This is a genomic window from Streptomyces sp. NPDC004667 (genome assembly GCF_040609475.1).
Taxonomy (GTDB): Bacteria; Actinomycetota; Actinomycetes; order Streptomycetales; family Streptomycetaceae; genus Streptomyces.
The window spans coordinates 1-57,001 of the sequence record NZ_JBEXKC010000031.1; the positions used below are offsets into that span (position 1 = coordinate 1).

Genomic DNA, 57,001 nt, shown 5'->3' on the forward strand with positions numbered 1-57,001 from the left:
CTTCCTCAACTGGTCCACGACCACCGTGGCCGACATCACGGCCGCCGCGACCTACGCGCACTTCTGGTCGATGTTCACCGACGTCCCCCAGTGGGCGCTGGCACTGATCGCCCTGGCCGTCGTCCTGACCGCGAACCTGATCTCGGTGAAGTACTTCGGCGAGATGGAGTTCTGGTTCTCCCTCGTCAAGGTCGGCGCCCTGACGCTCTTCCTGATCGTCGGCGTCTACCTCGTCGCCACGGGCCACCCGATCGACGGACACACCCCGGGCCTCGCCTCGATCACCGGCCACGGCGGACTCTTCCCCACCGGGGTCCTGCCCCTGCTGATGGTCATCCAGGGCGTGGTGTTCGCGTACGCCTCCGTCGAGCTGTGCGGCGTCGCCGCGGGCGAGACCGAGAACCCCGAGAAGATCATGCCCAAGGCGATCAACTCGATCATGTGGCGCGTGGGCCTCTTCTACGTCGGCTCCGTGGTCCTGCTCGCCCTGCTGCTCCCGTACACCGACTACTCCGCGGGCGAGAGCCCCTTCGTCACGGTCTTCGACAAGCTGGGCCTCCCGGGCGCCGCCGGCATCATGAACCTGGTCATCCTCACCGCCGCGCTCTCCTCGCTCAACTCCGGGCTCTACTCCACCGGCCGGATCCTGCGCTCCATGGCCGTCTCCGGCTCCGCCCCCAGGTTCACCGGCGTCATGAACAAGGGCAAGGTCCCCTACGGCGGCGTCCTGCTCACGGCCGCGTTCGGTCTGGCGGGCGTCGGCCTGAACTACTTCATGCCCAAGGACGCCTTCGAGATCGTCCTCAACTTCGCCTCGCTCGGCATCCTGGGCACCTGGGGCATGGTCATGCTCTGCTCCCTGTTCTTCTGGCGGCGCGCGCAGCAAGGGCGCCTGGAGCGCCCCTCCTACCGCCTGCCCTGGGCCCCGTACACCCAGATCCTCACGTTGGTGTTCCTCGCCGCGGTCCTGGTCCTGATCGGGACCGACGGGGAGGTCGGCCGCATCACCGTCCTCTCCGTCCCCGCCGTCGCGGCCGCACTGGTCGGCGGCTGGTTCCTGGTCCGCCACCGGGTGGCGGAGATCGCCTCGGCGCGCGCCGAGGACCCGCACGGTACGTGAGGCCCCGGGCCGCCGGCGGGAGCCGGACCGGGCTCAGCCGAAGAGCGCGACCCGGGGATGAACCGTCCCCTCGGCCCCGTCCTTGACCACGGTCAGCCGGTACCGCTCGGTGAGCGACTGACCGCTGGTCAGGCGCACCTTCGCGAGCGACAGATCCGTGTACAGGCTGCCGGTCTGGCTCCCGAGCTTCACGGCCTCCCAACGACCGTCGGCGGCGAGGCGTTCGAGCTTGACGTCGGACGGCTTGAGGAAGGGCCCGGCGTCGGGCGAAACGAGCAGGAGCTGCGGTGCGGCCGTCTGGTCCGCATCCGATTCGTTGCTGTACTCGACGGTGAACTCGTGCTGCTTCCGGTCCGTGGGCAGCGGACTCGTGGGCAGGTCGACGAAGTCGATCACCGTGGACGGCGGCAGATCGGACGGACTGGAGGCCGGCGGACGTGGTTCCGCCATCGAGGGTGCGGCTGCGGCAGCGGCCACGGCGGCCACGGCCACGGCAGCGGTCACGGCGGAGACCCAGATGCGGGCCTTCTTCGACGGCATGTTCAACCCCTTGCGTTCGCACCGGTGCAGACCGATCCAGTGAACTGGACCCAGATCGCCGGAGGGTGCCCGCACGGACCGGCGGACAGGGCGGTGAAGGCTGCCCGAACGGTCCTGATGAACGGCCGGCGGGGCTGTGGGGTTTCCGGGCGCGCAGTCCGTGCGCGAGGGATGGAAGTGCCCGACGGGTGACCCCGGAGTCTGCCCCCGAGGCGCTTATTGCAAAAGTCACGCAATGGTAAAGTTTTGGCAATTGAAATTCTCTTCTGGATTTCTCAGGGAACGAATCGCCCGGAAAGGCTCTTCGAAAATGCCCAAGCTTGTGAAGAACTCGGTCCTCCTGTCCGTCACGGCCGCATTCGTCGTCGGTGCGTCGGGTGTCGCGGTCGCTGCGGGTAGCGCGTCGGGTGATGACCGGAGTGAGGCACTGGTCACCTTCGCCCACTACCCCAGCGGCGAGGAGTTTCGTGTGAAGGTCACCGACGCCGGGGTCATCGACCATGCGGAGCAGCTGATGGCAGGGGCCAAGGGGATTTCCGCGCTTCCCGTGGGAATCATCGAGCGGGCACCGACCGACAATGCCGACAACCCGGGATACGACTGGCGTGTGAAGTCGGAGAGTTTCGAGTTCGCCGACGCGGGTTCTCTGACCTGTGACGGTGCGCCCAGCGGTGTCACCAATGGGCCGATGTGGTACTACGACACCGTGAGCTACTGCCCCTGGATCGCCGACGTCGTCAAGGTGGACAAGCGGTAGGAGTACCCGCGCACCCCCCGTTGCCCCGGCCCTGGTTCAGGTGGGAGCCACCTGCACGCCGCCGTCCGCGACCGCCCCGGAAACCCCATCCGGGGCGGACGCGGTGCCCGTGGACCGGGAGCGGAGCGGCGAGTCCTGTGCGGGGGTCAGCCGACGGCCCATGGCCAGTGCCAGACCCACCATGCCGAGCGAACACACCACCAGCAGCACGACGTACGCCCCGTACAGAGCGGCGCCCGCCATCATCCCGGCGACGACCGGTCCGACCGTCATCGCCAGCTGGCGCATCAGGGTGAAGGCGGTGTTGTACCGGCCCACCATGTACTCCGGTGCGAGGTCGGCCACCAGGGGTGCGACCGCCGGGGCCAGCATCGCCTCGCCCAGACCGAACAGCGCGTAGGCGACGACGACCGCCGGCGCTCCCAGCGGGTGGACCACTCCGGAGCAGCCCACGACCAGCCACACCGCTGCCCAGATGCCCCCGACCAATGCCATGACGCGGCTGCGCCGACTGCGCTCCACACGACGGACCAGTACGAACTGGGTCAGCACGATGACCGCCGTATTGGCCATGAGCCCGAGCCCGAGCACCACGGGCGTGACCCGCGCGGCCTCGGTGGCGAAGGCGGGGAGCCCCGACTCGAACTGGCCGTAACAGGCGAAGAACATGACCGCGCAGAGCACGCACAGACGGACCATCACGCGGTCCCGGAGAAGGAGCCGCCAGCCGTCGTCCCGGTCCGCCCGGAGCGAAGCGGGCCGCGCCGTGCCCCCTGGCAGCCGGACGGTGCCCATGACCGCCCCCATCGCCAGGTACATCAGTGCCTCGGCCGACAGCAGCACGGTGAACGACCCCGGATGGTCGACGCCGGCCAGCACCCCGCCCACGAGTCCCCCCGCCCCCGCTCCCAGGTTCTGGACCGAGAACTGCGTCGCGCACGCACGGGGGCGCGTCGCCGGAGTCGAGCAGCGGACGAGCAGGGTGGCGGTCGCGGGCTGCACCGCCGCGCCTCCCGCGCCGAGCACCGCCACCGACACGAACACGGCCGGGGCCGTCGTCGACAGGCCCAGCGCGAACGCACCGGTGGCGGAGAGGACGGAGCCCACGACGATGACCGGGCACGGGCCCCTGCGGTCGATGACGCGGGCCGAGAAGGGGAGGACCACCAGCGCGGCGACGGCGAACACCGCCAGCATCCCGCCGGCGGTGGCCGCGCCGAGGGCGCGCACCTGCGCGGCGTAGACGAACATGTACGGGAGCATCAGCCCCATGCCGAGGGCGCCGAGCGCGCTGCCCAGCTGGACGCGGTGCAGTGCACCGTACTTCGGGCCGCTCACCATGAGTCCTCTCCTCCGGCACGTCCGTGCCCCGGCCGGGCTCCTCAGGCCGAGGCGCCGAGCAGGCTCCGTACGGTCTGCCCGTGGTCCCGCACGGCCCGGACGAACTCGTTGACCGACCCGAAGCCGTGGCGAGCGAGGACCGGGACGACGTCGGCGTCGTCCCGGACTCCCCAGCGCCGCAGGAGATCACCCGCGGACCGGCGAAGGCTCTCCGGGGTGTCGGTCGTGCGGCCGACGGTCTCCGCATCGGAACAGGCCTCCTCCCACGGCCGCGAGGAGCACGCGCGCCGCATCACGGGTGTCATCCAGTCGAGGCGCAGGCCGCACCGCCACAGGCGCGTCGCCAGCAGCGGTGCCGCCTCGTGCCAGGGAAGCGCACGCTCGGCGGCACTGAGCAGCGCGAGACGGGGCCCGGCCTCCTGCGCGGTGACGGGGAGGTGGAGCAGGTCGAGGCGGGCGTGGAGGGCCTGACTCAGGGGTTCCCAGGGAAGTGTCCCGGCCGACCGGTCACCGATGTCCGCGATGGCCGCCAGGGCGTCCCGTTGCTCGGCGAGTCCGGCACCGGGGCCGGGGCCGGACGGCAGGGTCTCCAGCAGGAGACACTCGGCGGCCGTACTCCGCAGCAATTCCGGGAAGCCCGGCCAGGCCAGGGCCAGGGCGGTCAGCACCTGCTCGTCGCGCAGCCCGGCGCCCGGCCCCGCCACGGTGCTCGACGTCCAGTCGCGCAGGTGCGTGGTGACGGCGAGGTCCACCGGCCGCCCCTGGTAGCGGAGCAGGCCCGTGACCGTTTCCGGGCCCGGCTGCCGACGCACTTCCGCCGCCCGTTCCGCGCAGGCCTCGGCCTTGAGGATGCCCAGGGCCAGGTACGCGTCCTCGCGCTTGACGCTCGTCGGATGGCTGAGGCTGAAGGCCCGGAACGCCGCGAGGTCGTCCGCGGGGCAGCCGAGCACGGCGGCGGTGGCCAGGATCTGCTGGGTGTGCCGGGCGGTGAACGGGAGCCGTCGGGCGGCCCTGACGAGCGTGTCCGCCGAGTCGCCCGCGATGACGCCCCGCTCCCGGGCCAGCTTCAGGGTGTGGCGCAGGTCGACCAGGGCCCAGCTCAGCGGCGTGGACCCGTCGGCCTCGTCGGCGTGGGTCAGCGCGACCTCGTCGTCCTCCACGATGGCTCCGGAGTGGTAGGCCTCGAAGACCTCCCCGATGCCCCGCATGCCGTAGGCCGCGAGCTCGGCGGCCCGCAGTGCGCCCATACTGGAGCAGCCGATGACTTCGACCCCCCGGTCGATGAGCTGGAGCAGTTCCTTGTGCCGTACGGCCCTGGTCTGGAGGAAGAGGCCGTCGATGATCAGCAGCCGGTCACCCGCCCGTAGACCCCAGAGCAGGACCTGGTCGGCGGCGACGGGTTCCCTGACCTCGGCTCCGGGGAGCCGGGACAGCACCTCGCCGCGGGGGAGGGTGGGACCGACGGTGACGACGGTGCGCGATGCGTTGTTCATGACCATGCCTTCGAGTCGAACCGGAGTCCCGGGGCGAGGACGCGGACCACGGGGATGCCGAAGGACGGCACCGTGAGGTCGGCCCGCAGTACCGGCACCCCGTGCCGTCGCGCGGTCGCGAGCAGCGCATCGAGGTCGGCGTCCAGGTCGCGGGCGGCGGGAGTCCCGGTGGGCGGGGAGGCGTGGACGGCGAGCAGCCGGTCACTGGTGGGCGCGTCCGGTCCGGCATCCCGTGCGGGCACGCTGGGCGCGACCCCGAGGTAGGGGGTACGGGCGAGGTCGTCGCGGGCCCCGGCGATGACGGTCAGGCGTGACTGGGCGGCTTCGGTGACGGCGCGCGACAGGGCCACGTCGGGATCCGGATGGGATCCCGAGCCGGAGAACCACCAGGGCACCGAGGGGGACCACACGCGCGCGGCGAAGGTCGGCACGCCGAAGTCCCCGGTGATGTCGACGACTTCGACCGCCGCCCCGGCCCCCACACAGCGGCGCAGGGCCTCGGCGGAAGCGCCGTGGCGGCCGGGGAGGGTACGGACGGCACCGTCCCACATGTCGCGGTCCCGGGCCGCGACGGACAGGGCGTGACGCTCCATCAGCTCCAACAGCCCGTGGACGGTCGCTTCGGTCGGGGTGTTGCCGCTCGCGAGCCCGTTGCTGGAGATCTGCGTCGTGGCCGGCGCCCATGAGCCCCGGACACGCAGGTCCACCGCGACCATGTCGGCCGGCATCCAGGTGGTGGTGCCCTCGTGGAGGTCCTCCACCTCGTGCCAGACCATCGGGGCGTGGGGGGACAGCGTGAGACGGGGCGGTGTGGGGAGGTCCCCGACGTCGTACGTCAGGAGGGGACGCATGGAGTGGGCAGACCCGGTCCGGGACGGCAGCAGGGGGCGCTCCGCACAGAACAGCTCGAAGGACTCCATGGCGGCGGAGATCCTGGCCAGGGCCGGGGTGATCCCCTTGCCCTGGGAAACCGCCAGGTTCCAGGAGTTGGGGCGGACCGCCTGCCACACGGGGACGCCCAGGTCGTCGAGCCCCGTGACGTCCGAGACCCGTGTGATCCCCGCCAGAGGCAGGAGGGGCTCCAGGCGTCGCCAGGATTCCTCCGGGCCGCACACCCGGTGGGTGCCGACCCGTACGTCCGACCCGTTGGCCGGAACGGTCTTCGTGCACGTTGCCATCGTCTCTCCTCGGCCGGGTCTGATGGGGGCGTCCGCCGGCCCCCGGGCCGGGCGGCGAGGAGGGTGGAGTTCCTCGCCGCCCGCCGGTTCCGCTGCGTCTACTCGGCAGCGGCCGTGATCGAAGGACACGCGACCGCGCCGAATTCCTCGGCCACTGCCCGGTCCAGCTCGGTCAGATCGTCACTGAGGAGAAGGTTCATGGAACTATTCCTTTCCTTGCCGGGTCAGGACCGCCGTCCCGTACCCGGGATCTTTATCGGGGTGGGATCATTCCCGCCGAGTGGTCCGGAAGATGGTTTTTCGGACCCGCTACCAATTTGCGCGAAGCGATGCGGAATTGTGAGTGCCGATCGGACGATTTCCGGGCCCTTCGGCTGCGTCCGATCGGCCGTGGAGGCTTGGTACCCCGGCCGGGGCATTCCGCAGAGCGATCTTCCATTCCCAGGGCTGTCGGCCGGTCTTGGAGGACCGCACGCCGGCGATGCGCCGACTCGCCACCCCGACAGGCTCCCGCAGGCCCATGACGATCACTTCATGTGATATCGGCATGGAACTGCATGTATGCGTATGAGAACGTATGAAACGCCGGAGTGGAGCATGAGTCGGTGCTTGAGCCGCCCCTCTTCACCCCACCTCGTGACGGGGCTACCTGGAGGTCCGACTGTGCAGTTCACACGCGCCCGGCGCGCCGTTCTCGGAGGGCTCGCCGCGCTCGTCGTCCTTCCGCTTGCCGCGTGCGGTCATGGCGGCACCCCGGCGCCACCGGCCCCGGCTGCCGCAACGGCGCAGCCGCATCCGGCTGCGCCGTCCGTCGGCGCGTTCTCCGATCTGGAGCGCAAGTACGGCGCGCGGCTCGGCGTCTACGCGGTCAACACGGCTGACGGACGGGAGGTGGCATTCAACGCCGATGAGCGCTTCGCGTACGCCTCCACCTTCAAAGCGTTCGCAGCCGCTGCCGTCCTGCGTACGTACTCGTTGAGCGGCATGGACAAGGTGATCAAGTACTCCCGGAGCGATCTGATCGACCATTCTCCGGTCACCGAGAAGCACATCGACACCGGAATGACCCTGCGTGATCTGTGTGACGCGGCCGTCCGCTACAGCGACAACACCGCGGCCAACCTGTTGTTCGACGCACTGGGCGGGCCGAAAGGCCTGGCCGCCGTTCTCGCGGAGACGGGTGACACCACCACCAAGGTGGAACGCCGCGAGCCGGAACTGAACCATTGGTCCCCCGGTGCCACGCAGGACACCACCACACCCAGGGCATGGGCAGGAGACCTGCGGGCGTTCGCTCTCGGAGACGCCCTGGGCAAGGACGAGCGCGAGCAGTTCACGCAGTGGCTGCGGACCAACACCACCGGAGACGAACTGATCAGGGCCGGAGTCCCCGAGGGGTGGACGGTCGGGGACAAAACCGGCGGAGGCGGTGTCTACGCCGTCCGAAACGACATCGCCGTCGTGTGGCCCCCCGACGCCGCACCCATCGTCATGGCGATCATGTCCAACCGCGGTACGGAGGACGCCGACTACGACAACAAACTGATCGCCGAAGCGGCGGCCGCAGTCACCAAGGCACTGTCGTAACGGAACGGAGGCCGTGCTCCGTCCCCAGCGCCTTGTCATGGGCAGCCGGTCCCCTGCCATGAGGTGGCGGGCAGGGTCCCCCCGATGTTTCCAGCCCTGCTTGGAGGTGAGGGCGAGGATTCCCATCACAGCCGTTACGACGCTTCAAAAGACCCAAAGAACAGTCGTGTTGCAGCCTGCTGATGCGGGCGGTGGCTGCGCTGGCGGAGGGCGGGGACCGAGAGGGGGCCGCGGCGTTGTTCAAGGCCTTGCCGAGGTGGACGGCTGGTGGGGGAAGTGGCAGGGCCGTTCAGGCGGCGAAGAGAGTTCTTCGAGTTCCTGATCAATGTAGGGGAAAAGTAAAGAGGAGGGAGATGCTTGTGAAATGTGCGCCTTGGTGGAGTGGGTCGTGTCGGGGAGGCCACGGGGCCACCCGCCTACGAGAGGAAACAAAGATGAAGGCCATTCGTACTCCGCGCCGCAAGTCCCTCGTCGCGGCCGGTGCCGCACTGGTGCTCGGCTCGGTCGCGGTCGGTGGGACCGCCCTCGCCGCAGGACTGACCTCCGGTGAGACGAAGCCCTCCACCGACTCCCGTTACGTGACGGTGGACCACGAGGGGAACATCACGCACAGCGACACGGAGCCCGACGGCATGAAGGACGGCGTCCCCGCGACGCCCTCGAAGTAGGCCGCCGACACACTGACCCACCGGGCGCGGTTCGTCCGGCCGGGGGGCCGATCAGGTCTCCCGGCCGGACGGATCCGGGCGCAGCGTGGAGACAGGAGCCGTGCGGTGGGTACGGCAGGGCCCGGCAGGGGTGTGCGATGCGGATTCTGGTGGCGGAGGACGAGCCGGCCCTGGCCAGGCTGCTGGGGGAGGGCCTGCGTCGTCAGGCGATGGCGGTGGACGTCGTACTGGACGGGCACGAGGCGCGTGAACTGCTGGAGATGAACTCCTACGACGTACTGGTCCTCGACCGCGACCTCCCCGGTGTCCACGGCGACACGCTGTGCCGCTCCCTCGCCCAGTCCGGAGGCCGGACGAGGATCCTGTTGCTCACCGCGGCCGGCACCCTCGCGGACCGGGTGCGCGGCCTGGAACTGGGCGCGGACGACTACCTCTGCAAGCCGTTCGAGTTTCCCGAACTCGTCGCCCGGATCAAGGCGCTGGCGCGCCGGGCCGCACCCGCGCGGCCGCCGCGCCTGCACCGAGGCGGCATCACCCTCGACACCGGCCGCCTCCAGGCCCGGTTCGAGGGCCGGGACCTTGGCCTGACCCCCAAGGAATTCGGGGTCCTGCGCGTGCTCATGGAGGCCGACGGCGCCCTGGTCAGTGCCGAGGAACTCCTGGAGCGGGTGTGGGACGTGCACACGGACCCGTTCACCGGCGCGGTCCGGGTCACCATGAGCAAACTGCGGGGAAAACTCGCCGCCTCGGACCTGATCCGCACCGTACCGGGCGTCGGATACGCCCTGTGCTGAGACGCTGGACGATCCGCACCCGCATCGCCGCCGTCTTCGGGAGCGTGTTCCTCGGGCTGGGCGCACTGCTGCTGACCGCTGTCTACTTCCTGACACAGCGCGGCACCGACAGTCTGACCGGAAAGATCGTCAGCAGTGCCGGCCGACCCGGCGGCGCATGGGTGCCTGCCGAGCAGTCGCCCTCCGACCGCCTTCCCGCCGCCACCGAGCTCCTGCCCGGCAGCGGCGCGAGCACCGGCGGGGAATCCGTCACCACGGTCAGCCGGCAGGTGGCCGACGCGGCGGCCGGCCAGCAACTGCTCTGGTCCGCGATCGGGCTGGGTGTCGCGGCCCTGCTCGCCGTCGCCGTCGGCTGGTGGACCGCAGCCCGCGTCCTGCGTCCCGTGCACGCGATGACCGCCACCGCCCGCCACATCAGCGAGACCAATCTCCATCGGCGCATCGCCCTGGACGCACCCCGCGACGAGATCACCGAACTCGCCACCACCTTCGACGCCCTCCTGGACCGACTGGAGAAGGCCTTCGACCACCAACGGCGGTTCATCGCCAACGCCGCGCACGAGCTGCGCACCCCGCTGGCCGTGCAACGGACCGCGATCCAGGTCGGACTGCAGGACCCCGACCCGGGCGGGCTGGCCCGTGCTGCCGACGACCTCCTGGACGCCAACCGCCGCAGTGAGAGACTCATCGACGGGCTGCTCGTCCTCGCCCAGGGGCAGCACGGCCTGCACACCAGCGAGAGGGTCGACCTCGCCCGGGTGGTCGCCGACGAAACCGCGGCCGTCGCACCCGACGCCCGTGCGGCCGGCATCGAGATCCGGATGGAGCGGCAACCCGCCCCCGTCGACGGCGACCCGGTCCTCCTCGCCCACCTGGCCGCGAACCTGCTCCGCAACGCCGTCGCACACAACCACCCGCACGGCCGGATACTCGTCCGGGTGGGGCCGGGGGAACTGAGCGTCAGCAACACGGGGCCCGTGCTGGAGGAGGAGCACGTCGACTACCTGCTCGAACCGTTCCGCCGCGGCCCGGCGACCCGCCTGCACGCTCGGGGAAGCGGCAGCGGACTGGGCCTGTCCATCGTCCAGGCCATCGCCACGGCCCACCGCGCCATCCTCACCCTGCGCCCCAACCCCGGGGGCGGGCTCCGCGCGGACATCCGCTTCCAGGACCCGGCGAGTGCTCCGGCGGCATCCGGGGAATCGGCCGAGGCGACGTGAAGCCGGCACCCGCACCGGCCGTCCGGCCGTCGGGTCACTACGTCAGCATGCCCGTGATGTAGATGCACGTCGCCGCCTCGGCGGCCAGCTCCTCGAAGGTGTGCGCCGTCCCCATTCCGTTGCTCGGGTTCCACATGAAGAACTCCGCCCCGTCGTGGTGGTACACCACGCACCAGTGGTTGTGGTTCCCGATGGCGACCAGTCCGCCGTTGTCGATGCACCGCCGTACGTCCTCGGCGGTGAACGGCGACCAGTCGCACGCGAACGCTTCGAGATCGATGGTCCCGTAGGTCTTCCGGAGGTTGGCCGCCCAGCCCTGCTGCGCCCAGGCCGCGTCGAACGCGATCGGCTGCTGAGCCGACAGGGCGAAGATGCCGGGCCAGTTGTCCCGCACGTCCTTGAGGCTCTCGCCGTAGGCCGCAGCCGTCGCGTTCTGTGCGTACGTGGTGATCCTCAGGCCGTCGCCGAACGCCCCTATCTCAAGTGCGGAATTACGCATGGCGGAGTTGTGTGCTATTTCCACCTGAGGCATACGGGTTCCCGTGAAGGAGAGCCGCAAGGCCTGTTCGACCGCGGCGTAGCACCAGTAATTCGGCACCTCTTCCACGATGGACATTCCAGGCAGGTCGTGGGTTATCTGGGTCGGTTCCATGTCGGCTTTTCCATTCGGCGGTATTTTCGGGGCGTACGTCGCACCGGGCCTCAGGCTAGCTCCGTGGCGGAAGGGTGCCAGGCTCCTTGGGGAAGCGGGAAGGGCATACATCAGGGCTCCGTGAGCGGAATTTCCCTGTACGCCCCGCACCCTCGGTGACGGAAATTCATGAAGGTCCGTCGGAGCCGGATAAACGATGGGGAGACGGTCGCGAAACGGCCACCCGGGTCGGGTGGAGGTCCGGTCGGCGAAGGCGGGGACCGGACACGGATGACGGAACGGACAAGGAGAGTCGTGGCGGTCGGAGAACAGTACGCACGAGTACCTCGGTGGCGAGCATGCGCGGCGGCCGTGACGGCCGTCCTGACGATCCTGCTCGGGGCCGCCGCCCCGGCGCTCGCGGCACCGTCCGGAAAGTCCCTGGAGACCGGGGCCAGCCCGTACAGCTTCCAGACGGTCGAGACCGGCGAGTTCGTCACCCCGGCGGGCACCCTCAAGGCGTCCGGTACCGCTCTCTTCCTCGACGGCTCCGACCACGTCTTCGTCCTGGACCCCGCCGACGTACGCCTCGACGGCGACCGACTGGTTCTCACCGGCACCACGCTCAGCGGGAGTGTCGACGTCAGCACCACCAAGGATCCTCAGGGCCGAACCGTCCACAAGGTCGAAGCCGCCTCGTGACCGGCCCCACGGGCCGCTGACCGGGACCGCTGACCAGGACCGCTGACCGGATGAGAAGGTCAGACGGTCCCGGCCAGCAGCCGGTTGACGTGTCCCCGGAAGCGATGGATCGCAAGGCCGGCGAGGAGCGCGACGGCCGCTTCGGCGGCCACGGGGGCGAACCCGTCGAGGTTGACGTGTGCCATGGCGAGCATGCCGGTGACCGAGTCGCCCGCGGTGACGGCCAGGAACCAGACGCCGAGCATCTGGCTGCCGTACCGCTGCGGGGCGAGCCGCGTGGTGGCCGAGAGCCCGACCGGGGAGAGCGCGAGTTCGCCGAGCGTCTGCACCAGGTAGATCGCCACCAGCCACAGCGGAGTCACCTTGTGGCCGCCCGAGGCCATGGCCAGCGCCGGCAGGAAGAGCAGCAACGACGCACCGATGGCGATCATGCCGAGCGAGAACTTGACGAGGTCGGACGGTTCCCTGCGGCGGCGGGCGAGCCGGATCCACAGCCAGGCGAAGACCGGTGCCAGCGCGAGGATGAACAGCGGGTTCAGGCTCTGGTACCAGGAGCCGGGCACGGAGAACCCCGACACCTCGCCGGCGGTGCTCGTCTTGGCGAAGGCCAGGACCGTCGATCCGCCCTGGTCGTAGATCATCCAGAAGACGGCGGCGGCGACGAACAGCCACACGTACCCGTTCAGGCGGGACCGCACCCGCGGCCGGGTCGTGGGACGCGTCATGAGCGGCCTGCTCGCCGGCATCCTGCTCTCCCGCACCCTCGGCAGCCTGCTCGCCGAAGCCACCGGCTGGCGCGTGGTCTACCTGACCTCCGCGGTCCTGATGGCCGTCCTCGCCCTGACCCTGCGCTCCGCCCTGCCCCGCCGCACCCCCACCAGCGAGGACAGCTACGGCGCCCTGCTGCGCTCCACGTTCCGCCTGGTCCGTACGCACGCGGTGCTGCGCCGCCGCTCCCTCTACCAGGCGGCGATGTTCGCGGTGTTCAGCGCCTTCTGGACGACCATCTCCTACGTGCTCACCGCCGCCCCGTACCACTACTCACAGCTGGGCATCGGCCTCTTCGCCCTGGTCGGCGCGGCCGGAGCGTCGGTGGCCCCCCTGGCGGGCCGCTGGGCCGACCGCGGGCTGGGCCGGCCGATGACCGCCGCCGCCTTCCTCCTGGCCGCCGTGGCCCTGGCCGTCGCCGGGTTCGGGCAGCACAGCATCATCGCCCTGACCGCCGCGGCCGTCCTGCTCGACCTCGCCGTCCAGAGCACGCTGATCCTCGGCCAGCACGCCATCTACCAGCTCGACGCCACCGCCCGGGCCCGGATCAACAGCATCTTCATCGCCACCTTCTTCCTCGGCGGCGCCTTCGGCTCCCAGGTCGGCTCGATCGCCTACCACTGGGGAGGCTGGACCGCCCTCGTCGTCTTCGCGGCGGCCCTGCCCGTCCTCGCGCTGCTGCTCTGGACGACCGACAGGACCGCGAAGAAGACGGTGTGACCCGGGCGCGGGCCCGGTGTCCGCTCAGGTGCCGAGCTCCCGGCGTCACAGTTGCCCGGTGAGCCGCCGCACCCCCGCCGCGAGGTGGCGCCGGTAGGTGGACAGCGGCAGGTTCAGCAGGTCGGCAGCACCCTGCCGGGTCCCCACGGGCTGGAAGTACGCATGGTGCAGCGCGCCGGTCGCGCGGCACGGCCTTCAGTTCCCCGGCGGCCTCCCGCAGCACCTCGGCGAGGGCGGCGGACCGTTCGTCCTGGCTCGCTGCCTCCCCGCCCCTGCCGTCACCGGTGTCCCCGGGCGCCGCCGCGGTGGCCGCGTCACGGCGTACGTCTCGGCGGCGGCCGTCTGCGCCGCGGCGCTGCTGGCGGCCGCCGGCCCGGCCTCGGCCGGCCAGTTCTTCGGCGGCACGCTCCACCCGGGCGAGCAGCGCTGCGTCCAGCAGTACGCGGGCTACCAGGTCCGCGCGGACGGCAAGGCCACCGGGCAGGGCGCGAAGTTCAAGCTCCAGTACAACGGGGTCACCGTACCGGGCACCGGTTCGCCGGGCCTGGTCACCAACTGGGCGGCCGACCTGCGCAGTTCCTGGGGGACCTTCCCGGGCGCGGGCTACTACACGGCCTGCGTGACCGACAACGGCACCGCCGACACCAACGTCCGCCTCGAACTCAGGACGGACGGCGAGGTCTTATGACCCCGGCGCCTGCGCCGCGGGCCCTGGCCCGCCCGCACCGGGCGTTCCGGTGCGGGCGGGCCTTCGGGCGCCGGCGAGACGCGCGGGCCGACGATGCGTGGGGCCGGCGACGCACGGAGGCGAGCGGGTCGGCTGCCCGAACGCGTGACTGAAGGGCCGGGATGCGCACGGCGGAAAGCTGCCCGATCAGCGGGCGGTCGTACGCGAAAACCCCACTAGGTTGCTGGGAACCGTCCGCAGAAGACAGAGGGCCTCCTTTCGGGTACTCGCTCCCCACGCGGCAGTGTTCCCGAAGGGCATCCTGCCGTCGAGGCGATCCCCACGCCCCCTGCGCTCCCACACGAGTGCCACGACGAGGCCGGGCCGTACCGGATCGTAAGGGTCTTCGGTGGTGCAGCGACGGCCGGCCCGCACTCCCATCACCGTCCGGAAACCGAAACCGGTCCGCGGCCGATCACGGCACGGGTCGTTACGCAGCGGAAAGGCGCACCAGAGGATGACCTCCACCCAAGTCGACCGGCCCCAGGGCGTTGACGACACGACGCCGGGCGGCGCGCCCGAGGAGGGCTACGAGCGAGGGCTCGGCAGCCGTCAGGTCCAGATGATCGCCATCGGCGGTGCCATCGGTGTCGGCCTCTTCCTGGGCGCCGGCACCAACATCGCGAAGGCAGGCCCCAGCCTCATCCTGATGTACGCGATCGCCGGCGTCATCGTCTTCTTCATCATGCGGGCGCTCGGCGAGCTGCTCCTGTACCGCCCGGTCTCGGGCTCGTTCGCGGACTACGCCCGCGAGTTCCTCGGTCCGTTCTTCGGTTTCGTGACCGGATGGACGTACTGGCTGCTGTGGGTGGTCACCGGCATGGCCGAACTGACCGCGGCGGCGATCTACATGAACTACTGGTTCCCCGCCGTCCCCCAGTGGGTGACCGCGCTCGTCTTCCTGCTCATCCTCTACACCGCCAACCTCATCTCGGTGAAGATGTTCGGCGAGATCGAGTTCTGGTTCTCGATGATCAAGGTCACCGCGCTGATCGGAATGATCGTGATCGGTGTCGGCGTCGTGACCTTCGGGTTCAGCCAGGCCGGTGAGACGGCTGCGGTCTCCAACCTGTGGGCCTTCGACGGCTTCTTCCCCACGGGCATCGGATCCAGCCTGATGACCCTGCAGGGCGTCATGTTCGCCTACCTGGCCGTCGAGCTCGTCGGTGTCACCGCGGGCGAGTCCGAGAACCCGGAGAAGACCCTCCCCAAGGCGATCAACACCCTGCCCTGGCGCATCATGGTCTTCTACGTCGGTGCGCTCAGCGTGATCCTGATGGTCGTCAAGTGGACCGAGTTCCAGCCCGGGGTCAGCCCCTTCGTGGCGGCGTTCGCCAAGATAGGCATCCCGGCCGGAGCGGCCATCGTCAACTTCGTCGTCCTCACCGCGGCGCTCTCGTCCTGCAACTCGGGCATCTACTCGACCGGCCGCATGCTGCGCGGCCTGGCCGCCAACTCCGAAGCCCCCAAGGCCCTCGGCCGGCTCAGCTCCACCAAGACACCGGCCGTCGGCATCACCCTGTCCATGCTGTTCATGGGCATCGGAGTGGTCCTCAACTACATGATCCCGGAGAAGGCGTTCGGTTACGTCACCTCGGTCGCCACGGCGGCGGGCATCTGGACCTGGATGATGATCCTGATCAGCCACGTCCGATATCGCCGCGCGGTGGTGGCGGACCGGCTGCCCGCCTCTTCCTTCCCCGCCCCCGGCGGCAGCGTGTGCAGCTGGATCGCGATCGCCTTCCTGCTGATGGTCACCGTGCTGATCGCGATCGACCCCGTCGGCCGCGTCACGCTCTACGTGGGCGCCGCCTGGGCGGTCGGCCTGATGATCGGCTGGTCGGTCCTGAAGTCCCGCAACCCGCAGATCGCGGCACGCACCGCCCCGGACGGACCCGAACCCGAGGTCCGGCCCTGACCCCTCTCCGATCGCCGCAGGGGCGCGCCGGGCTTCCGGCGCGCCCCTGCGGCGTCTTCGTGCGACACCTCGGCCCCCCTCGTCGTCCTGCCCCTTCGGGATCCCGCCCCGTCCTCTTAGTCGACCTGCCGGGTGCACGACGGGAGGACACGCCCGGAACCAGCATGTGAGGAAACGGCTTTGCCCACGCGGTCCGAAGCCCACCATCCCTCCCCCTCACACAGAAGGCGTGCCATGTTGACCGAATTCGAAGAGAAGATCTTCAACCTCATCGAGGGGCATCTGTACTACCTTCCGGCCCAAGAATTCTCCGATGCGGTTCCCGTTTTCCTGGACTCCCTCCTGGAATTCCTCGGCCAGTCGGAATTCATTCAGCTTCAGGAGGGACCCCTGGGTGAACATTCGGACGAGTTCCAGGCGATCCGGGGGTTCGGTGACCGGGCGTACGTCCTGCGGGAGTCCTTCGGCTCGCTCGCGTACCTGCGGAGCGAGGCGTTCAAGGAGGTGGCCGCGTACCGGGAGGCGGCCGAGCGGGAGGCGGACGAGGCGACGACGCCCCACGAGCGGGGCCGGCTGCGGATGGGAAGGGTGACCATCGGGAAGCGGCTGACGGAGCACCTCGACGGGATCCTCGCGATCGCCGGGGAGTTCGCGCGCACGGAGGAGGAGATGGTCCGGGCCGTCCTCGCCCTCGAACGCTACTTCCAGGACGTGAACGCCGAGCTGAACCCCCCGCTGCCCGAGGGGCTGGCGCCCTGGCGCGACGCCTTCGCGCTGTCCGTGATGTCCCCCTGGGTGCTGGCCCAGTACACGGAGGGCTTCCTGGAGACGGCTCAGCGCCTGCGCGGAAAGGCCTCCGTCCTGGCGAAGTCCTCCTCGAAGCACCCCAAGGCCTTCCGCCGAGAGGCCGGGTTCAGGAGCGGCCACGAGGAAGGGATCCCCGTTCACGAGGACTACCGGGACGAGTCGGCCCAGCATCCGTCGGCGCGCGCCAAGAGCCAGCCCCCGGGCGCCGTGACCACGCACTACGCGCTGGACGTCGAGGAACTCCGGGCCAGCGAGGTGATCTTCCCGCAGGACGGCTCCCTCCCGCACCTGGGCAACGGCGGGCCGATGCCCGAGACGGGCGGCTGGGTGATGCTGACCGGCGGTTCGTTCCACGTCTTCGATCCGCACCAGCTGCACGTCTACGAGAACGGGGTCCGGACCCGGACCCTCGACTCGCTCGACGACTACGAATCGGTGATCTCCCAAGGGCACACGATCCGGCTGATGCACCACAGCAGCCTCGCGGCGGGCAAGGAGATCACCGCAGGCGGCATGTTCACGCTGAAGGCGAAGCGCCTCGAAACCGCGACCTGGTACGGCTCGACCGACCCGGAATCCTACGGCGAACTGACCCTGGACAACTGGAGCGGACACTACCGCCCCACTGCCGCGGACATGGGCCGGGCGGCCCGGAAACTCGGGGCGCGGGGCGGCGGGAAGAACACCTCCGTCGTTCTCAAGGGGCTGTCCCTGGCGGACGGCGGGCGCAAGTCCGACGGCCTCGAAGAGATTTCCCGGATGAAGGCCCGGGTGGACGAGGAGGACTACAAGATCCACAGCCCGGTCGACAGGAAGGCGAAGTACCCGTACAACGACGGGGACTCCACGGTCCCCTTCTCCGTGATGGAGGCTCTCGGCGAGAACGCGGACATCCACTCGATCAAGTTCCACGAGCGGGTGCAGGCCGAACTCAAGGACACCGCCACGACGCGGCGGGTACCGGACGAAGAGGCGACGTCGTCGGGCCGGACCGGGCGGGGCGGGGAGCAGAGCCCGTACGACAACCCGCCGCCGACACCACCCGCCGACTCGCCCTACGCCACCTGAGGGCCCGTGGTACGCCTCCCTGCCGGAATCCGCCCCGGCCGGGAGGCCCGCGCGCTCAGGCCCGCAGACCCAACGAGGCGAGGGTGGCCAGAAAGCCGATCACCAGGCTGAGAAGGGAAATGGCGACGATCGGTCCGCTCTTCCTGGTGGCCATCGGATTCCCCTCGTGCGAGTGGTGTGAAACCGGGGTGATGAATTCTGCGACGGTACGTCAGAGGGATCGCACCGGACGGACTTTTCCCGATTGCGGCCAGAATAGCCGGGCTGCCGTACGGTCGACGGACCCCGGGTGCAGACCTCCGGTACGGATTCCAGGTCGGACCGGACAGGCCCGGCAGGCGCCCGCGCCGGGCCGTCACGCCCACGCGCGGTGCCCGCCGGGCCCGCACCGGTCTTTCCCCCGGCCCTACCCGGCCTGCCGACGACGGGCGTAGTACACCAGCGCCGCACCGGTGCCCAGGACCAGCGTCCCGGCACCCGCGAGGGGGAGGACATCGTCGGCTCCCGTCGACGCGAGATCGCCGCCGTCCACGTCGGGTGCGGTGGTGGAGCCGCTCACGGAGGTGACGGGCGTGGGAGCAGCCGTGGGACCACCGCTCGGGGAAGGGGCGGAGGGGGAGGTGGGGGCGGGGGCAGTGGGCGGCGGGGTGACCGCCGCCGCGACGGTCTCGGTCATCTGCCACGCGTTGTTGTCGGGGTGGAAGTCCTTGGTGGAGGAGTTCACGTGTCCCGACATCTTGAGCGTGCGCCCGGCGGCGTCCTCGGGGACGGTCACGTCGATGTCGACCGCTGCCGACTTGCCCGCGGCCACGTCCCCCAGATCGCAGACGACCTTCTCCGCCGTGACCTCGCACGGCTTCTTGCTCTGGTCGGGCAGTACGGCGGAAGCCCCGATCTTCGTGCCGGTGCCCGTCCCCGAAACGGAGGCCTCGTACTTCACGCCCTTGGCTTCGTCTGCGCCCTTGTTCAGCACGTCCGCCCGGGTCTTCAGGATGCCTCCGGCGGTCGCGGGCCCGTTCGCCTTTCCGGTGACGGCCAGGTCGGCCGCCACGTGCCGGACCACGGGAGCCTTGACGTCGGTGGCAGTGATGATCGGTAGCCCCTCGGCGGTCCCTCGTTTGTAGGTCACCGTCGGCGAGAAGGACTCCTTCTCACCGAGCTCCTGCTTCGCCTTGCCCTTGAACCTGAGGACGCTCTCCCCGTCATCGGGTCCGACGGACCCCCACCAGTGCTCGTTCGCGTTCGGGGTGGTCGCGAACCTTCCCGACAGCCGGCCGTCCTCGAATCCCGCCCACTCGTGCTTCTGCTTGCCGTTCATGGAGACCGACCCGTCCGTGTACTCCAGCCAGGCCGGGACCTCGAAGTCGAACCTCGTCATGAAGGTGTGCCCGTTGAGCGCGTGTACCTTCATCTCGAATTCCACCTCTTCACCCGGCTTCACGGCCACTTCCTTCTTGCCGTTCACGAGCACGTCCAGGACGGCGGTGATCTCCTTCTGGTCGTCCGCGTACGCGGGGGACGAGAGGGAGAGCACGGACATGGTCGAGGCGGCGAGGAGCGTGCTGAGGCCGACGATTCGGCGGGAGGTACGGGGCAGCATCGTTTTGCTCTCCAAGGAACAGGGATATCGGTCGGTTACCCTCCGCAAGGGGGATAAGGCGACCGTAAGTGGCGCGTCGGGCCCGCAGAGGAGCGGTGGGGGCAGACGAAAGCGAAGAGGACGGTGCCCCAAGTGCCCGCTTCCTCCGCGTCGCCCCGGAGGCCGACGTGCGCAGGCCGCGCCGCCGCCGGCGGTTGTGTCAACCGAGCCACTGCGGACTGTCCAACGGGATCTGCTCAGCGACGGTCCCCGCATCCCACACGGTGAACCGGTCCTTCCCCATGGCCAGCATGATATTGAGGCCCTGCTCTGGCGGGCCGCTGTTCTCCACATCCAGATAAATACCGGGAGATATGGCAATGATGGCGTGGCCACTTTCGTTGTCCGCGCCTCGGATCTCGAAAATGCGACGAGGTGTCTGCTGCCCGATGAACTTCACCACGTCCTGCGTGGAAGCATGCACGAGCACAGGAAGACCGAGCCTCCTCGTCCTGTCCGCGGCCCCCATCTCCTTGGGAATGCTTTCTTTTCCGAAAGCGAAATCCGTAGGCCGTCCGCACAGATTTTCCTTCAGGACGTAAGTGGAGGTGTAGCAAGCCCCGCGGTACCCCCGAGGCAATGCTCGCCCCTTTCGGCCCGGTCCTCCATGGCGACGGACGACCAGTCCATCGAATATCTCCTGGGTGGAATTTCCGACCGGGTCCGGGCATCGTGTCGCCCATCCCTCGAAAGAGGTGTGGACCTGATCCGGCTTTTCCTCCTGAGATTCCTTGTCGAGCTCTATTGCGATCTTGAGCTGCCCGATCAGAGCATCAATTCGGGCCAATACGTCCGCCAGATCCCCTTCCAGCGGAATCTTGTCCCCGCTGACAGCCTCCCTGATCGCCTCGACCCTTGCCAGCGCCGTTGCCGAAGTAATGAGGCCCTCGGTGAGCTGGTCATTCCAGTCATCGATTGCCTGTTCGGCGGATATTTGCTTCCTGGACTGCTTGCCGCCCATCAGCTTCCTCCCTGCCTCTGGGTGTTCATTTCCTCAACCGACGCAATGAACCTGTCCAGTGCCGCACAGACGTCGACCGTAGATTCTCCCTTCGAGAGAACCCGCTCGAAATGCGCCTCGATGGCCCTCTCGATGATGGGGGCGACAGCCGTGCCCAACTCCGGAGGATTCACCGCAAGAAGCATTCCTGACAGGTCGGTACGGATCTGCTCCACTTCGGCAGGATTCGGTCGGGAAGCGATCACCTCCTCGTCGCGGAGGACCTGGCCGAGAAATCGCGCCAAGATTTCCGTATGATCGGGATCCCCCTCGGCGGTATGTCCCGACAGGGTCGACTCGACGGCAACATCACCCGTGCCTGATCGGCGCGAGACCAGTACCGGAATCCCATCTCCCATCCAGTCGCCGTTCGCGAGCGCATCGACGACACAAGGGAGGATTTCCTTGGACGGCTCCGCCCCGCGCAGCTCCGCCATGACCCAACATGAACCGTTCCCTCCGGCGGCCGCCAGGCCCGCGACGTCCTCAAGGACGGCTCGAAGACAGTTGTCCAGCTCCTCGCCGGACAGGGTCTGCAATCCGGATGTGTTGTAGATGTCTCCGACTTGATCGAGGAACGGCAGGAAGTCTTCCGGAGGGAATTCCCTGAATTTCCTGAGGTCTTCTTCGTCGATCAATCTGAATCTTTCCGTTTCTTGATGGATTCCATTGGAGTGGAATGAAGATACCTTCCTCCCTCTGCTCTGGAAAGGCTCGCGCGGGCAGGCTTTCGGGAAATTCAACCGAAATGGCCGAAGTCTCTACTGCTCGCAGAGCCGCCAGAGCGGCCGGGCATGACGCTGCCGATCACCGGCACGTGCCCGAGCGGGGTTTTGCCGAGCGGTCCGGGCTGGGTGAGACGATCGCGCGGGCCACGGATCGGCCAACTCCTCGTTCAGGGCGCCGGGATGTGCGCGAGACGCCGCGAGGGCAGAACGGCCCGGACGCACGGAGCGGTGTTGGCCCCTCAAAGGGTGCGATCGGTGGATGAGGACCGGAGGTCGTGCGCGGCAGCCTGGCGGAGTCGATCTTTTGATCATCTCCGGAGGAACATTCATGCGGCTGAAGAAGCCCAAGTGGGGCATACCCGCACTGCTGGTCACCGTCAGCACCGTCGGGGCCGCCGTCCCGGCGAGCGCCGCCACCGCTCCGCCCTCCTCGCCCACGGCGGGGGAGGTGCAGTGCAGTTCTTCGACCGCTGAGGGCCAGGAGTTGGCCGCCAAACTCTCCGAGGACATATCGGACGCCCTGAAGGACAGGAAGAACATGGTGTCGGTGTCGCTCTACGACCGGGAGAAGGGCCTCACCTGCGCCTTGGACGCGCACAAGACGTACGACTCCGCCAGTGTGGTCAAGCCGATCGTGCTGGGCGCGCTGCTGCTGAGCACGAGGGACCACGGCGGCTTGACCGATCAGGACAAGAGGCTGGCGCGGGCGATGATCGTGAGTTCCGACAACGCCGCCACCACGACGCTCTGGGCCCAGCTTTCGGAGAACGGCGACAAGACCAAGCCGGTCCAGATCCAGAAGTTCCTCCAGGCCGCGGGCATGAAGGGAACGGTCCTCGACGCAGAGGGCTCGTGGGGCCTGACCCAGGTCACCTCTGCGGACCAGGCCCGGCTGTTGCGGGCGCTCACCACGAAGAACGACGCGGACAGCCCGCTGACCGCCGGGGAACGGACGTACGCGCTCTCCTTGATGCATGACGTACAGGCGGACCAGCGCTGGGGAACCCCGGCCGGTGCTCCGGCGGGAACCGACGTCTACGTCAAGAACGGTTGGCTGCAGCGCTCGCTCACCGGCCCCGACGACCCGTTCGACCGCGGTGACTGGAAGGTCAACAGCATGGGTGCCTTCCAGGGAGCGGGCCGTGACTACGGCCTGGTCGTCCTGACGGAGGACAACCAGAACCGGACGATCGGTGACCTCACCGGGTGGTATTACGGCATCGACACCATCGAGGCGGTCGCGAAGGCCGTGCACCGAGACCTCAACCCGAACACGGCTCAGAAGGGCACCTTCCAGCCGCAGCGCCCCAACCCCGCCGACGCGTTCAAGGACTCGGACCAGTGAGCTCGCCCGGCGGTGCTCTGGTGATCGAGGCGAAGTGATGGCTGGGACCGGCTCCAGGGCCTTGCGGCGGGCAGTGCGCCTACGGAGATCGGTGGCTCCTGTCCCCACCCCCGCGTGCTGCGGCCCTGACCCTGGCCACGCACCTCGACCAGTAGTAGTGGCTGTGATATCCCAGCCGGCAGGTCAGGTGGAGCAACCGCTCACGTGTGGAGAACGGCAGGGTTCCCCACCACGGGTGCGGGGTGAGCAGCTCGCGACGCACCGAGGAGATCAGTCCGATGCTGGCCACACGGACGGCGGTCCGTGCCTCGGTGAGGTCGGTACGGGGCCGTTGGGCCATGACGACGCCCAGGACCAGTAGCTCCTTGCCGGGACGGCCCGCGCGGGCGGCCCAGATGAGGTTGCCACCGGCCACGGTGGTGGTTCCCGTCTTCAGCCCTGTCACCCCGGGGCGACCCAGCAGCTCGTTGGTGTTGCTCAGCCGCCCGGTTCCCGGGAGCCGGGTGCTGTACCGGGCCACGATCGACGCAACCGGGCGTTGTCGGTCTTCAGCCTCTTCGGCGCCATGGGCTACTCCCTGGGCCTCGTCCTCGGCGGCCTGCTGACCGGCTTCGGGTGGCGCTACGTGTTCCTGATGCCTGCCCCGCTCTCACTGCCGGCCCTCGTCGTCGGCTGGAAGCCGATCCCCAAGGACCGCCCTGTCAAGACCGGCGGCCACGACCCGGCCGGCGCCATCGCAATGCCGGCCGCCTTCGTCCTGATCGAAAAGCGTGTCCGCCACCCACTGGTACGCCTCGGCATCCTGCGCCACACCAGCACGATCCGCGCCGACTTGAGCATCGTGGCGCTCGTCGGCTCCTATACGAGCTTCCAGTTCATGCTCACCCTGTTCCTCCAGGACGGCCGCGGCCGGTCCCCCCTGCGCACGGCCTTCGCGCTGCTCCCGGTCGGAGCCGCTCTCGTCCTCGCCGTTCTCACCGGACTGCTCGGCGGAGCGGGTCACAACGGTGGCACCTTCACGCCCTACCGGCCCGGCCTGAACCTCATCACGGCTGTCGCTGCCGCCGGCCTCCTCCTCAACCTGATCCCCCGCCGGCGCCTCCACAGACGCTGACTCACGCAAAGGCAGGAGAACCGAGGTAGGCACGGCGACCCTCTCCGCCCACGCGGTCACGGGGGACCATGGGACCACCGAGAATCAGTGAGGCAGTCTGACGGGCGACCCCGAGGACAGGGAGCAGGAATGATCTCGTCGGAGGAGCACTACCAGAAGCACCGTATCCGGGTCGGTGGCCTCGACATGGCATACATCGATGAAGGCGAAGGCGACCCCATCGTCTTCCTGCACGGGAACCCGACATCGTCATACATCTGGCGCAACGTGATTCCGCACGTGGTGGACCAAGGGCGCTGTATCGCCCCGGACCTGATCGGGATGGGCGATTCGGACAAGCTTCCCGGCAGCGGCCCGGACTCCTACCGTTTCGTGGAACATCGCCGGTACCTCGATGAACTCCTCCAGGCCCTCGGCGTGGGCGAACGTGTGACCCTGGTCGTGCAGGACTGGGGATCGGCCCTGGGCTTCGACTGGGCGTACCGGCACCCTTCGGCAGTCCGGGGCATCGCCTATATGGAGGCCTTCGTGGCCACGATCCCCTCCTGGGACGACATGCCCGACCAGGGCGCCGCGTTCCTCCAGGCGATCCGCTCCACCGCAGGCGACGAAATGGTCCTCGACCGGAACCTTTTCGTCGAGGAAGTCCTTCCCCGTCAGGTACTCCGAGGGCTGTCCGAAGCGGAGATGGCCGCCTACCGGCGCCCCTACACCGAACCGGGCGAATCCCGCCGGCCCACCCTGACCTGGCCGCGTCAAGTCCCCATCGCGGGCGAACCCAAGGACGTCCACGACACGATCACCCGCTATGCGGAATGGCTTGCCACCTCCGCGGTTCCCAAGCTCTTCGTCGAATCAGTCCCCGGTGTCATGTTCCAAGCACACCGCGAGATCGCCCGGTCATGGCCGCATCAGACACATCTGACGGTCACGGGCAGCCACATGATCCAAGAAGACGCACCCGACGAGATCGGAAGGGCTCTCGCCTCCTGGCTGCGGGATCTGTAGACCCGTTCGACGCCGACGGACGACTCCGCACACGCCGACGCCCGGACGCGGCCTCGGCCGGATCCCACAGACCGGGGCTTCCTCCCCACCGTCAGGGCGCGCCGCAGTCGTCCGTTCCTGGTCCGGGCACGCGCCGGTCGCTACAGTCCAGGCGTGTCCTCTCAGCCCTCTCCGTCCGACTGGCACTTCCTGATCGAACGCCGGGGGTGGGTCTGGTGGATGCCCATCGTTCTCGTCCTGCTCGTTCTGGTCGCGGACGTGGCCGTGCAGGGGCGTGAACCGGTGAGTTTCCTGCTCACCGGTGTTCCCCCGCTGGTCTGCGCGACACGTGGTCCCAGGGCGACCGCTTGGTCGGTGGTCGGCTGCCTGGGCCTGCAGATGCTGATGGCAGCGGGCCGTCCCGGCCACTTCGGCGAGCAGCACCACCTGGCCCTGTACACGGCCACCCTGTGCGTCGGCGCGGTCAGCGTCCTGCTCGCCCACCAACGGCAGAGGACCGAGAACCACCTGACGCAGGCGGACACCGTGGCCGAGGCGATGCAGCGGGCACTGCTGCGCCCGGTGCCGCCGGCGCTCGCCCACGTACGCGCCGCCGGGTACTACGCGGCGGGCGAGGGCGGCACCCTCGTCGGGGGCGACCTGTACGACATGTGCGAGACGCCGTTCGGCGTCAGGGCGCTCATCGGCGACGTCCGCGGCAAGGGGCTGGACGCCGTACAGACGGTTGCCGCGGTCCTGGGGAGTTTCCGCGTGTCCGCACACGAATGGCAGGACCTGCCCGTCCTGGCGGACCGGCTGGAGCTCAGCATCGCCCGCAACAGCCCCGGAGCGGGTGCGGGCGATCCCGAACTGTTCGTGACGGCACTGGTCATGGAGTTCGCCGAGGACAGGGTGCGCGTCGTGGACCGCGGCCATCCGCCGCCGGTGGTCGTCGGGCCCCACGGAGCCCGCCGCCTGGAAACCGCCCCGGCGCTGCCGCTGGGGCTCGGCGACCTTTCCCCCGGCCGGGTCGCGATGACGGAACACACCCTGCTGCCCGGCGAGGTACTCGTCGTGTACACCGACGGCTTCAGCGAGGCGCGCAACACCGACGGTACGTTCTACCCCGTCCTGCGACGCCTCGGGGAACACTTCTCCAGGATGCCACCGTGCCCCCGGCAGGTGGTGTCCTTCCTGCGGGCCGACACGGAGGCCTGGTCGGCCGGATGCGAAGCCGACGACCAAGCCGTCCTCGCCATCGAACTGATCCGGCCGACGCCTGGCCCGACGACCCCGACGAGTTCATCACCGGTGCCGACTGATCTTGCTCATTGATCGATTGCCGGGCATCCCCCCGGCGAATCGGCTGATCGGGGGAGCGTCTTGGGCGTGCTGGTCGGGTTCCTTGGGAGGCGGGGCCGAACCGCCGGCCGGGGTGTCATGGGATCCGGCGCGATGAGCAAGGGTGCAGGCAGTGATACAGGCGTTGCGGGCTGGTGGTCTGTTCGACGGGACGAAGGCGCTCGGTCCCGGCATGGTGCTGGTCGAGGACGGCCGGATCAAGGACGTCGACGTGACCGGAGCCCAGGCGCCGGCGGGCGCCGAGACTCTCGATTTCGGCGCGGACGCGTGGATCCTGCCGGGACTGATCGACACCCATGTCCACCTCGCCTTCGACGCCGGCGACGACCCGGTTGACCACCTGTCGCGATCCGATGACGGCAGTGTGCTGACGCGCATGTTCCAGGCCGCCGGACGCGCCTTGGAAGCAGGGATCACGACGGTCCGTGATCTGGGCGACCGCGGCTACCTGACGGTGAGGCTGCGCGAGGAGATCGGCTCCTGCCCACAGGCGTGGCCCCACATCGTCGCCGCGGGCCCGCCGATCACCACCCCGGGCGGCCACTGCCACTTCCTGGGCAGCGGGGTACGGGGACGCGACGCGCTGATCGCCGCGGTCCGGGAACGCCATGAGCGCGGCTGCGACGTGGTGAAGGTCATGGCCAGTGGCGGCGGGATGACCCCGGGCACCCACATGCACCTGCCCCAGTACCAGCCCGAGGACCTGCGGGCCGTAGTCGACGAGGCGCACCGCCTCGGCATGACGGCCGCCGCGCACGTGCACTCGGCCGAAGCGATCGGCCAGGCCCTCGACGCGGGGTTCGACACCCTCGAACACCTGACGTTCTTCACCGAGCACGGCCCCCGCCCCACTTCCGACCTCGTGGAACGGATCATCGACAGCGGCACGACGGTCAGTCTCACCGTGGGGAGCGTGCCGGGCGGGCGGCTTCCCGCCTCGATGGCCGACTCGTGGGCTCTGCTCTATCCCACCTGGGCCCGACTCCACCGCGCGGGCGTCGCGATCACGGCGGGCACCGACGCGGGCATCTGTCCGGCCAAGCCCCACGACGTCCTCCCGTACGCGGTGGCCGAGCTCGCGGGCCCGGTCGGCATGGCACCGAACGCGGCCCTGGCCGCCGTCACGTCGGTCGCCGCGGCCGCCTGCGGGCTGGCCGGGGTCAAGGGCTCCCTCAAGACCGGAGCGGACGCGGACCTCCTGGTCGTCGGCAGCAATCCCCTCCTCGACCTCACCGCCCTGCACGACGTCCGCTCCGTCTACCGCGCCGGACACAACATCGACCCCGTCGGCATCCTCTGCTGGTGACCGATCCTTCGTGCTGCGATCAATCGATCCGGCCTCAGCTCAGCCCGGCGTAAAGGGCTCCGTGGCCGTGGCCGTGGCCGTGAGGCGGCCGTAGTGCCGGTGTGACGCGCAGTCGTCTAAGAAGCAGCGAGGGTTTTCACTGTGCTGTCCCAGGCCATCTCGGTACTCAGCTGGGTGAGGCAATCGAGGTCGTCGTCCTGAAGGGTGGTCAGGGTGTTCGCGAGCGTGATGGCGCCGGTGCCCAGGTCGCTCCAGAGGTAGCTCGCCCAGGCTGCGAGCTGGTCCTCGTTGGCCAGCCTTCCGGCACGCTGTGGGTCCGACTGGAACGTGTCTACCAGGCCGGGTATGGCTTCGAGTGCCGCTCGCAGGCCGCCGTATTCGGCCCAGGAATCCGAGCTGAGCATTTCCTTCACGTAAGTGAGCGCTTGCGGGTCCAGGTTTGAGAGCTCCTGGACGGCTGTGCGGCAGTTCTCCGAAAACGTGTACCCGTAGATTTCGATGTGAGTTGGTTCCACGGTACTTCCTGTTCTGATTGTCCAGCCTTGGTCATACCCGATACCGCCACATTGCCTGCGGTGCCGCTCTTTTGCGGCAAGAGCCCTTGACCTTCAGTGAGAGGAGTGGGCGGGCTCAACTACTCTACTTACCGGACCTCGAAGGCGAATCCCTCTTCAGGCGTCTCATCGGGAAGAAACAGATGCCTCGATCACGCTCCCTGACCACGAAATTGAATGTGTGATGTCGGCCAGGCGGCCGTCGAACAGGTCAGCCCGGCCATGGACACCCGGCACGGGCCCCGGACCACCGGGGTGCGGCCCCCGCGTCCCCGGCTCCGAGGTCAAACCGATGGGCAGGGGCGGGGTGTTCCCGTTTCTCAGAGGCGGTAGAAGGCGACCGCGTTGTCGTGGAGGACGGCGTCGAGGCAGTCGCCCGCCGCCTCGGCCAGGAGGTCGAGGTCGGTGTCCTCGAAGGGGCGGCGGGCCCGGGTGGAGGGCAGGTCGGATCCTGCCATCAGCGCGGTCGGGTCCACGTTCAGTACGGCTCGGACCGTGCTGACGACATCGAGATCGACCCGTCCGAAGCCGGTGGCCTTCACCCGTACGCCCTTTTCCACCAGCGCCAGCAAGTGGGGCAGACCGTCGGCGTGCAGGCCCAGGTGGTCGATGCTCACCGCCGGCAGTGCGGCCAGGGTGGGGGACAGCTCGGGAAGGTCACGTGCGTCGACGTAGAGCTCGGTGTGCATGCCCGCCACGGCGTGCACGCGCCGCGCCAGCGTGTCCAGGTGTTCCAGGGCGGCCGATCCGCCGCGTCGGAGGTTGAACCGCACCGCGCGCACCCCACGCTGCCCGAGCAGGGCGATCTCTTCGTCGGAAATGTCGTGAGGGATCTGGGTGACGCCGACGAAGCCGGCCCCGAGCTGGGTGAGTGCGTCGAGCAGATAGCCCTGGTCGAAACGCTGGAAGGATCCGGAGACGACCGCGCCGCCGACTACGTTGAGCTCTCGGGTCCGCTCCCTGTACTGCCCGGCCGGGAACTCTTCGGGCAGGAAGCCGTTGTTCTCGAACAGCGGGAAACGACGGTCGATCACGTGGAAATGGGCGTCGAAGAAGGGACGGCGAGTGGTCACGATGTTCCTCCGGTGGATACGTGGGCCGCCGGAAGCGGCCGGTGGGGGCGTGTGGCGGGGGAGCGCGGCACCCACCGTCAGGGATGAGTCCCCGGAGCGCTCTGCCGGTGCCCGAGACCGCGCAGGCGTGTTTCGGGAAGGAAGCGGATGCAGACGATGGAGACGAGCGCGGCGACGCTCATGTACACGCCCACCGCGAACGCCCCGAAGGAGTCCTGCAGGCGGGTGGCGATCAGAGGCGCACCCGCCGCGCCGAGCACACCGCCGAGGTTGAAGGCGACGCTCGCGCCGGTGTAGCGCACGCGTGCGCCGAACAGCTCCGGCAGATAGGCGCCGATCGGGCCGTAGGAAAGGCCCGTGACGAAGTACAGCCCGCTGATCGCCCCCGCTATCAGAAGGATCTGCCCGGTGTCGAGGAGCGGGAACACCACCAGGGCGTACGGTACGGTCACCGCCGATCCGATGAGGAGGACCCGGCGACGGCCGACACGGTCCGAACGGGTGGCGGAGAACCAGATTCCGGCCGCGAACGCGGCACAGCCGAACAGTGAGACCGCCAGCATCGTGCTTCGCGGGATCTTCAGCGTCCCCGTGGCGTAGGACAGGCAGAAGGCGGACGCCGTGTAGAAGGTGCAGAACACGACGACCATGGCACCAGCGCCGAGGAGGAGCTCGCGCGGGTGCTTGCGGAGCACCTCCAGGACCGGAGTCCTGCTCAGCTCGCCGGCCCCGGCCATCTCGCGGAAGACGGGAGTCTCCGCGACCTTCCACCGCACGACGAGTCCCACCATGGTGAACAAGAAGGACAACAGGAAGGGAATGCGCCAGCCCCATGCGGCGAACGCGGATTCGGAGACGGTGGAGGAGATGATCCAGAACACCCCCGTGGCCGCGAACAGGCCGAGCGGTGCGCCCAGTTGGGGCGAGGAACCGAAGCGGCCGCGCTGTTCCTCCGGAGCGTGCTCGACGGAGAGCAGCGCGGCCCCGCCGAACTCGCCGCCCAGCCCGATGCCCTGGACCAGTCTGAGGGCGATGAGGAGGGCGGGTGCGGCGGTGCCCCACTGGGCGTAGCCGGGCAGCAGGCCGACGCAGGCGGTCGACAGACCCATCATCAGGAGCGATATGACCAGGACGGCCTTGCGTCCCAGCCGGTCCCCGAAGTGGCCGAACAGCATCGAACCGAGTGGCCGGGCGACGAAGGCGACACCGAAGGTGGAAAACGACGCGAGCAGGCCGCTCGTCGCCGAGAGGTCGGGGAAGAAGACGTGGTTGAAGACCAGCGCGGCGGCCATCCCGTAGATGTAGAAGTCGTAGAACTCGATGGCGGTGCCGAAGAGGCTGGCCGCGGCGATCCGGTGCATGTGTCCCGGGTGTCCCGTACCGGTTTCCATGGGCGAGGGCGCGAGGTCCCTCACGGAGTCGGTCATGTCCTTCGTTCCCTTCACGGGGCGTGCCGGCCCAACTGCCCGGCCCGGAAACGGTAGCGAGGCGGGCAGATGTGGTTCATCCACCGATCGGGGGCCCGGGCGGTGTGTCCCTGCCCTCGTGGCGTGGAGTCCGGCAGAGCATGCGCGCCCCTCCCACTGCTGAGCAGGTCATACAGCGCAGGGTCGGGGCTCAGCCGGGCTCATGCCCGTGACAGCTCTTCGACGGCGAAGGCCGGCTCGACCGACTCGCCGCCGTGGCCACCACCGGCGCCGGCGGCTGTCATCAAGCCGGGCAGGTGTGGGCGAGGGCCTGGTCGAGGCCGCTGCGGTGGATGGCGTCCAGACCCATGGCCTGAACGGCAGTTGCCTTCGTCCGCTCCAGCAGCACATCGCAGTCGGGGCGGGACAGCAGGGGCTGGGCCTGCTGGATGGCGGTGAGCAGCCGGCTGTCGACGCGGTCCAGGACGGGGCGGACCTGGGTGGCGAGGTCGGGGCGGCGTGTCGGTTGCTCCGCGGGGTGTTCCTGCCACTGTGCGTAGAGCGCGCGCTGGACGTCCTTGTTGGCAGCGATCTGAGCCTTGAAGATCCGCTGGACAGAGGCCCGGTCGATCCCGAGTTCCGCGGCCCGGGCGGTTGCCTTGTCCAGGACGATCTTCTCGCGGGCAGGGTCGTCGATGGGCTGGGGGGTACCCCATTTCGCCGCGGCCACCGTGTCCGCGGTCATCACGCGCTCAGCGGCGAGCCGCACGAGCGTCCCCAGCGCTTGCTCGGCCTGCGGGCTGCTCGACCCCGACGGGCCGCCGCCCGGGGTCCGGGAGGTGCCGCAGGCCACGAGGGCGGCTACTCCGGCAATGGTCAGGGCCAGCACGGCAGCCCGCATTCGGATAGTGCTCACGAGAACCACTATCCGTTCCTGTCGGCCGTGGCACACCACCCGATCGGACGACTCGCGGGTGTACCCGGGGAAGGCGGGCGGGTCCCCCGGCAGCACCCCGGTACGCCGACCGGGTCGTCGCGGCAGCACGCCAGTCGGATTCCGCCTCCGCCGCCACCGGGAGTCCGAACGGCCCGCATCCCCGAGCGGCCGACCGCCCGCCATCCGACCTCGGCGTGCCCCGCGCATCCCCCGTCGGCGAGCCGTGCCCCGGCCGGCGCAGGCGTGATGGTGTGCGGCGGAACCGAACGCCGAGCCAGGGAAGGGGTAAATCCTGGCCAAGTCGGAGTGGGTGAATCCGGTGCGACACGCCGCTGACACATCGGCAGAACCCTTGTGCGGCAGACGTCTTGACGAGCCCATGGGACGGCGGCGCGGCTTGTTCGATTGGCCGAGTGTTGACGTGCGACGGCTGAACCGCTGATCGGTCGACGGGGTCTGTGCAGGCGTGCGGTCTCCGTTCCCAACGGCAGGCCGTGTAAACGGAACCCGCGAAAACGAAGGCCCTGCCCGTGTCATCACTTCCCTCCGGCCGTCACTTCCAGCCGCGTCCGCAGCCACGCCGCGGCCCCCGCGACGGCGCCCACTTCCCCGGTGCCCCCGCCCACCCACCGCGCACCCTCCTCGACATCTTCGACGCCACCGTCGCCGCGCACCCGCGCTCCCCCGCCCTGGACACCGGGGAACGGGTCCTCGACTACCGGCACCTCGCGGCCGAGGTGGACGCCCTCGCGGCACGGCTGCGCCGGGCCGGCGCCGGGCCCGGCGACCGGATCGGCCTGCGCGTCCCGTCGGGCACCGCGGACCTGTACGTGGCGGTGCTCGCGGTGCTGCGCTGCGGGGCGGCGTACGTGCCGGTGGACGCCGACGATCCGCAGGAGCGGGCGGAGACGGTCTTCCGTGAGGCCGGGGTCTGTCTGGTCCTCGGGGCCGGGACCGCCATCGGCCCCGGGGTGGTCCCGCCCCTCGGGCACCGGATGGGACCCGGTATCCCGTCAGCCGCGGGCCGGGCGGTCGAACCGGGAGACGATGCCTGGATCATCTTCACCTCCGGATCGACGGGCGCCCCCAAAGGGGTGGCGGTCCGTCACCGGAGCGCCGCCGCCTTCGTCGATGCGGAGGCCGGGCTGTTCCTGACGGACCGGCCGCTCGGCCCGGGAGACCGGGTACTGGCCGGGCTCTCGGTGGCGTTCGACGCCTCCTGCGAGGAGATGTGGCTGGCCTGGCGGCATGGCGCCTGCCTGGTACCGGCGCCACGGTCGCTGGTCCGCGCCGGTCACGAACTGGGTCCCTGGCTGGTCGAACGGGGTGTCACCGTCGTCTCCACGGTGCCCACTTTGGCCGCGCTGTGGGCGCCCGAGTCCCTGGCCCGGGTCCGGCTGCTGATCGTGGGCGGAGAAGCCTGTCCCGCTGAGCTCGTGGACCGGTTCGCCGTGCACGGGCGCGAGATGTGGAACACCTACGGCCCCACCGAGACCACCGTCGTCGCCTGCGCGGCCAGGCTGCGCCCCGGCGAGCCGGTACGGATCGGGCTGCCGCTCGACGGCTGGGACCTGGCGGTGGTGGACGAGGCCGGCGAGCCCGTCGCGTACGGGGAGGTGGGCGAGCTGGTCATCGCGGGCGCGGGGCTGGCCCGCTACCTCGACCCCGTCAAGGACCGCGAACGGTACCGGCCCAGCCCGGCCCTGGGCGTCGACCGGGCGTACCGCACCGGCGACCTGGTGAAGGCCGACCCGGCGGGCCTCGTGTTCGCGGGCCGAGCCGACGACCAGGTCAAACTCGGCGGACGGCGGGTGGAGTTGGGTGAGATCGATGCCGCGCTGTCCGCACTGCCCGGGGTGCTCGGAGCCGCTTCGGCGGTCCGGGAGACCCGGGCCGGCGGGCGGGTCCTCGTCGGGTACGTGGTGCCCGGCCCCGGGTACGGGCGGGAGCGCGCCCGCGACGAGCTCATCCGGCGTCTGCCGGCCGCGCTGGTGCCCGTTCTCGCCGAGGTGCCCGAGCTGCCCACCCGTACGTCCGGCAAGGTGGACCGGGACTCCCTGCCGTGGCCGCTGCCCGCCGATACCGGACCGGCGGCCGGGCTGACCGGGACGGAGGCGCGGCTGGCGGACCTGTGGGAGGACCTGCTCGGCACCCGCCCGGGGCCCGCCGACGACTTCTTCGCGCTCGGCGGCACCAGCCTGGGCGCGGCCCGGCTGGCCTCCGCGCTGCGCCCGGGGCATCCGGGCATCTCGGTGGCCGACCTCTACCGCAGGCCCGTACTGCGGGACATGGCGGCCCACGCCGACACGCTCGTCGCGGGCCGGGCTGCCCGCCCGCCGGTCCGTCCGGTCCCGCGCCGGGCCGGCCTCGTCCAACTGCTGTCGCAGATGGTGCTGTTCGGGGTCACCGGTCTGCGCGGTGCGGTCGCCCTGGCGGGTGTCGACAACGTGCTGGGCCTGCTCGCCCCGCACGCCTGGACCCCGTACACCCCGTGGTGGTTCGTGGTGACCGGGTGGGTGGTGCTGTTCAGCGCCCCCTCGCGGTTCGTCCTGGGCACCGTCGCCGCACGGCTGTTGACCCGGGGGGTGCGCCCCGGCGTCCACCCCCGGGGCGGCCGCACCCACCTGAGACTGTGGACGGCCGAGCGGGTCGTGGCGGCCTTCGGGGTCCCGGCGCTGCTCGGCACCCCGTGGGCCGCCCGGTACGCCCGCGCGCTCGGCTGCACCGCCGGACCGGGAGCCGCCCTGCACGCGATGCCGCCGGTCACGGGGCTCGCCGAGTTCGGCGCCGGATGCTCGGTGGAACCGGAGGCCGACGTCTGCGGATGGTGGCTCGACGGAGACCGCCTCGTGATCGGGGCCGTCCGGATCGGCGCGGGCGCGCGGGTCGGCCACCGCGCGACGCTGATGCCCGGCGCCGAACTGGGCGAGGGCGCCGAACTCGCCGCGGGGGCCTGCCTGACCGGCCGCGTCCCGGCGGGCGAGAGCTGGCACGGCTCCCCGGCGCGACCCCGTCGCGCCGACGCCGAAGGCACCTGCGGTGCTCCGGGCGACCGGCACGACCTCAAGGACGCCCCGGGGGACCGGTCACGGCAGCGCCGCCCCTGGCGGGCCGCGTACGCGCTCTCCCTGCTCCTCCTGCCCCTGCTGCCGGTCATCGCGGCCCTCCCGGTGCTGATCGGCACCTACCGGCTCATCCGGGACTGCACCACGCTCGGCGAGGTCGCGTTGCGGCTGGTGCTCGCGGCCCCGGTCTCCGTCATCGTGACCACCCTCTGCTGGATCGGGCTGATCACGCTGGTGGTCCGCGTACTGGGCCGGCGCATCACCCCCGGCAGCCACCCGGCCGACGGCGGCGTGGCATGGCGGGTCTGGCTGGTCCACCGGATCCTCGACGGCTGCCGGGGCGGCCTGTTCCTGCTGTACGCCAGCCTCGCCACCCCGCTCTGGCTGCGCCTGCTGGGCGCGCGGGTCGGCCGGAACACCGAGATCTCCACCGTGCTCCCGCTGCCTTCGCTGCTGCGGGTCGACGACGAGGCCTTCCTCGCCGACGACACCCTGGTCGCCCCCTACGAGCTACGGGCCGGCCGGATGCGCCTGGGCACCGCGCGGGTCGGACGCCGGGCCTTCGTGGGCAACTCGGGCATCGTCGGCCCCGACCGGTACGTGCCGGACGGCGCACTGATCGGCGTGCTCTCCGACGCCCCCGCGGACGCCGCTCCCGGTACCTCCTGGCTGGGCCGACCCGCGATCGAGCTGCCGCGCACCGCGTCCGCCGGAGACGCGAGCCGCACCTTCGCCCCGCCCCGGCGGGTGGTCATGGCCCGCGCCGCCGTCGAACTGTGCCGGCTGGTACCGCTGGTCTGCGGGCTGCTGCTGGCCGAGGGCGTGCTCCTCGGTGAGCAGGACGCCCTGGGGGTCGGCGGACCGTTGTTGGCGGCGGCGGTCGCGGTACCGCTCCTGCTGGCCGCCGGGGTGGCCGCGGCGCTGACGACGACCGCCGCCAAGTGGCTGCTGGTCGGCCGGTTCCGGGTGACCGACCAGCCGCTGTGGAGTTCGTTCGTCTGGCGCAACGAGCTGTACGACACCTTCGTCGAATCCCTCGCCGTGCCGTGGCTGGCCGGGCCCTTCAGGGGCACCCCGGTACTGAACTGGTGGCTGCGCACCCTCGGGGCGCGGATCGGCCGGGGCGTGTGGTGCGAGACGCACTGGCTGCCGGAGACCGATCTGGTCACGGTGGGGGACGGGGCCAGCGTGAACCGGGGCTGCGTGCTCCAGACCCATCTGTTCCACGACCGCATCATGCGCATGGACACCGTGTGCCTCGACGCGGGTGCCTCGTTGGGCCCGCACAGCATCGTGCTTCCGGGCACCAGGGTCGGGGCGCACACCTCCGTGGGGGCTTCGTCCCTGCTGATGCGGGGGGAGACCGTCCCCGCGGGCACCATTTGGGCGGGCAACCCGGTGGCGGGGGTCGCGACGGCGGCAGAGGAGGGCGGGGCGTGACCGGCTCGGCCGAGGACCGCCCGGCCGGGGAGGGGACGGCCGGGGACGCGGCGGGCGGGCGCACCCCCGCCGGGTGGTGCAGCAGGCGCGGCCTCCTCGCCGCGCTGGGCGCGGTCCCGCTGGCCGCGACGGCGGCGGCATTGACCGGCGACGGGCGGCGGCGCCCCGACGGACCGGACCCCACCGCCACCCCACCGCGCTACTTCCCGGACCACGGCTCGGACGGACACCGCACGCTCGGCTACGACCTGCGCCTCGCCTACGACCCCGAGGACGCCCGGCTGAAGGGCCTGGCCCGGATCCGGGGCGTGGCTTCGGCCCGGGCCCACGGGATCACCCTGGACCTGGCGGGACGGCTCGCGGTGGAGTCGGCGCGGTTGGACGGAGGGGCCGCTCAGGTCCGCAGGCACGGCAGCCGGCTGGTGCTCTCGGGGCGGCGGGCGCTCGCGGAGGGCCAGACGTTCACCGCCGAGGTCCGGTACGGGGGCCGGCCGGCTCCGGTGAACGGGCCGTTCGGGCCGATCGGCTGGGACCGGACGGGCGACCGGTACGACGGGACGCTGGTGGCCTCGCAGCCCTTGGGGGCCCCGTCGTGGTTCCCCTGCAACGACCGGCCGGACGACAAGGCCGCGTACCGGTTCGCGATCACCGTTCCGGCCGGTCACCAGGCCCTGGCCAACGGCGTCCCGAGAGGTCGTGTGGAGAGCTCCGGGGGCACCTGGTGCTGGACGTACGACCACCCCTGGCCGATGGCGTCCTACCTGGCCGCCGTCTACACCGGCCGGTTCGTCACCGAGGGGGACGAGGTGACGCGCAACGCCTTCCCCGAGCACCTGGCCGAAGCGGCCCGGCACGATCTGGCCCGCCAGCCCGAGATGATGCGGCTGTTCGAGGAGGCGTTCGGCACGTATCCGTTCGCCACGTACGGGGCGGTGGTCGTCGACGCGGACCTCGGCGCCCCCGTCGAGAACCAGACCCTCTCGGTGTTCGGCCGCAACCACGTCGACGGGCGGCGCGGCTGGGAAACCCTGGTCGCCCACGAGCTGGCCCACCAGTGGTTCGGGAACAGCGTCGGGATCAGGGACTGGCGGCACATCTGGCTGAACGAGGGCTTCGCCACCTACGGCGAGTGGCTGTGGTCGGAGCGGTCGGGCGAGGCCCCCGCCGACGAGCTCGCCCGCACGACCCGGCGGCTGCTCGCCTCGGCCCGCCAGGACCTGCTGATGGCGGACCCCGGCCCCCGGTCCGTCTTCGACGACCGCGTCTACACGCGGGGCGCGTGCACCCTCCACGCGCTCCGCCTGACCGTCGGGGACGAGGACTTCTTCAAGGTCCTGCGATCGTGGCACGCCGACCACCGGGGCGGGGTCGCGGACACCCCGGCGTTCCTGGCCCACGTCGACCGCATCACGGGGTCGACCGGGGGGAGCACGGCCCTGCGCCCCTGGCTCTTCGACAGACCCCTGCCCGCCTTCCCGCACCCCCCGCACGCCCCGTGACTCCGGCCCCCGGACGCACGGCCGGGGTCGTGGCCCGAGCCTGGAAGCCCTCCCCGGCGCGGGCCACGAGCCGTCACTGCCCGACGCCTCCCGAGAGCAGCTCCGCGATCTCCTCGTTCCTCGCCCGGGCGTCCTTCGCGTCCTGGGAGTCCTTGGCGGCCGGCGAGGTGACCTTCCAGTCCGGATGGTTCGGCATGGGGGGTGTCTTCGTCCCCGTCAGCCATGCTTCGAGGAAGGCCTTCACGCCTTGGCCGGGGACCACCCGGCCGGCGACGGCGATGTAGTCGTCGGTGGTGGCCGACTTGTCCTTGTACGTTTCGAGGAAGGTGCGTTCGATGCGCCGGAAGGCCGCGTCGCCCACCTTCTCCCGAAGTGCGTAGAGGGCGAGGGGGCCGCCGAGGTAGGCCTGATTGCTGCTGAGGGACTCCTGCGTCGGAGCGGCGACCGGACCGTACTTCTGACGGTAGAGGTCTCCGTTCTCGTACACGGCCTTCATCGCGGCTTCCATGCTGTCGCTCTTGCCGTCGTTGGTCGGCCACCCGTTCGCGAACCGGTAGAGCAGGGCGTAGTAGCTGGCGTGGCCTTCGCTGAGCCAGTTGTCCGACCAGGTCGCGGGGGTGACACTGACGCCGAACCACGAGTGCACCAGTTCGTGCATCATGTGCGACGCCACTGCGGGAACCGGCTGCTCGGCGAGGTAGGAGGGGTCGTAGAGGGTGAGGGTCTGCGTCTCCAGACCGGAGAACCCGAACGGCTTCGCGCTGTCCGTGGCGAGCGGCATGACGCCGTACGTTTCCAGCGGGAACGGCCCCAGCTCGTCGACGGCCCACTTCATCTGCTGCGGCGTCAGCGCGAGGACCTTGAACTTCCCTGCCTCCCCCCGCGGTACCACGTCGCGTATCGGCACACCGTCGGTCTTCCCGAGGCGATCCGTCCGGTACGGGCCGACCGCGATCTGGACCAGCTCCGTGGCCATCGGGTGTTGGGTCCGGTACGTGTACGTCGTGTACCCGGCACGGGCAACCGGCTTGCCCACGGGCAGCCCGTTCGCGATTCCGATGTATCCGCTCCGGTCGGGCACCGCCACGTGGATGGTGAACCCGGCCTTGTCCGAGGGCACGTCGTTGCAGGGGAAGACCGTATGAGCGGCAGCGGGCTGCGCCGCCACGGCGAAGCCGTGCGTCGTGTCCGCCCAGCCGGTGACCGTGCCCGCCGCACGCGGATCGACCCGGTAGCGGACGTCCACCGACATCCGTGTACCGGATGCCACCGGGCGGGAGGGAGAGACAGTGAGCTTTCCACCACCGGTACGGAACCGCGCGGGCTTGCCATCGACCTGGACCGAGGCGATGTCCAAACCGTAGGCGTCCAGGTCGAACGTGCGCAGTCGCTCCGAAGCGGTGGCTGTGATCAACGCGTCCGCATGGACCGGCGTGCGCGCATCCTGCGGCTCGTAGCGGAGGGACAGGTCGTAGTCGTTGACGCGGTACCCGGCATTTCCCAGACTCGGGAAGACCGTGTCACTGCTGCTGGGCGATTTCACCTGCGCCGCCTGGGCGACGGCGGGGGCGACCAGGGTGGCGGCCAGGACCATGGCCGCCGTCGCGGCGACCTTCGCGTGGTGTCTCTTCATGGGGGTTCTCTCCGAGGGGAGGGCAGACAGTGCTCGTGGTCGAGTCCGGAGCGGCCGAATGCGGCAGAACCCGAGCGTAGGGAGCGGTGACCACGCCTGACACAGCCGATCGGCGGAGCCCGGGGCGGAGCCCCCCGAACCGATCGAGGGCCTCCGCGCCACCGATTGGGCACGACTCCCGACGCCGCATCGGGCCGACCGGCTGGTGCGGGGCGGCGTCCGGCGACGGTGCGCGTGTTCGCCGGCCTGCTCCGGGTCGCACGGGCTCTCCGGCAGGTGCACGGAAACCCGCACCACAGCGTGTGAGAGACCGCGGCGGTTCGAAGGGATGGCGAGCCCCGTGCCAACGACAGGCCGGATGCCCGGAAGGGCAGACATGCGGCTTGTGTAGCGGTATATGCCGCTAGCCGACCTATGGTCGGCTCATGACTGAGCGTATGCAGGAACCGACGTTGCTCGTACTCACCGCCCTCGCCGATATGCCCCGGCACGGTTACGCGATCATGCAGGAGGTGGCGGTCATTTCCGCAGGACGCGTGAACCTGCGGACCGGAACCCTCTACAGCGCGCTCGACCGCCTCGTCCGGCAGGGGCTGATCACGACGTCCGCGCAGGAGATCGTGAGCGGAAGGGCCCGGCGCACCTACGCGCTGACCCCGGCGGGCCGCGACGCGCTCGCCGCCGAAGCGCTGCGCTGGCATTCCACGCTGAACGCGGTCACGCACCGGCTGGCCGCCCCCGCTCCCGCCTCCCGCACGGCCATGGGCAGCCTCGCATGACCCAGCTGATCGCCCTCTTCCCGAGGAAGTACCGGCAGGCGCACGGTGAGGAGATGGCGTCCCTCTACGCCCTCTCCACCGAGCGCGCCGGATCCGCTGCCCGGTTCCGCGAGGCGCTGGACCTCGTCGCGCACGCGCTGCGGACACGCCTGGGGGTGACCTCGGCGCACCGTGTGGGGCCTGTCATCGCGTTCGCTCTCCCGTTCCTGCTGGTGACTCTGGCCGGACAGCGGGTGGCCGGTCTGCCGGACCTGTTGCGTGCGGGCGGATCGGCGGGCTTCCCCGGTTCCTGGTGGCTGGCCGCGGGCGTCCCCGTCGCCCTGACAGCGGCAGCGGTCTGCACGGTGATGGGACGGTGGCGCTCCGCACGGCTGCTCGTCGCCGCGTTCGCCGCCCTGTACGTCCTGACACGAACGCAGACCAGTGTCCCCGGGGGCGGGGTCGAGCCGGCCGACCTGCTGACGGCCGCGGTGCTGCTCCTCGCACTCGGTTCCCCTCCCGACCTCCAGCCCCTCTCCCGCTCCACCCGGTTCACGCTCGGCTGCGTGGCGGCCGGAGCCGCCGTGGTGCAGGTGCTCGCCTTCTACGGGCCCACCAACACCGGCCTGTGGCGAGTTCACCCCGCCGCCGCCATGGCGACCGTCCTGGCCATCGCGCTCGCCGTCAGCGCGCTGCGGGACCGGTCCGTGTCCCCGACGGTCACGGCCATCTTCCTCACGGTGGTCCTGTGGTCGGCTTCCGCCCTCCTCGGACCGATGGGCAACAGCTGGAACGTCTACGCGCCTCTGGCGGTCGCCGCCGCCGTCACCGCGGCGGCAGCGGTCCCGGCCCGGCTCCGGCCCCGGACCACCGGACACCGGCCGTGAAGGGGGAGCCGTGTTCAACCTGATCGAGGAACTGTTCAACCCGGGCCGCAGGCACACCGATGAGGAACGCGAGCGCCGGGAGACGACCCGCATCGACACCACCGATGCCGACCCGGGAACCGGCCCGATAGACCTCGACTCCGGGCAGGTACGCATACGCCTGACCACCGACCCGCAATAGAACACGGCACGGCGCAAGGGCACCGGGGCTGCGCTGTGTACGGGACCAGCGTGCTGTGCGCCGCCTCGCCGTCGCCCGGACCGACGATCCACAGGTGCTCGCCTTCCCCGCGGTCCGTGCCCCCGTAGCGGCCCCGGCCGCGAGCCCGCTCCCGGGCGACCGCTCGCCGGCTTCGGCCCCCGTCGGCCGGTACGTGGCGGTGGGCCTGCTTCCGAGTGCGGGTATCGCCGTCAGTCGGAGTCGAGCTGCCGGACGGCCTGCGTGAGGTCGCACAGCAGGGCTCGGGCGGCGGTGATGTCGGCTTCGGGGATCCGGGCGCCGATGCGGCGGTGTGACGCGTGTGCCCGTGTGGTGATGGCCTGGAGCACCCGGCGGCCCTCCGGGGTGAGGGTGAGCAGGGGGGAGGTGCGGTGGTCGGGGTTGGCGGTGAAGGCGGCCAGGCCCTCCTTGGTGAGCTCATTGGCGATGCGCTGGACGTTCTGGCGGGCCACCCCGAGGCGACGGGCCGCGCTGGGCACGCTCACGGGCTGCTCGGAGACCGCGCTGAGGACCTGCCAGCGCGCCTGGGTCTGTCCTTCCGCAGCCGCGATGGCCTCCCCGGATCTGCGCAGTGCCCCGGCCGCCTCGTAGATCTCGGCGACCAGCAGCGCCATCTCGTCGGACATGCTCACACCCTCCAGATTGACATCATGATGTCTAGATGGAAACCTGGTGTCATCTTAGCGGGTCTGATCGACCTCGGGCAGACCCGACCCACCACAAGGAGCATGTGATGAGCACCGCGATCGAGAACCTGAAGGCGGCCCTCGAGCGGGCGGCGGCCGTCCGTCCGCGGGTCGGAGGATTCCCCTACCTCGCCGAGGCGCTGCGTCAGGCAGGCGTGAGCGCGGTCCGCTGTACCGTGCCCGCGGGCATCAGCGTCTACATCACCGACGCCGGGCCCGTGGTCACCCGGACCACGCCGATCCTGGAAGGCATGGCGGACATCGCGCCCTGGGACGAAGAGGCCCTCACCGCGGCGATCAGGGCCGATCAGGCGGGCAGGACCAGCTACCCGGAATTCATCGACGGCTGCTGGAACGCCGGCGTCCTGCACTACGAGGTCGACCTCAACGCCCGCACCTGCACCTACAACGGCGCCCTGGGCGACGCGTACACCGAGTCCTACCCGAGCGTCAGCATCTGAGCCGAAGAGCACCACACGCCGTCGGCTCCGCACGCACTGCGGGCTCCCTCACCGGCGGGCAGAAGCGCGTCCAGGAGCTCGCCGACCGCCAGCAGCTCCTGCTTCGCCTTGCCCTTTCACGAGTACGTCCAGGACGGCGGTGACCTCCTTCTGGTCGTCCGCGTACGCGGGAGGCGAAAGGGAGAGCACGGACATGGTCGAGGCGTCGAGGAGCGCGCTGAGGCCGACGATTCGGCGGTAGGTGCGGGGCGGCATCGTTCGCCGTCGCCCGGCGGCCCGGCGGTGTCGGGGTGCTCAACCGGTTGCCGGGGCACGGATGGGGACGCCGACCTGGACGACGGTGCCGGTCGGATGGTTCCGCCGGATCGCGAAGGTGCCGCCCGCCTCCTCCAGCCGAAGGCGCTGCGCCGCCATGCCGATATGCCCTTGGGACAGCCGCTCGTTCCGTGTCGCATGTGACATCGACGGTGAACTTCCCCCGCTGCGCGCACTGTTGGGCAAGCTCCTGTAGTGCCTGCCGGAGTCCGGCCCTCTCCAGCACCGCCGGATGCAGTTCGGTGACCGAGGAACGGAGCTGGCGCGCGGCATCCAGCAGCACCCCTTCGGCCCGGTCGATCGCCTCGTGCCCACTCTCCTGAGCCAGCTCGTCAAGATCCAGACGGGCGGACAGCACGCTCTGCAAAGGGCCGTCGTGCAGGGCTTCGGCGAGATCCCGACGGTCCCGGTCGACGAGGGAGGGAGTGGTCGCGAGCATGGACGCCCGCCGATGCGCGAGCCGGACGATGCTCCGTGCCCGGGACTGCTGGATGTGGGAGATGAGCACCGAACTCATGCTGACGAGGGCGATGGTGATCGTGTTTCCCACGGTCAACCCGATGTTCGGGGCGGCGTGGAGATGACCCAGGAGGGAGGCGGAGAAGTAGAAGACGGTGGCGATGGCCGCGCCCGTGTCATGGCCGGCTTTTCGACGTTCTCCGGCAACGAGGCTGGGGGCGAGGCCTGAGGAGTAGGCCGGCTCCACCGGCCGACCTGATCTCCCCTCCGGTCAGGGCTCCGGGCGCGGACATTCATCCGCCCCATCGGCCGGTCGGTGGAGCGAACAGGATCGTCAAACTGCACGGTTGCGAGATCAGCGGGACCCACGCCTACCACAGGGGCACCTCCGTCACATTCGCGGCATGAACCCCTGTGTCCACACTCCGGGGGGCACCTCACCTCGCGTTGCCACCGCCCCGGTCGGCTGTTCGCCGGCCGGGCCGGTGGCATGCGGTGGGTGGAGCATCTGGCCCTGCGGAGGACGCGCTCGCCACGACTAAAATCATTCCTTGGCTTCTCCGTACCTGGCATACGGTTGGCGACTGTACGCCGCCCAGAGCCTGTCTCCCATGCTGAAATGCCACCATTCAGCCGGATAGTTCACGAAACCAGCCCTCGTCATTGCGTGGACGAGCACGGAGCGGCGCCTGCCGACTTCTTGCGGGACTCTCGCCTTAGTGGCCGTTGCAGGGGTAAACTCCTGCACCTCGGTGCCCATCCACAGTTCGCGGCCGCTGCGATCCGCCAGAGTCAGATCGATTGCTCCGCCAGTCTGATGGCCATTCACGCTCCCCTGGCTTGGGTCGGCTACCAAAAGACCAGTCAGGCGTCTTATTTCCTCGGGTCGAGCAAGTGGGTTCTCGGCTTGAACCTTCTTTCGTGCAAGCTCCCAGAGTTCCTCCTGCCTTTCGCGGCTCCGGAATGCTTCCACGACTAGCAGCTGATTCCCCTGAGGAAGGAACGAGTTTGCTTCTCGCAGAGCATTCGCGACAGAGCTTCGCGCCCGCTGGTCGACCGAAATGCGTCCATCGATACCGAAAGGCCCGTCGCCGAGGTCGATGAGGGGCTCACCGGACTCTCTGACAGGAACGTGCCGTATGTAGTAATTAGGGAGCAAGGGTCGCAATCCCACCCGCCAAAGGTGGTAGTTTGCCGTGACCCTCCAGGTGCGCGATCCGTTCACGACCCGGCGTACCAGCCCCCGTGCATTTCCATCAATATCTCGTCGTGTCGCCCCCCTCCTTCCCGGCGACTTTCCGTGTAGCGTCCACATTCATGGAAGCCGGCATTCTGATAAAGAGAGATCGCGTGCAGGTTGGAGGCGGAGACGCTGAGGTGCACGGAATACAGATCCAGTTCTCCGAACGCCCATTCGAGCATCAGCCGGGTTGCCCTGCCGCCGTGCCCCTTGCCGCGCGCGCTCCTGTCTCCGATGGCAATCCGGAAGATCCCCACCCGGTGCCGACCTCGAACGAAAATGCCGGAATATCCTACCGGACTCCAGGTCCCATCGGGCTCCTCCCCCAATATGATCCACGTATCCTTCAGGTGGGAATCCACGTATCGCTTCCCGTCTTCCGTCGTAAACGGACGCGAATCAATATCTCCCATGTTCAGATAAACGGCCGATTCGTTCATCCACGAGGTTACGAGCGGTGCATGTGATGAATTGAGGGGGGCTAGTGCAGTAGGCCCCATCCGCATTCGAATGTTTTCCGGCCCGGGGCTGTCCGATCGTCCTGCCGTAAGCTTGTCCTGAGTGAGCATGGATCTTTCCTCCTTGGTTTCATTGAGTGCAATACCACATTCAAGTGTCCAGTCGGCGCCCGCAATCCACTAGTACGCATGGGCAAAGAAACGTGCACCCGTCGATCCCGGTCGGCTCCAAGCGCCGGGCACGGCTCGAGCGGCGCGGACTTCCGTGAATCCGAAGGGCCGGCAGCCTTGAGGGTCAGCCGGCTGTGCCACACGGCCACCGTGTTTCGGGAAGCGGAGGGTGCGCCGATCTTGGCGCCGAGAGGCAATGGGGCGGCCGCCGGGCGCATACAGCGGGATTTCGGTGCACATGGCCAAGGCGGTAGACCCGACCTGATCAGCACGGCAACCGGCCTGCCGAACGACGAGCTCGTGGCCTCGACGAACAGGCCATCGACGCGATCTGGCCGATTGTCCGCATCGGCCTGCTACGGATGAACCGGATGGTGTGCCCGATCGGCTGCACCAGGCCCCGGTGCGCTTGCTCCAGGAAGTTTATGAGAATGTGCCTCACCCCTCCGGTCCGAACCTGACGGCGCCATGTTCACACCGATGCCCGTATGGATGCTCTCGGAGCTGCCGCTGCCCCACTTCTTGTTGAAGGAACGTGCCATGTTCGCACATGATCCAACCCGCTGCCCTGCGTCGTCCAGGAAGTACGGTCATGTCTGATCCCGACCTTCAGCAGGCCTTCTGCAACGCTCTGCTCCGATTCGAAGAGCTCGCCCGGGAATTCACCAGGGAGAATCTCGAACTGGAACGGGTCGTCCTGCACTCCGGACAGGCGGGGAGCGGCCGAGCGGCGAACACGTTCAAGGTTCCGGAGTCCACGATGACGCGGCAGGAGGTGTGGCGGGTTAAGTTCCTGCTTCTCGACATCGTCTACGGTGAGCCCTCATCCGCCATGACCCGGATCACCAGCGACCTCACGAGCAGCCGGGGGTATCTGTACAACGTCTGGAACCTGGTGCTCCACCTCAAGAACACCGAATTCGATGGGCCCCGACCGTCGGCGGGGACCATAGAAGCGGTTCACGCGGCGATCGCCGCATACGGTTTGGGGCAGTTCAAGCCGAACGTAACGAAATGCCTTGCCCTGTGGACCGGTGTTCCCGAAGCGGAGCGAGCACTCCTGTCGGGCGATGTGACGAATGCGCTGAACGGAGTCATCGCTCGGCTGCGCGCGCTGGAAGCCTCCTTTTCCGACGTTGAGTACAACACGTGGGCTCTCGTCCACCGGAACGGATCCGCCGCACGATGACGGCTCCGGCCCGCCGGCTCTGCCGGAGGCCGTGTCACAGCCGGCGGATGAGGTGGCCGGGCAAATGCACGGGGGACGATGGTCCGCAAAGAAGACCCTGGGCTCCTGGCGCGGCACGTTGGGGCAGTCTCCTTTGCACCTTAAGCCCGTTGCTGCGGCAATTCCATCACCTAGTTGTTCCTTCCAGAATGCATCTGAACCTACTCGATCGCGTCCCGGCTCGAATTCGGACGGCCGACGCCGTATGGACGGAGCCTGCATGATCCCTCTTTCTCTTCGGCGGATCGCCGTGATCGTCGGCGGACGTCTGTCCGATGTCCAGGATCCGGGGACGCTGGTCACGGCTCCGACGGCGGTCGACTCGCGCGACGTTCGCCGGGGCGGGCTGTTCGCGGCACTCGTTGGCGACCGCGCTGACGGACACGACTACGCTGCCCGCGCAATCGAGGCCGGTGCCGTCGCGGTGCTCGCGTCGAGACCCGTCGGGGTCCCGGCGGTCGTCGTCGCCGATGTCGCGGAGGCTCTGGCCTCGTTGGCCACCCATGTGCTGCAGCGGTTCGAAAAGCCGGTGGTCATCGGTGTGACGGGTTCATCAGGAAAGACGTCGACGAAGGACTTGCTGGCAAGCGTGATGCCGGTGCTCGGCCTCACGACGGTGAACGAGCGGTCGATGAACAACGAGCTCGGGTTGCCACTGACAGTGCTCCGTGCGGTGGAGGACACCCGCTACCTTGTTCTGGAAATGGGCGCTCGCCGTATCGGCGACATCGCCTGGCTCACGCGGATCGCCGCACCTAGGGTCGGGGTGGTCACCAACGTGGGAAGCGCTCACATAGGGGTGTTTGGCAGCCGGGAGGCGATCGCCTCGGCAAAGGGCGAGCTCGTCGAAGCCCTCCCGAGGGACGGCTTGGCCGTCCTCAACGCAGACGATCCCCTCGCGGCAGAGATGGCCACCCGGACGTCCGCCCGCATCATGACCTTTGGAGAAGGCGCGACGGCGGACGTGCGAGCCCAGGACGTCGCACTCGATGAACATGCTCGGGCCAGCTTCGTCCTTGCTTTCCGAGGCGCCACAGCGCCGGTGTCGTTGCCCCTCCATGGTCGTCACCACATCTCGAACGCGCTCGCCGCCGCCTCGGTCGCGTTGGGGCTCGGTGCAGAGCTCGCGCCGGTCGCTGCCGCGCTCTCGCAAGCGGCACCGGGCTCTCCGGGGCGTATGCAAGTCCGGGACCGGTCCGACGGGTTGCGGATCGTCGACGACACCTTCAACGCGAACCCCGATTCGGTGCACGCGGCCTTGCAGGCCCTTGCGTCGATGGCAGGCGGTCGACGCATGGTGGCAGTGCTCGGAGAGATGCGGGAACTCGGTGACCATGCCGTCCCCGGACACCAAAAGGTGGGCCGCGCGGTCGCGGACAACGGCGTTGACGTGCTGGTCGCCATAGGTACCGAGCACGCCGACGTTGTAGTACGCGAGACGCTCCGCCACGCCCCGCGTACCCGGATCCTGCGGGGCAAGAACGGTGAGGAAGCACTGGCACTTCTGCAGGAGGAGCTGGGACCAGGAGACATCGCCTTGTTCAAAGCAGCCCACGTAGCGGGATTCGGAGAGGTCGTCGGCCGGGTTCTCAGCGGCTGACTTCGAGAACTCCGAGGCGCTCTCGTGCGCTTCGCCGCTGACTGCTCGGCGGGGAAGGCGCTGCTTCGTGCCGGGTGACGGGGTGCGGTCGGTGGCGGTGGCGGCCGGCAGTTGCGCGGTCCACCGCTGCACCCGTCCCGAGACCGCGGAATCCCGTGAGTCGAAGACCCCTTGGGCCCCGAGCCGTGGATCGAACCGATTCCCTCACCGTGTGTGCCATCGGGGCCCTCTCCGTTTCCCCTCGCGAAGGAATTTCATGCACCGCACCGTATGCCTTCCGCGGCAGGAGCGGCCGGTCCCCTCCGGCACATCGGGAACGGTCCGCTAATGCACCAGGTTCTCATTGCCGGGCTCTTGGGCCTTCTGTTTTCACTGATCGGCACCCCGCTGCTCGTTCGCGTGCTCGCCGAGCGGGGATACGGCCAGATCATCCGCGATGGCGGCCCGAAGACACACCAGGGCAAAAAAGGCACGCCCACCATGGGTGGAGTCGCCTTCGTCCTGGCGACCCTCGTCGCCTACGCAGCCGCCAAACTGCTCACAGGCCCTTCCGTCACAGCATCGGGGGTGTTGGTCCTGTTCCTGATGGCAGGCCTCGGCCTGGTGGGATTTATCGACGACTACATAAAGATCGCCAAGGGGCGTTCGCTCGGCCTCAGGGCCAGGGCCAAACTCATCGGCCAGCTGCTGGTGGGCTTGACCTTCACGGTGCTGGCCCTGCAGTTCGGCGACGCACAGGGTCTCACCCCCGCGTCCACCCACATCTCCTTCGTCCGGGACTTCGGCTGGTCTCTCGGGCCCGTTCTCTTCCTCGCCTGGGGCTACCTCGTCATCTCCGGCACCTCGAACGGAGTGAACCTGACCGACGGACTCGACGGCCTGGCGGCCGGGGCAACGGCGATGGTGCTGGGGGCGTACGTCTTCATCGGGATCTGGCAGTACGACCACGCCTGTGCCACCGATGCCGTCGCCGGCTGCTATGAGGTCCGGGATCCGCTCGACCTCGCCGTGGTGGCGGCAGCGTTGCTGGGGTCCTGTTTCGGCTTCCTGTGGTGGAACACCCTGCCCGCAAAGGTGTTCATGGGCGATACCGGCGCATTCGCCCTGGGCGGAGCCCTCGCAGGTCTGGCCATCCTGACGCGCACCGAGCTCCTGCTGCCCCTCCTGGGTGGGCTTTTCGTCGTCATCACCTTCTCCGTCCTCTTGCAGGTCGGCTACTTCAAGATCTCCGGCGGGAGGCGGATCTTCCGTATGGCTCCCCTCCAGCACCATTTCGAGCTCAAGGGATGGGCCGAGGGGCTGGTCGTCGTCCGTTTCTGGATCTTCCAGGGACTCTGCGTTGCCATCGGAATGGGCGTCTTCTATGTCCTGTGAGCCTCCGTTCCGCAGCTCGCGCCCGGCGGCGGCACATGCATCCGGTCCGCCGGCCAGTGCGGCCTGCTGGATCCGCACGAGCCAGAGCATCCGATGACCGAGGACACCGTCTTCGACCTCGCGAGCATCACCGGGGTGGGCTCACCTCACGGGACGGCAACTGGACCGGCTCGCGCGGACGCGTACGTGGGGAACCGCTGGGAATGGACCGGCCGCGCCACGGGCCGCTGTCCCAGGACCTCGCCGCGCCCGCCGCCCCGAGAGAGCTGGACGAACACACGCTCACCCGCCTCAGAGCGGATTTTCACCCACAATGCGTCGATGTAGATGATCGGCCAGACCGCGTCCAGGGGCCGGTTTTGCCAGGTCACGAGGTCGTCGATCACGGCGTCGGTGACCTTGCTGATCAGGTCTGGGCTGACCTCGACCCCGTAGATCTGGGCGAGGTGGGAGCGGATGTCGCGCACGCTCATCCCGCGGGCGTAGAGCGAGAGGATCCGGTCGTTGAAACCGGCCAGCCGACGGGCGTTCTTCGGCACCAGACGCGGTTCGAACTCGCCGTTGCGGTCCAGCGGCACCGCCAGAGTCACCGCGCCGGCATCCGTCAGGACCGTCTTGGACGAGGACCCGTTACGGGAGTTCCCCGACCCGTGACCTGCAGGATCTCCCCGTTCGTAGTCGAGGTGTTCACTCATCTCGGCTTCCAGTGCCCGCTCCAGGACGGCCCGGGTGATCTCCGTCAGCAGCCCGCCCTCGCCCAGCAGGGCCGTCCCCGAGGCATCAGCCTTGTCGAGCAGCCGCTCGACCACCTCGTCGACCACCGTGTCTTCGGCCGCCGCCGAGGCGACGGGTTGTTCCGGCCGCGTATCGGCGGAAGTGGAGGGCCTGCCTGCCGAACGGGGTGCCAGGACCGCCCCCGGGGTACGGGTGCTGCGCACGGGGCGGCCGGTCGGCCGGGAGAGCGGACGGGCGCGGCTATCCAGCGGGGCGGGCGGGAGCGATGGCCACCGGCTCCGGGCCTCTCGCGGACGCGGGGGCCGCAGGGCGTCGCACTCTGGTGGCGACGCGGGACCAGATGGCCAGTACGAGGGGCAGCGCGAGGTAGCCGAAGCGGCCGGCGGGTGCGAGCAAGAAGGCCGCGCACAGGCCCAGGGCGAGTCGGTCTGCCGCGGCCACCAGCCCGGCGGGCGGGCGCAGGACGAGGGAGGCGGCGATGACGACGGCCCCGCACAGGAGCAGGCCCACGGCCGTGTACCAGCCCACGGGACCGAGGTCCGCGAGCAGCCGCCCCGGGAGCGGGCTCGCGGCCGGCGTCGCCACCGGGGCCCGGCCGGTGGGGAACGCGATCACCTGCTGGAACATCGCTCCGGGCGAAAGCAGGGCGGCGGGCAGGACCACGACGAGCGTGCCGGCCGATGTCACCACCGCGCAGCGGCGGGCGGATCGGGCGCCGGCGGTCGTGGCGAGGAGGGCCACCGCGACGGCGAGGGCGGGCCAGGCCGTCCATTTCAGTGAGCAGGCGGAGGCGAGCACCAGGCCCGCGGCCACCGGACGCCGGCGTGCCGCGAGGGCGAGCCCCAGGCAGCACAGTCCCGTGACCGGCAGGTCCACCCCGCTCACGCACAGGGGGAGGGCCACTACGGGGGAGGCGATCAGGACCGCCAGGGGCGTGAGTACGGCCGGCTCCGGCGCCGGGCCGTCGGTCCGACGGGACAGGACGCGGCGGGCCGCCCACAGACTCACCAGGAACACGGCCCCGCACCAGACGCGGGCGTCCCCGAGGACCCGGGCGGGGCCGACGTCTCCGAGCAGCGCGCGCGGCAGTCCGAACAGGGCCATGCCCGGCAGGTAGGGGTTGTAGTCGCCGACGTCATGCGGAGTGGACACGTAGGGAGTGAACCGGTGGAGCATCAGTTCCGCGGAGCGCTCGATCACCGAGACCTCGCTCTGGCCGCTGCCGGTCACCAACAGGTACAGCAGCGGCAGGACGACCGCGCCGGCCAGGGCGCAGGCGATGGCCGCGGTACGGGCACGGGCACGGGGGAGCAGGCAGGTGGAGATGGCCGCGGCCGTGTAGCCGACGGCTGCGCACGTACCCCAGACGCGGTGCGATGGCAGGGCCGAGGCCAGGGGGAAAGCGGCGGCCCAGACCGCGGCGAGCAACCAGCCGGCCACCTCGATCCGGCGGTGGCCGGCCCTGCGCAGGGCCCTGTCCATCGAGGAGGTCATGGCGCTGACCGGCGTCATCGTGGTGTCCTCCCGTGGTCCCTCGTGCTGCTTCGGCGCGGGCGCCCGGGGCCTGCGCGCCCTTCATCGCCTCGAGCCGAGGGATCGGCACAGATGCACGGCACGCTCTCCGCAGGGCCGAGCCGGCCCCGGGGCGGTCGGCCCTACTCGGATTTGATGCTGGTCAGGATGTCGAGGCGGGCTGCCCGTCGTGCGGGACCGGCGGCGGCCGCGCGGCCGACCACCGCTGCCGCGATGACGAAGAAGGCGAGGTTTCCCCAGGGGATGACGGGTGTCATGCCCGTGGCCGAAACGATGGCCCGGCCGAGGAAGGCGCCCAGGACCACTCCGAGGACGGCTCCGAAGGACGAGATCACCACGGATTCGATCCGCAAGATCCGTTTGACCGTTTTCCCGTCCATGCCGACGGCTCGCAGCAGCCCGATCTCACGTTGGCGTTCGAGCACCGAGATGGTCAGCGTGTTGACCACACCCACGATCGCGACGAGGAGGGTCATCGCGAAGATCCCGTTGAGGATGACGACGATCAGCGCAGGCCCTCCGGACCTCTGCCCCAGCGAGGTGCCGAAGACGGCCAGGCCGCTGACCATCGTGACGCCGATGCTCACCGTCGAGGCGGTGGCCGCGGTGCGCCTGGGATTGCGTGTGATGTTGTTGCAGGCGATCGTGCCGGTCACCACGTTGCGGCGGGTGAGCAGGGGGCGGACCAGGGCGACGGCCGGGCGGGCGAGGAGCGGGGTCAGGACGATCACGCCGATCAGGACGAGCACGGCGCCGATCGTCAGGATCCGTCCGCCGGCCGCGCTGCCGACGGCGGTCCCCGCCGCGACCGTCGCGGCGCCCAGGGCCGTGATGGTGCCGCCGGTTGCGCAGCGGACGACGAGGCTCCTGTGGGTCTCGGGTGCGTGGACGCTGCCCAGTGCGGCGACCGGTGGGATCCGCGTGGCACGGCGGGCGGGCAGCCAGGTGCCGAGCAGGGTGACGAGGAGGCCCATGCACAAGGGGCCCAGTATCGCGGCGGGTCCGATGACGAGCGGATCCTGGGGGATGTTGGTGCCCAGGAGGTTGAGCGCCTCCGGCATGCCGGCAGCGAACCCGATGCCGAGTGGCACACCGCAGACGGAGGCGGCCGTCCCGATCACCAGGGCCTCGGCGAGGATCGACTGCCTCACCTGCCGACGGGTGGCGCCGATGGCCCGGAGCAGTGCGAACTCGCGGGTACGTTGGCCCACGAGCATGTTGAACGTGGTGGTGATGATGAAGGCGCCGACGAACAGGGCGAGGCCGGAGCACGCCAGCAGCAGGTTCCGGGCAGGCTCAGTCCGGGTCTCCACGTCGGCCAACCGCTGCTTGAGCAGCGCGGTACCCGTCGAGACGTCGACTCCGGCGTGCTCGGGCACGGCCCGCTTGACCTGTGCCAGCAGCTCTTGGCCGGAGACACCCGGTGAGGGGTTCATGTCCATCCGGTTGAAATGCCCCGGCGTGACGAAGAAGTAGGTGTCGTAGGACGCGCTGTTCAAGAGGACGGGCGCACCGGGAGAGCTGTCGGCCGGCACGGTGTAGAGGCCCACGAGTTTCTGGCTGACCGGGTTCCGGTTCAGCCGCAGTGTGACCGTGTCTCCGAGACGGTACCCGGCTGCCCGGGCGGCGGTCCGGCTCATCGCGATCTCGTCCCGCCGGGTCGGGGCGTGGCCCTCGGTGATCGGGTATCCGGGGTCGCGGCCGTTCTCGTCCGGGGAGAAGCTGCCGACGTTCGAGAAGACATACCGGCCGTTCTTGGCCAACACCTCGCCCTGGGCACTGTTCGTGAGGCGGAGGGATCCGATGGCCGGGAGCGTTTCCAGCTTCTTGACCACGCTGGGGCCGAGCGCCTCGGCCGCTTCCGGTGAATTGGCGGTGACGACCACCGAGGCGTTCGCGACGCCCCGGTCCACCATGAGTTTTTCTCCGGCGATGACCGTGTTGCCGAAGATGAGGACCCCGCAGACGAAGGCGACTCCGAGGAGCGTGGCGAGGGCCGTGAGGGCGAAGCGGGCCCGTAGGGCGACGACGCTGCGAAGGGCGGTGCGGATCATGGCGGAGTCCTCGGTCCTCAGACGGCCCGGTCGGTGCCGAAGCGCTGCATCCGCGCCAGAACGGCATCGGCGGTGGGCCGGTGGAGCTCGTCGACGATCCGGCCGTCGGCGAGGAAGACCACACGGCCCGCGAAGGAGGCGGCGACCGGGTCGTGCGTGACCATCACGACGGTCTGGCCCAGCTCCCGGACCGAAGCGGACAGGAAGGCCAGGACCTCACCGCCGGAGCGTGAGTCCAGGTTCCCGGTGGGCTCGTCCGCGAAGACGATCTCGGGTCGCGAAGCCAGGGCCCGGGCACACGCCACACGCTGCTGCTGCCCACCGGAGAGCTGCGAGGGCCGGTGTCCGAGCCGGTCGGCCAGGCCCACGCTCGACACCACGGCGTCGAACCATTCCCGGTCGGGCGTACGGCCGGCGAGCTGGAGCGGAAGGAGGATGTTCTCCCGTGCGGTCAGGGTCGGCAGCAGGTTGAACGCTTGGAAGACGAACCCCAGCCTGTCGCGGCGGATCTTCGTCAGTGCCTCGTCGTCGAGGCCGCTCAGCTCCACCCCGCCGATCCGCACCGAACCGGACGAGATGGCGTCCAGCCCCGCCATGCAGTGCATGAGCGTCGACTTTCCGGAACCGGAAGGACCCATGATCGCGGTGAACTCACCGCTTCCGAACTCCACACCGACCCCGTCCAGGGCCGTGACCCGGGTCTCACCGTGGCCGTAGGTCTTGTACAGGCCGGTCGCGCTCGCCGCCGGACCGCTCCGCGCAGGCCCCCCGAAGGCGCCGGTCGAGGTCGACACGGGATGGGCGGCGTGGCTCATGAGCGGCCTCCGATGGCATGACGGTGGTGGGGGGCAGTGCAAGGCTCGCCGCACCGACCGGTTCCCGCCTCGCCTGATCGGTCCATGCGGCAGGGGATCTCCCGCCCGCCGATCGGCTCCCTTTCGGACTGTCCGCAGCCACCGGGCGTCGTACGGTGTCGGACCGGCCGGACACGCAGACGGTGAACACGAAGGGGAGGACCACCGGGCCGCCTTAGACGTTGTCTCATTTGGTGAGTCGGCGGTAGCGGATGAGGGTGCAGGCGATGCTGGTGAAGGCGAGGTAGTGCTCGGCCTTGCGTTCGTAGCGGCGGTGCAGTCGTCGGCAGCCGACCAGCCAGGACATGGTCCTTTCAATCACCCATCTGTGGCGGCCGAGCCGCTGTGAGGATTCAATGCCTCTGCGGGCGATGCGGTGCTTGATGCCGCGTCCGCGTAACCAGCGTCGCAGGTGGGCGTAGTCGTAGCCCTTGTCGGCGTGGAGCTTGCCGGGCTTGCGTCGTCGGCGTCCGCGGCGTGAGCGGATGGGTGGTATGCCGCGGACGAGGGGTTCGAGTGCCTGGCTGTCGTGCAGGTTGGCGCCCGAGATCGTGACGGACAGGGGGCAGACCGGTCCGCTCGGTGATCAAGTGGATCTTCGAGCCGAACTTGCCTCGATCAACAGGATTCGGACCTGTCAGATCCCCCTTTTCAGGGCCCTCATGTTCACCGAGTCGATCGCGCAGCGGGACCAGTCGAGCTCGCCGCGGGCGCCGAGTTCGTCGAGGACCAGGCGGTGGAGCTTGGCCCACACCCGGGCCTTGCTCCACTCGGAGAACCGTCGGTGAGCTGTCGCTCCCGACGGCCCGAACGATGCCGAAGGGACCTGCTGCCAGGTACAACCCGATGTCGCGACGAACACGATCGCGGCAAGCACCTCCCGGTCGCCGTGCCGGCGCCGACCACCGCCCCGCGGCCGCGACAGCGTCTCGGGCACCACCCGCTGGAACAGCTCCCACAACTCGTCCGGCACCAGCCGTTCAACGATCCCCACCATGGCCAACAGCACACCCGCGAAAGCCAAATGAGATGACGTCTTATGCGACTGTCTTCATCATCACCGCGTATACCGGTGAATCTGCGAAGGGCTGGTTCTCTCCGATCTTCCGGTACCCCCAGCCCTCGTACATTGCCTGGAGGCGGGGCCGCTTGGTGTCCACCGTGAGGACTGCCCACGCCTCGGGGCGGCCGCTGAGCAGCGCGTCGTGCAGGCGCGGACCCAAGCCTGTCTTTCGCCACTTCGGACGCACCATCAGCTCTGATACGGAGAATGTGGACGCCTTCGACGGCGGGGTCTCAAGGTGCCCATGCCACCACTCCCGTCCCGGTGTTGCCGGAGCACCGTAGGAGAACCCGACCGGTACGTCCCCATCCCAGGCGATGACGCAGGAGAAGGCGGTGTTGCCGCCCCAGTGGTCGACGAACCAGGGGAAGCGCTGCACGAACTCCTCGTGCCGGCGATCCGCGTACGCGTCCTCGTGTACGTCCAGGAGGGTCTGGCGGATGTCGCCGAGGTCGGTGTGGCTGTAGTGCCTTATTTCGGTGGTCACGCGGTGCTCCATCGGGTGCGGTATTGGTCTGCCCATTCCCGAGCCGCATGGGCGGACGGGGCGACGGTGAACAACGTACGGTGGAAGTCCCCGAGCATGGTGCGCAGGCGCCCAGGTAGCGGGTCGCCGGCCATCAGCTTGAAGGCCGCGCCAGTCGTCTCGCACGCCTGCTCGACCTCACCCTGGCGGAGTTGGGCGGCGGCGAGCCGGACCGTGGTCATCGACCGGTTTCGCCGCAGCCGCACGGACAGGAGGGCGAGTGCTTGGTGCGATGCGGCTTCGGCATGTGCCGGCTCGCCAAGGAGCTCGCGGACGATCGCGGTGAGCGCCGCGAGTTCAGCTGGCCCGTAGAAGCTGATCCATGCAGGGCGCGGGGTGGTCGGGTCGGCCTTCGTCAGGGCGGCTTCCGCGTGCCCAAGGGACCGCAGTGCGGGCTGTCGGTCCCCGCGAGAGGCGTGCCCGATGGCGGTCCGGGCGTGCGCGAGAGAGGAGCACAGGGGGTTGCGACGGGCGGCGGTGGTCGCCTGCGCGGCTTGGGATGCGGCGACACTCTCGCCGTACTCGTGGCGCTGGTGCGCGAGCATCGCGGTGGAATTCCAGACGCGCAGTTGTGCCGTGGAGTCCTGCGCCATACCTGCCATGCGCAGAGCCTCGCCCAGGTGCACACGGGCCCGGTCCAGTTGGCGGCCGTCGATGCAGGACCACGCTGCCGATGCCGTGTAGTGGGCAGCCACTGACAGAAGCCGCTGCCGGACGGTCTGCGAGACTGCGTTCCGCTGCAACCCGACCGCTTCTGCTGCCCCGGCGAGCGCAGCTCTCTCCAACGCGGCGTGTCCTCCCCGGGCCTGGTCGAGGGCAGTCAGAGCTGCCATCCCGTCACGGAGCCGGATCACATCTGACGTACCCACCGACCGGCAGCCCGCAACCCCCGGGACGGAGCCGACGACCACGCCAGTGGCGACAGTGCAGAAGGAGCGACGGAGCACAGAATCCTCCGGTGGTGCAGTAGCAGTGGGTGAGGCGAACCCTAGGTGGCCGATGTGGCATCCGAACACCCGCTCAAGGGCCACCCTGGTACGCCCGATTGGCCGCTTGGTGGCGCCGCTGACCAGGTTCCTCACGGTGCGGGTGAGACATCCCCCAGGCGACCGGTGATCTCCAGCAGAGCTGCATTCATCTGAGCTGCCAATTCGTCCTGCGTGAGTCCCCGCTCAGCCATCCGCGCCCGTAAGGCGGCGTTCTCCGTCATGAGACGAACGTAGCGAGAACATCGACCACAGACGAGCCAGTC

At 69.6% G+C, this 57,001-nt stretch carries 49 protein-coding genes and 3 pseudogenes; 26 read left to right on the plus strand and 26 right to left on the minus strand.

The window, feature by feature from the left end:
• On the plus strand, positions 1-1,120 hold a 1,120-nt coding region (locus ABZW32_RS19050; protein ID WP_356217333.1), incomplete at its 5' end, for an L-asparagine permease.
• Between the two features lie 33 nt (positions 1,121-1,153).
• Here the strand turns inward: ABZW32_RS19050 and ABZW32_RS19055 are convergent.
• The gene (locus ABZW32_RS19055) at positions 1,154-1,660 is read right to left on the minus strand and encodes a signal peptide protein (protein WP_356217335.1); all 507 of its coding nucleotides are present in this window, start codon (positions 1,658-1,660) and stop codon (positions 1,154-1,156) included.
• A gap of 310 nt (positions 1,661-1,970) precedes the next feature.
• On the opposite strand from ABZW32_RS19055, the gene ABZW32_RS19060 reads away from it, so the two are divergent.
• Entirely contained in the window at positions 1,971-2,417 is a 447-nt protein-coding gene (locus ABZW32_RS19060; protein WP_356217337.1) for a hypothetical protein, read from the plus strand.
• A gap of 36 nt (positions 2,418-2,453) precedes the next feature.
• Here the strand turns inward: ABZW32_RS19060 and ABZW32_RS19065 are convergent, their stop codons facing one another.
• From ABZW32_RS19065 to ABZW32_RS19075, 3 genes are read right to left on the minus strand one after another with little or no spacing between them, the layout of a single operon-like run.
• Complete coding sequence (locus ABZW32_RS19065; RefSeq protein WP_356217339.1) at positions 2,454-3,758, minus strand: MFS transporter; 1,305 nt, start codon at positions 3,756-3,758, stop codon at positions 2,454-2,456.
• Between the two features lie 41 nt (positions 3,759-3,799).
• Entirely contained in the window at positions 3,800-5,251 is a 1,452-nt protein-coding gene (locus ABZW32_RS19070; protein ID WP_356217340.1) for a TfuA-like protein, read from the minus strand.
• Positions 5,248-6,429 carry a YcaO-like family protein gene (locus ABZW32_RS19075; protein ID WP_356217342.1) on the minus strand — a complete coding sequence of 394 codons (1,182 nt, stop codon included), beginning with the start codon at positions 6,427-6,429 and terminating at the stop codon, positions 5,248-5,250. Before ABZW32_RS19075 ends, ABZW32_RS19070 begins: the two co-directional genes overlap by 4 nt.
• A 663-nt stretch (positions 6,430-7,092) precedes the next feature.
• Between ABZW32_RS19075 and bla the strand changes: the two genes are divergently transcribed.
• From bla to ABZW32_RS19095, 4 genes are all read left to right on the plus strand, one after another.
• Entirely contained in the window at positions 7,093-8,016 is a 924-nt protein-coding gene (gene bla / locus ABZW32_RS19080; protein ID WP_356217344.1) for a class A beta-lactamase, read from the plus strand.
• Between the two features lie 434 nt (positions 8,017-8,450).
• Positions 8,451-8,684, plus strand: coding sequence for a hypothetical protein (locus tag ABZW32_RS19085; RefSeq protein ID WP_356217346.1), 234 nt, complete (start codon positions 8,451-8,453; stop codon positions 8,682-8,684).
• A 137-nt stretch (positions 8,685-8,821) separates the two neighbouring features.
• On the plus strand, positions 8,822-9,478 hold the full coding sequence (locus tag ABZW32_RS19090; RefSeq protein WP_356217347.1) for a response regulator transcription factor: 657 nt from the start codon (positions 8,822-8,824) through the stop codon (positions 9,476-9,478).
• The gene (locus tag ABZW32_RS19095; RefSeq protein WP_356217349.1) at positions 9,472-10,698 is read left to right on the plus strand and encodes a HAMP domain-containing sensor histidine kinase; all 1,227 of its coding nucleotides are present in this window, start codon (positions 9,472-9,474) and stop codon (positions 10,696-10,698) included. Before ABZW32_RS19090 ends, ABZW32_RS19095 begins: the two co-directional genes overlap by 7 nt.
• Positions 10,699-10,735: 37 nt before the next feature.
• On the opposite strand, the gene ABZW32_RS19100 is transcribed toward ABZW32_RS19095, so the two are convergent.
• Positions 10,736-11,197 carry a hypothetical protein gene (locus ABZW32_RS19100; protein ID WP_356217350.1) on the minus strand — a complete coding sequence of 154 codons (462 nt, stop codon included), beginning with the start codon at positions 11,195-11,197 and terminating at the stop codon, positions 10,736-10,738.
• A gap of 504 nt (positions 11,198-11,701) precedes the next feature.
• Between ABZW32_RS19100 and ABZW32_RS19105 the strand changes: the two genes are divergently transcribed.
• On the plus strand, positions 11,702-12,031 hold the full coding sequence (locus ABZW32_RS19105) for a hypothetical protein (protein WP_356217351.1): 330 nt from the start codon (positions 11,702-11,704) through the stop codon (positions 12,029-12,031).
• A gap of 59 nt (positions 12,032-12,090) precedes the next feature.
• Here the strand turns inward: ABZW32_RS19105 and ABZW32_RS19110 are convergent.
• Positions 12,091-12,726: pseudogene (locus ABZW32_RS19110) on the minus strand (oligopeptide:H+ symporter); the annotation flags it as partial.
• A gap of 28 nt (positions 12,727-12,754) precedes the next feature.
• On the opposite strand from ABZW32_RS19110, the gene ABZW32_RS19115 reads away from it, so the two are divergent.
• The 4 genes from ABZW32_RS19115 (at position 12,755) to ABZW32_RS19130 (ending at position 18,039) form a co-directional block, all read left to right on the plus strand.
• Positions 12,755-13,519 carry an MFS transporter gene (locus ABZW32_RS19115; protein ID WP_356217352.1) on the plus strand — a complete coding sequence of 255 codons (765 nt, stop codon included), beginning with the start codon at positions 12,755-12,757 and terminating at the stop codon, positions 13,517-13,519.
• Between the two features lie 97 nt (positions 13,520-13,616).
• Positions 13,617-14,207, plus strand: coding sequence for a hypothetical protein (locus ABZW32_RS19120; protein ID WP_356217353.1), 591 nt, complete (start codon positions 13,617-13,619; stop codon positions 14,205-14,207).
• A gap of 496 nt (positions 14,208-14,703) precedes the next feature.
• Positions 14,704-16,164, plus strand: a complete 1,461-nt coding sequence (locus tag ABZW32_RS19125; protein WP_356217354.1) for an amino acid permease — start codon at positions 14,704-14,706, stop codon at positions 16,162-16,164.
• 234 nt (positions 16,165-16,398) lie between these two features.
• Positions 16,399-18,039: a hypothetical protein gene (locus ABZW32_RS19130; protein ID WP_356217355.1), complete on the plus strand. Its 1,641-nt coding sequence runs from the start codon at positions 16,399-16,401 to the stop codon at positions 18,037-18,039.
• A 406-nt stretch (positions 18,040-18,445) separates the two neighbouring features.
• Here the strand turns inward: ABZW32_RS19130 and ABZW32_RS19135 are convergent, their stop codons facing one another.
• The 3 genes from ABZW32_RS19135 to ABZW32_RS19145 form a co-directional block, all read right to left on the minus strand.
• Entirely contained in the window at positions 18,446-19,654 is a 1,209-nt protein-coding gene (locus ABZW32_RS19135) for a hypothetical protein (RefSeq protein WP_356217357.1), read from the minus strand.
• Between the two features lie 184 nt (positions 19,655-19,838).
• Entirely contained in the window at positions 19,839-20,639 is an 801-nt protein-coding gene (locus tag ABZW32_RS19140) for a hypothetical protein (protein WP_356217359.1), read from the minus strand.
• Positions 20,639-21,316 (minus strand): hypothetical protein, encoded by a 678-nt coding sequence (locus ABZW32_RS19145; protein ID WP_356217360.1) that lies wholly within the window; start codon positions 21,314-21,316, stop codon positions 20,639-20,641. Before ABZW32_RS19145 ends, ABZW32_RS19140 begins: the two co-directional genes overlap by 1 nt.
• A 418-nt stretch (positions 21,317-21,734) precedes the next feature.
• On the opposite strand from ABZW32_RS19145, the gene ABZW32_RS19150 reads away from it, so the two are divergent.
• A complete protein-coding gene (locus tag ABZW32_RS19150; protein WP_356217362.1) occupies positions 21,735-22,751 on the plus strand; it encodes a serine hydrolase in 1,017 nt (338 codons plus the stop codon).
• Positions 22,752-22,830: 79 nt separating this feature from the next.
• Here the strand turns inward: ABZW32_RS19150 and ABZW32_RS19155 are convergent, their stop codons facing one another.
• Positions 22,831-23,271 (minus strand): hypothetical protein, encoded by a 441-nt coding sequence (locus ABZW32_RS19155; protein ID WP_356217363.1) that lies wholly within the window; start codon positions 23,269-23,271, stop codon positions 22,831-22,833.
• An 18-nt stretch (positions 23,272-23,289) separates the two neighbouring features.
• On the opposite strand from ABZW32_RS19155, the gene ABZW32_RS19160 reads away from it, so the two are divergent.
• From ABZW32_RS19160 to ABZW32_RS19175, 4 genes are all read left to right on the plus strand, one after another.
• Positions 23,290-23,865 (plus strand): MFS transporter, encoded by a 576-nt coding sequence (locus ABZW32_RS19160; RefSeq protein ID WP_356217365.1) that lies wholly within the window; start codon positions 23,290-23,292, stop codon positions 23,863-23,865.
• A 129-nt stretch (positions 23,866-23,994) separates the two neighbouring features.
• The gene (locus ABZW32_RS19165) at positions 23,995-24,873 is read left to right on the plus strand and encodes a haloalkane dehalogenase (protein ID WP_356217367.1); all 879 of its coding nucleotides are present in this window, start codon (positions 23,995-23,997) and stop codon (positions 24,871-24,873) included.
• A gap of 153 nt (positions 24,874-25,026) precedes the next feature.
• Positions 25,027-26,187, plus strand: coding sequence for a PP2C family protein-serine/threonine phosphatase (locus tag ABZW32_RS19170; RefSeq protein ID WP_356217369.1), 1,161 nt, complete (start codon positions 25,027-25,029; stop codon positions 26,185-26,187).
• A gap of 130 nt (positions 26,188-26,317) precedes the next feature.
• Positions 26,318-27,520 carry an amidohydrolase family protein gene (locus ABZW32_RS19175; RefSeq protein WP_356217371.1) on the plus strand — a complete coding sequence of 401 codons (1,203 nt, stop codon included), beginning with the start codon at positions 26,318-26,320 and terminating at the stop codon, positions 27,518-27,520.
• Between the two features lie 116 nt (positions 27,521-27,636).
• On the opposite strand, the gene ABZW32_RS19180 is transcribed toward ABZW32_RS19175, so the two are convergent.
• From ABZW32_RS19180 to ABZW32_RS19195, 4 genes are all read right to left on the minus strand, one after another.
• On the minus strand, positions 27,637-28,035 hold the full coding sequence (locus ABZW32_RS19180) for a hypothetical protein (protein WP_356217373.1): 399 nt from the start codon (positions 28,033-28,035) through the stop codon (positions 27,637-27,639).
• Positions 28,036-28,394: 359 nt separating this feature from the next.
• Positions 28,395-29,147: an amidohydrolase family protein gene (locus tag ABZW32_RS19185; protein ID WP_356217375.1), complete on the minus strand. Its 753-nt coding sequence runs from the start codon at positions 29,145-29,147 to the stop codon at positions 28,395-28,397.
• 77 nt (positions 29,148-29,224) lie between these two features.
• Positions 29,225-30,574, minus strand: coding sequence for an MFS transporter (locus ABZW32_RS19190; protein ID WP_356217376.1), 1,350 nt, complete (start codon positions 30,572-30,574; stop codon positions 29,225-29,227).
• A 283-nt stretch (positions 30,575-30,857) separates the two neighbouring features.
• Positions 30,858-31,469, minus strand: a complete 612-nt coding sequence (locus ABZW32_RS19195; protein ID WP_356217378.1) for a chorismate mutase — start codon at positions 31,467-31,469, stop codon at positions 30,858-30,860.
• A 668-nt stretch (positions 31,470-32,137) separates the two neighbouring features.
• On the opposite strand from ABZW32_RS19195, the gene ABZW32_RS19200 reads away from it, so the two are divergent.
• Together ABZW32_RS19200 and ABZW32_RS19205 are read left to right on the plus strand one after the other, a co-directional pair.
• Positions 32,138-35,995, plus strand: a complete 3,858-nt coding sequence (locus ABZW32_RS19200; RefSeq protein ID WP_356217457.1) for a Pls/PosA family non-ribosomal peptide synthetase — start codon at positions 32,138-32,140, stop codon at positions 35,993-35,995.
• Positions 35,992-37,494, plus strand: coding sequence for a M1 family metallopeptidase (locus ABZW32_RS19205; protein WP_356217380.1), 1,503 nt, complete (start codon positions 35,992-35,994; stop codon positions 37,492-37,494). Before ABZW32_RS19200 ends, ABZW32_RS19205 begins: the two co-directional genes overlap by 4 nt.
• A gap of 73 nt (positions 37,495-37,567) precedes the next feature.
• Here ABZW32_RS19205 and ABZW32_RS19210 read toward each other — a convergent pair whose 3' ends face one another.
• The gene (locus ABZW32_RS19210; protein WP_356217382.1) at positions 37,568-39,127 is read right to left on the minus strand and encodes a M1 family metallopeptidase; all 1,560 of its coding nucleotides are present in this window, start codon (positions 39,125-39,127) and stop codon (positions 37,568-37,570) included.
• Positions 39,128-39,552: 425 nt separating this feature from the next.
• Here ABZW32_RS19210 and ABZW32_RS19215 point away from each other — a divergent pair, with 425 nt between their 5' ends.
• From ABZW32_RS19215 to ABZW32_RS19225, 3 genes are read left to right on the plus strand one after another with little or no spacing between them, the layout of a single operon-like run.
• Positions 39,553-39,906: a PadR family transcriptional regulator gene (locus tag ABZW32_RS19215; protein ID WP_356217384.1), complete on the plus strand. Its 354-nt coding sequence runs from the start codon at positions 39,553-39,555 to the stop codon at positions 39,904-39,906.
• A complete protein-coding gene (locus ABZW32_RS19220) occupies positions 39,903-40,772 on the plus strand; it encodes a hypothetical protein (protein WP_356217386.1) in 870 nt (289 codons plus the stop codon). Before ABZW32_RS19215 ends, ABZW32_RS19220 begins: the two co-directional genes overlap by 4 nt.
• A gap of 10 nt (positions 40,773-40,782) precedes the next feature.
• Positions 40,783-40,953 carry a DUF6191 domain-containing protein gene (locus ABZW32_RS19225; protein WP_356217388.1) on the plus strand — a complete coding sequence of 57 codons (171 nt, stop codon included), beginning with the start codon at positions 40,783-40,785 and terminating at the stop codon, positions 40,951-40,953.
• A 230-nt stretch (positions 40,954-41,183) separates the two neighbouring features.
• On the opposite strand, the gene ABZW32_RS19230 is transcribed toward ABZW32_RS19225, so the two are convergent.
• Positions 41,184-41,618 (minus strand): MarR family transcriptional regulator, encoded by a 435-nt coding sequence (locus ABZW32_RS19230; RefSeq protein ID WP_356217390.1) that lies wholly within the window; start codon positions 41,616-41,618, stop codon positions 41,184-41,186.
• A 107-nt stretch (positions 41,619-41,725) separates the two neighbouring features.
• On the opposite strand from ABZW32_RS19230, the gene ABZW32_RS19235 reads away from it, so the two are divergent.
• Entirely contained in the window at positions 41,726-42,139 is a 414-nt protein-coding gene (locus ABZW32_RS19235; protein ID WP_356217392.1) for a DUF1398 family protein, read from the plus strand.
• A 547-nt stretch (positions 42,140-42,686) separates the two neighbouring features.
• On the plus strand, positions 42,687-43,142 hold the full coding sequence (locus ABZW32_RS19240; RefSeq protein ID WP_356217394.1) for a hypothetical protein: 456 nt from the start codon (positions 42,687-42,689) through the stop codon (positions 43,140-43,142).
• A gap of 315 nt (positions 43,143-43,457) precedes the next feature.
• Here ABZW32_RS19240 and ABZW32_RS19245 read toward each other — a convergent pair whose 3' ends face one another.
• Positions 43,458-44,228: a M15 family metallopeptidase gene (locus ABZW32_RS19245; protein ID WP_356217396.1), complete on the minus strand. Its 771-nt coding sequence runs from the start codon at positions 44,226-44,228 to the stop codon at positions 43,458-43,460.
• Positions 44,135-44,722 (minus strand): GNAT family protein, encoded by a 588-nt coding sequence (locus ABZW32_RS19250; RefSeq protein ID WP_356217397.1) that lies wholly within the window; start codon positions 44,720-44,722, stop codon positions 44,135-44,137. Before ABZW32_RS19250 ends, ABZW32_RS19245 begins: the two co-directional genes overlap by 94 nt.
• Positions 44,723-45,374: 652 nt before the next feature.
• Here ABZW32_RS19250 and ABZW32_RS19255 point away from each other — a divergent pair.
• The 3 genes from ABZW32_RS19255 (at position 45,375) to mraY (ending at position 48,984) form a co-directional block, all read left to right on the plus strand.
• Positions 45,375-45,971, plus strand: coding sequence for a hypothetical protein (locus tag ABZW32_RS19255; RefSeq protein WP_356217399.1), 597 nt, complete (start codon positions 45,375-45,377; stop codon positions 45,969-45,971).
• A 259-nt stretch (positions 45,972-46,230) separates the two neighbouring features.
• On the plus strand, positions 46,231-47,610 hold the full coding sequence (gene murF / locus ABZW32_RS19260; protein ID WP_356217400.1) for a UDP-N-acetylmuramoyl-tripeptide--D-alanyl-D-alanine ligase: 1,380 nt from the start codon (positions 46,231-46,233) through the stop codon (positions 47,608-47,610).
• Between the two features lie 327 nt (positions 47,611-47,937).
• Positions 47,938-48,984 (plus strand): phospho-N-acetylmuramoyl-pentapeptide-transferase, encoded by a 1,047-nt coding sequence (mraY, locus tag ABZW32_RS19265; RefSeq protein ID WP_356217402.1) that lies wholly within the window; start codon positions 47,938-47,940, stop codon positions 48,982-48,984.
• A gap of 296 nt (positions 48,985-49,280) precedes the next feature.
• Here the strand turns inward: mraY and ABZW32_RS19270 are convergent.
• The 8 genes and pseudogenes from ABZW32_RS19270 to ABZW32_RS19305 form a co-directional block, all read right to left on the minus strand.
• Positions 49,281-49,805 (minus strand): annotated as a pseudogene (locus tag ABZW32_RS19270) (transposase); the annotation flags it as partial.
• A 154-nt stretch (positions 49,806-49,959) separates the two neighbouring features.
• Positions 49,960-51,231: a glycosyltransferase family 87 protein gene (locus tag ABZW32_RS19275; RefSeq protein WP_356217404.1), complete on the minus strand. Its 1,272-nt coding sequence runs from the start codon at positions 51,229-51,231 to the stop codon at positions 49,960-49,962.
• A gap of 143 nt (positions 51,232-51,374) precedes the next feature.
• On the minus strand, positions 51,375-53,306 hold the full coding sequence (locus tag ABZW32_RS19280; protein WP_356217405.1) for an FtsX-like permease family protein: 1,932 nt from the start codon (positions 53,304-53,306) through the stop codon (positions 51,375-51,377).
• A 17-nt stretch (positions 53,307-53,323) separates the two neighbouring features.
• Complete coding sequence (locus tag ABZW32_RS19285) at positions 53,324-54,121, minus strand: ABC transporter ATP-binding protein (RefSeq protein ID WP_356217407.1); 798 nt, start codon at positions 54,119-54,121, stop codon at positions 53,324-53,326.
• 226 nt (positions 54,122-54,347) lie between these two features.
• Positions 54,348-55,157, minus strand: a pseudogene (locus tag ABZW32_RS19290) (IS5 family transposase).
• A 40-nt stretch (positions 55,158-55,197) separates the two neighbouring features.
• Positions 55,198-55,722, minus strand: a complete 525-nt coding sequence (locus ABZW32_RS19295; protein WP_356217409.1) for a GNAT family N-acetyltransferase — start codon at positions 55,720-55,722, stop codon at positions 55,198-55,200.
• Positions 55,707-56,582 (minus strand): hypothetical protein, encoded by an 876-nt coding sequence (locus ABZW32_RS19300; RefSeq protein ID WP_356217411.1) that lies wholly within the window; start codon positions 56,580-56,582, stop codon positions 55,707-55,709. Before ABZW32_RS19300 ends, ABZW32_RS19295 begins: the two co-directional genes overlap by 16 nt.
• A gap of 245 nt (positions 56,583-56,827) precedes the next feature.
• Positions 56,828-56,959: a hypothetical protein gene (locus ABZW32_RS19305; protein ID WP_356217412.1), complete on the minus strand. Its 132-nt coding sequence runs from the start codon at positions 56,957-56,959 to the stop codon at positions 56,828-56,830.
• Positions 56,960-57,001: the final 42 nt, after the last annotated feature.

Excerpts from the sequence above, each read along its gene's own strand:
- ABZW32_RS19125 (WP_356217354.1), top strand. The coding sequence starts at position 14,704 with ATGACCTCCACCCAAGTCGACCGGCCCCAGGGCGTTGACGACACGACG.
- ABZW32_RS19210 (WP_356217382.1), bottom strand. The coding sequence starts at position 39,127 with ATGAAGAGACACCACGCGAAGGTCGCCGCGACGGCGGCCATGGTCCTG.
- ABZW32_RS19100 (WP_356217350.1), bottom strand. The coding sequence starts at position 11,197 with ATGCGTAATTCCGCACTTGAGATAGGGGCGTTCGGCGACGGCCTGAGG.
- ABZW32_RS19090 (WP_356217347.1), top strand. The coding sequence starts at position 8,822 with ATGCGGATTCTGGTGGCGGAGGACGAGCCGGCCCTGGCCAGGCTGCTG.
- ABZW32_RS19220 (WP_356217386.1), top strand. The coding sequence starts at position 39,903 with ATGACCCAGCTGATCGCCCTCTTCCCGAGGAAGTACCGGCAGGCGCAC.
- ABZW32_RS19245 (WP_356217396.1), bottom strand. The coding sequence starts at position 44,228 with ATGTGGACGCTACACGGAAAGTCGCCGGGAAGGAGGGGGGCGACACGA.
- ABZW32_RS19255 (WP_356217399.1), top strand. The coding sequence starts at position 45,375 with ATGTCTGATCCCGACCTTCAGCAGGCCTTCTGCAACGCTCTGCTCCGA.
- murF (WP_356217400.1), top strand. The coding sequence starts at position 46,231 with ATGATCCCTCTTTCTCTTCGGCGGATCGCCGTGATCGTCGGCGGACGT.
- ABZW32_RS19250 (WP_356217397.1), bottom strand. The coding sequence starts at position 44,722 with ATGCTCACTCAGGACAAGCTTACGGCAGGACGATCGGACAGCCCCGGG.
- ABZW32_RS19240 (WP_356217394.1), top strand. The coding sequence starts at position 42,687 with ATGCAGTTCGGTGACCGAGGAACGGAGCTGGCGCGCGGCATCCAGCAG.
- ABZW32_RS19305 (WP_356217412.1), bottom strand. The coding sequence starts at position 56,959 with ATGACGGAGAACGCCGCCTTACGGGCGCGGATGGCTGAGCGGGGACTC.
- ABZW32_RS19300 (WP_356217411.1), bottom strand. The coding sequence starts at position 56,582 with ATGGCAGCTCTGACTGCCCTCGACCAGGCCCGGGGAGGACACGCCGCG.
- ABZW32_RS19060 (WP_356217337.1), top strand. The coding sequence starts at position 1,971 with ATGCCCAAGCTTGTGAAGAACTCGGTCCTCCTGTCCGTCACGGCCGCA.
- ABZW32_RS19190 (WP_356217376.1), bottom strand. The coding sequence starts at position 30,574 with ATGACCGACTCCGTGAGGGACCTCGCGCCCTCGCCCATGGAAACCGGT.
- ABZW32_RS19295 (WP_356217409.1), bottom strand. The coding sequence starts at position 55,722 with ATGGAGCACCGCGTGACCACCGAAATAAGGCACTACAGCCACACCGAC.
- ABZW32_RS19235 (WP_356217392.1), top strand. The coding sequence starts at position 41,726 with ATGAGCACCGCGATCGAGAACCTGAAGGCGGCCCTCGAGCGGGCGGCG.
- ABZW32_RS19130 (WP_356217355.1), top strand. The coding sequence starts at position 16,399 with ATGTTGACCGAATTCGAAGAGAAGATCTTCAACCTCATCGAGGGGCAT.
- ABZW32_RS19075 (WP_356217342.1), bottom strand. The coding sequence starts at position 6,429 with ATGGCAACGTGCACGAAGACCGTTCCGGCCAACGGGTCGGACGTACGG.
- ABZW32_RS19150 (WP_356217362.1), top strand. The coding sequence starts at position 21,735 with ATGCGGCTGAAGAAGCCCAAGTGGGGCATACCCGCACTGCTGGTCACC.
- ABZW32_RS19140 (WP_356217359.1), bottom strand. The coding sequence starts at position 20,639 with ATGGGCGGCAAGCAGTCCAGGAAGCAAATATCCGCCGAACAGGCAATC.
- ABZW32_RS19165 (WP_356217367.1), top strand. The coding sequence starts at position 23,995 with ATGATCTCGTCGGAGGAGCACTACCAGAAGCACCGTATCCGGGTCGGT.
- mraY (WP_356217402.1), top strand. The coding sequence starts at position 47,938 with ATGCACCAGGTTCTCATTGCCGGGCTCTTGGGCCTTCTGTTTTCACTG.
- ABZW32_RS19085 (WP_356217346.1), top strand. The coding sequence starts at position 8,451 with ATGAAGGCCATTCGTACTCCGCGCCGCAAGTCCCTCGTCGCGGCCGGT.
- ABZW32_RS19055 (WP_356217335.1), bottom strand. The coding sequence starts at position 1,660 with ATGCCGTCGAAGAAGGCCCGCATCTGGGTCTCCGCCGTGACCGCTGCC.
- ABZW32_RS19230 (WP_356217390.1), bottom strand. The coding sequence starts at position 41,618 with ATGTCCGACGAGATGGCGCTGCTGGTCGCCGAGATCTACGAGGCGGCC.
- ABZW32_RS19280 (WP_356217405.1), bottom strand. The coding sequence starts at position 53,306 with ATGATCCGCACCGCCCTTCGCAGCGTCGTCGCCCTACGGGCCCGCTTC.
- ABZW32_RS19215 (WP_356217384.1), top strand. The coding sequence starts at position 39,553 with ATGACTGAGCGTATGCAGGAACCGACGTTGCTCGTACTCACCGCCCTC.
- ABZW32_RS19115 (WP_356217352.1), top strand. The coding sequence starts at position 12,755 with ATGAGCGGCCTGCTCGCCGGCATCCTGCTCTCCCGCACCCTCGGCAGC.
- ABZW32_RS19070 (WP_356217340.1), bottom strand. The coding sequence starts at position 5,251 with ATGAACAACGCATCGCGCACCGTCGTCACCGTCGGTCCCACCCTCCCC.
- ABZW32_RS19275 (WP_356217404.1), bottom strand. The coding sequence starts at position 51,231 with ATGACGCCGGTCAGCGCCATGACCTCCTCGATGGACAGGGCCCTGCGC.
- ABZW32_RS19065 (WP_356217339.1), bottom strand. The coding sequence starts at position 3,758 with ATGGTGAGCGGCCCGAAGTACGGTGCACTGCACCGCGTCCAGCTGGGC.
- ABZW32_RS19285 (WP_356217407.1), bottom strand. The coding sequence starts at position 54,121 with ATGAGCCACGCCGCCCATCCCGTGTCGACCTCGACCGGCGCCTTCGGG.